At 42.1% G+C, this 51,135-nt stretch carries 45 protein-coding genes, 1 tRNA gene and 4 pseudogenes; 22 read left to right on the forward strand and 28 right to left on the reverse strand.

Annotation, left to right across the window (positions count from 1 at the left end):
- From AB5935_RS12645 to AB5935_RS12655, 3 genes are all read right to left on the reverse strand, one after another.
- A partial coding sequence (locus AB5935_RS12645) for a biotin carboxylase N-terminal domain-containing protein (protein ID WP_271688125.1) occupies positions 1-299 on the reverse strand: 299 nt, incomplete at its 3' end.
- 176 nt (positions 300-475) lie between these two features.
- On the reverse strand, positions 476-832 hold the full coding sequence (locus AB5935_RS12650; RefSeq protein ID WP_007834889.1) for a DUF488 domain-containing protein: 357 nt from the start codon (positions 830-832) through the stop codon (positions 476-478).
- 73 nt (positions 833-905) lie between these two features.
- Complete coding sequence (locus tag AB5935_RS12655; RefSeq protein ID WP_007834888.1) at positions 906-1,391, reverse strand: GNAT family N-acetyltransferase; 486 nt, start codon at positions 1,389-1,391, stop codon at positions 906-908.
- Between the two features lie 104 nt (positions 1,392-1,495).
- On the opposite strand from AB5935_RS12655, the gene AB5935_RS12660 reads away from it, so the two are divergent.
- The 3 genes from AB5935_RS12660 to AB5935_RS12670 are packed head-to-tail and all read left to right on the forward strand — an operon-like array spanning position 1,496 to position 4,119.
- Positions 1,496-1,927 (forward strand): GNAT family N-acetyltransferase, encoded by a 432-nt coding sequence (locus AB5935_RS12660; RefSeq protein WP_008655628.1) that lies wholly within the window; start codon positions 1,496-1,498, stop codon positions 1,925-1,927.
- Positions 1,928-1,944: 17 nt separating this feature from the next.
- Positions 1,945-2,466, forward strand: coding sequence for a GNAT family N-acetyltransferase (locus AB5935_RS12665; RefSeq protein ID WP_038608611.1), 522 nt, complete (start codon positions 1,945-1,947; stop codon positions 2,464-2,466).
- A gap of 15 nt (positions 2,467-2,481) precedes the next feature.
- Entirely contained in the window at positions 2,482-4,119 is a 1,638-nt protein-coding gene (locus tag AB5935_RS12670) for a B12-binding domain-containing radical SAM protein (protein WP_007842101.1), read from the forward strand.
- Between the two features lie 1,224 nt (positions 4,120-5,343).
- Here AB5935_RS12670 and AB5935_RS12675 read toward each other — a convergent pair.
- The 4 genes from AB5935_RS12675 to AB5935_RS12690 form a co-directional block, all read right to left on the reverse strand.
- Positions 5,344-5,649 carry an outer membrane beta-barrel protein gene (locus tag AB5935_RS12675; protein WP_007842099.1) on the reverse strand — a complete coding sequence of 102 codons (306 nt, stop codon included), beginning with the start codon at positions 5,647-5,649 and terminating at the stop codon, positions 5,344-5,346.
- A 1,206-nt stretch (positions 5,650-6,855) separates the two neighbouring features.
- Positions 6,856-7,995, reverse strand: coding sequence for a PepSY-associated TM helix domain-containing protein (locus tag AB5935_RS12680; protein ID WP_007834868.1), 1,140 nt, complete (start codon positions 7,993-7,995; stop codon positions 6,856-6,858).
- Between the two features lie 8 nt (positions 7,996-8,003).
- On the reverse strand, positions 8,004-9,383 hold the full coding sequence (locus AB5935_RS12685) for a DUF4374 domain-containing protein (protein ID WP_007834866.1): 1,380 nt from the start codon (positions 9,381-9,383) through the stop codon (positions 8,004-8,006).
- A gap of 34 nt (positions 9,384-9,417) precedes the next feature.
- Entirely contained in the window at positions 9,418-11,805 is a 2,388-nt protein-coding gene (locus AB5935_RS12690) for a TonB-dependent receptor (protein WP_007834865.1), read from the reverse strand.
- 284 nt (positions 11,806-12,089) lie between these two features.
- On the opposite strand from AB5935_RS12690, the gene AB5935_RS12695 reads away from it, so the two are divergent.
- Complete coding sequence (locus AB5935_RS12695; protein WP_178287206.1) at positions 12,090-12,479, forward strand: hypothetical protein; 390 nt, start codon at positions 12,090-12,092, stop codon at positions 12,477-12,479.
- Between the two features lie 206 nt (positions 12,480-12,685).
- Here the strand turns inward: AB5935_RS12695 and AB5935_RS12700 are convergent, their stop codons facing one another.
- The 8 genes and pseudogenes from AB5935_RS12700 to AB5935_RS12735 form a co-directional block, all read right to left on the reverse strand.
- Positions 12,686-13,066, reverse strand: a complete 381-nt coding sequence (locus AB5935_RS12700) for a permease (protein ID WP_227235913.1) — start codon at positions 13,064-13,066, stop codon at positions 12,686-12,688.
- Positions 13,067-13,090: 24 nt separating this feature from the next.
- Entirely contained in the window at positions 13,091-13,534 is a 444-nt protein-coding gene (locus tag AB5935_RS12705; protein ID WP_227235914.1) for a hypothetical protein, read from the reverse strand.
- Positions 13,483-14,025 carry a permease gene (locus AB5935_RS12710; RefSeq protein WP_007855093.1) on the reverse strand — a complete coding sequence of 181 codons (543 nt, stop codon included), beginning with the start codon at positions 14,023-14,025 and terminating at the stop codon, positions 13,483-13,485. Before AB5935_RS12710 ends, AB5935_RS12705 begins: the two co-directional genes overlap by 52 nt.
- Before the next feature lie 9 nt (positions 14,026-14,034).
- Positions 14,035-14,271 (reverse strand): thioredoxin family protein, encoded by a 237-nt coding sequence (locus tag AB5935_RS12715; protein WP_007834855.1) that lies wholly within the window; start codon positions 14,269-14,271, stop codon positions 14,035-14,037.
- Positions 14,272-14,282: 11 nt separating this feature from the next.
- Positions 14,283-14,989 (reverse strand): annotated as a pseudogene (locus AB5935_RS12720) (aromatic aminobenezylarsenical efflux permease ArsG family transporter).
- Positions 14,990-14,995: 6 nt separating this feature from the next.
- A pseudogene (locus AB5935_RS12725) lies at positions 14,996-15,445 on the reverse strand (nitrophenyl compound nitroreductase subunit ArsF family protein).
- Positions 15,446-15,522: 77 nt separating this feature from the next.
- Positions 15,523-15,849 (reverse strand): ArsR/SmtB family transcription factor, encoded by a 327-nt coding sequence (locus AB5935_RS12730; RefSeq protein ID WP_007834850.1) that lies wholly within the window; start codon positions 15,847-15,849, stop codon positions 15,523-15,525.
- A 287-nt stretch (positions 15,850-16,136) separates the two neighbouring features.
- Positions 16,137-16,442 (reverse strand): GNAT family N-acetyltransferase, encoded by a 306-nt coding sequence (locus tag AB5935_RS12735; RefSeq protein WP_008655608.1) that lies wholly within the window; start codon positions 16,440-16,442, stop codon positions 16,137-16,139.
- Between the two features lie 288 nt (positions 16,443-16,730).
- On the opposite strand from AB5935_RS12735, the gene istA reads away from it, so the two are divergent.
- The 3 genes and pseudogenes from istA to AB5935_RS12750 all read left to right on the forward strand — a co-directional run bounded on the left by istA (position 16,731) and on the right by AB5935_RS12750 (position 20,596).
- Entirely contained in the window at positions 16,731-18,290 is a 1,560-nt protein-coding gene (istA, locus tag AB5935_RS12740) for an IS21 family transposase (protein WP_051926245.1), read from the forward strand.
- Positions 18,277-18,895 (forward strand): annotated as a pseudogene (locus AB5935_RS12745) (ATP-binding protein). Before istA ends, AB5935_RS12745 begins: the two are co-directional and overlap by 14 nt.
- Before the next feature lie 162 nt (positions 18,896-19,057).
- Complete coding sequence (locus AB5935_RS12750; protein ID WP_304250377.1) at positions 19,058-20,596, forward strand: recombinase family protein; 1,539 nt, start codon at positions 19,058-19,060, stop codon at positions 20,594-20,596.
- Here the strand turns inward: AB5935_RS12750 and AB5935_RS12755 are convergent.
- Positions 20,562-20,645, reverse strand: a tRNA-Leu gene (locus tag AB5935_RS12755). The two genes, AB5935_RS12750 and AB5935_RS12755, sit on opposite strands and share 35 nt — an antisense overlap.
- A gap of 183 nt (positions 20,646-20,828) precedes the next feature.
- On the opposite strand from AB5935_RS12755, the gene AB5935_RS12760 reads away from it, so the two are divergent.
- Positions 20,829-21,872, forward strand: coding sequence for a mannose-1-phosphate guanylyltransferase (locus tag AB5935_RS12760; RefSeq protein WP_007842037.1), 1,044 nt, complete (start codon positions 20,829-20,831; stop codon positions 21,870-21,872).
- An 88-nt stretch (positions 21,873-21,960) separates the two neighbouring features.
- On the opposite strand, the gene AB5935_RS12765 is transcribed toward AB5935_RS12760, so the two are convergent.
- The 3 genes from AB5935_RS12765 to AB5935_RS12775 form a co-directional block, all read right to left on the reverse strand.
- Positions 21,961-22,368 carry an HIT family protein gene (locus AB5935_RS12765; protein WP_007834797.1) on the reverse strand — a complete coding sequence of 136 codons (408 nt, stop codon included), beginning with the start codon at positions 22,366-22,368 and terminating at the stop codon, positions 21,961-21,963.
- A 52-nt stretch (positions 22,369-22,420) separates the two neighbouring features.
- Positions 22,421-22,885 carry a transcription elongation factor GreA gene (gene greA / locus AB5935_RS12770; protein WP_007834796.1) on the reverse strand — a complete coding sequence of 155 codons (465 nt, stop codon included), beginning with the start codon at positions 22,883-22,885 and terminating at the stop codon, positions 22,421-22,423.
- A gap of 200 nt (positions 22,886-23,085) precedes the next feature.
- Positions 23,086-24,234 (reverse strand): thioredoxin-like domain-containing protein, encoded by a 1,149-nt coding sequence (locus AB5935_RS12775; protein WP_008655597.1) that lies wholly within the window; start codon positions 24,232-24,234, stop codon positions 23,086-23,088.
- Between the two features lie 215 nt (positions 24,235-24,449).
- On the opposite strand from AB5935_RS12775, the gene pnp reads away from it, so the two are divergent.
- Complete coding sequence (pnp, locus tag AB5935_RS12780) at positions 24,450-26,585, forward strand: polyribonucleotide nucleotidyltransferase (RefSeq protein WP_008674336.1); 2,136 nt, start codon at positions 24,450-24,452, stop codon at positions 26,583-26,585.
- Positions 26,586-26,767: 182 nt separating this feature from the next.
- On the opposite strand, the gene rd is transcribed toward pnp, so the two are convergent.
- The gene (gene rd, locus AB5935_RS12785) at positions 26,768-26,932 is read right to left on the reverse strand and encodes a rubredoxin (protein ID WP_005845392.1); all 165 of its coding nucleotides are present in this window, start codon (positions 26,930-26,932) and stop codon (positions 26,768-26,770) included.
- Positions 26,933-27,006: 74 nt separating this feature from the next.
- Positions 27,007-27,705, reverse strand: coding sequence for an SIR2 family NAD-dependent protein deacylase (locus AB5935_RS12790; RefSeq protein WP_007842034.1), 699 nt, complete (start codon positions 27,703-27,705; stop codon positions 27,007-27,009).
- Between the two features lie 127 nt (positions 27,706-27,832).
- Between AB5935_RS12790 and AB5935_RS12795 the strand changes: the two genes are divergently transcribed.
- The 4 genes and pseudogenes from AB5935_RS12795 (at position 27,833) to AB5935_RS28435 (ending at position 30,639) form a co-directional block, all read left to right on the forward strand.
- Positions 27,833-28,417: an FKBP-type peptidyl-prolyl cis-trans isomerase gene (locus AB5935_RS12795; protein WP_005845388.1), complete on the forward strand. Its 585-nt coding sequence runs from the start codon at positions 27,833-27,835 to the stop codon at positions 28,415-28,417.
- Positions 28,418-28,438: 21 nt separating this feature from the next.
- Complete coding sequence (locus AB5935_RS12800) at positions 28,439-29,305, forward strand: FKBP-type peptidyl-prolyl cis-trans isomerase (RefSeq protein ID WP_007834791.1); 867 nt, start codon at positions 28,439-28,441, stop codon at positions 29,303-29,305.
- Between the two features lie 101 nt (positions 29,306-29,406).
- Entirely contained in the window at positions 29,407-29,958 is a 552-nt protein-coding gene (locus AB5935_RS28430; protein WP_007847146.1) for a transposase, read from the forward strand.
- Positions 29,930-30,639: pseudogene (locus AB5935_RS28435) on the forward strand (IS256 family transposase). The gene AB5935_RS28430 and the pseudogene AB5935_RS28435 overlap by 29 nt, the downstream one beginning before the upstream one ends.
- A 63-nt stretch (positions 30,640-30,702) precedes the next feature.
- On the opposite strand, the gene AB5935_RS12810 reads toward AB5935_RS28435, so the two are convergent.
- Together AB5935_RS12810 and AB5935_RS12815 are read right to left on the reverse strand one after the other, a co-directional pair.
- A complete protein-coding gene (locus AB5935_RS12810; RefSeq protein WP_007834786.1) occupies positions 30,703-32,394 on the reverse strand; it encodes a Na/Pi cotransporter family protein in 1,692 nt (563 codons plus the stop codon).
- A gap of 143 nt (positions 32,395-32,537) precedes the next feature.
- Positions 32,538-34,229, reverse strand: coding sequence for a Na/Pi cotransporter family protein (locus AB5935_RS12815; protein ID WP_007834785.1), 1,692 nt, complete (start codon positions 34,227-34,229; stop codon positions 32,538-32,540).
- An 81-nt stretch (positions 34,230-34,310) separates the two neighbouring features.
- Between AB5935_RS12815 and AB5935_RS12820 the strand changes: the two genes are divergently transcribed.
- Positions 34,311-35,984: a nucleoside kinase gene (locus AB5935_RS12820; RefSeq protein WP_085961431.1), complete on the forward strand. Its 1,674-nt coding sequence runs from the start codon at positions 34,311-34,313 to the stop codon at positions 35,982-35,984.
- Between the two features lie 63 nt (positions 35,985-36,047).
- Here AB5935_RS12820 and AB5935_RS12825 read toward each other — a convergent pair whose 3' ends face one another.
- Positions 36,048-36,230, reverse strand: a complete 183-nt coding sequence (locus AB5935_RS12825) for a hypothetical protein (protein WP_007834783.1) — start codon at positions 36,228-36,230, stop codon at positions 36,048-36,050.
- 99 nt (positions 36,231-36,329) lie between these two features.
- On the opposite strand from AB5935_RS12825, the gene hypD reads away from it, so the two are divergent.
- Together hypD and AB5935_RS12835 are read left to right on the forward strand one after the other, a co-directional pair.
- Positions 36,330-38,711, forward strand: a complete 2,382-nt coding sequence (gene hypD, locus AB5935_RS12830) for a trans-4-hydroxy-L-proline dehydratase (RefSeq protein ID WP_007842027.1) — start codon at positions 36,330-36,332, stop codon at positions 38,709-38,711.
- Between the two features lie 4 nt (positions 38,712-38,715).
- Positions 38,716-39,624: a glycyl-radical enzyme activating protein gene (locus tag AB5935_RS12835; protein WP_007834781.1), complete on the forward strand. Its 909-nt coding sequence runs from the start codon at positions 38,716-38,718 to the stop codon at positions 39,622-39,624.
- Positions 39,625-39,675: 51 nt separating this feature from the next.
- On the opposite strand, the gene AB5935_RS12840 is transcribed toward AB5935_RS12835, so the two are convergent.
- A complete protein-coding gene (locus tag AB5935_RS12840) occupies positions 39,676-41,049 on the reverse strand; it encodes an aminopeptidase P family protein (protein ID WP_038608593.1) in 1,374 nt (457 codons plus the stop codon).
- Between the two features lie 128 nt (positions 41,050-41,177).
- Between AB5935_RS12840 and rpoN the strand changes: the two genes are divergently transcribed.
- The 6 genes from rpoN to AB5935_RS12870 all read left to right on the forward strand — a co-directional run bounded on the left by rpoN (position 41,178) and on the right by AB5935_RS12870 (position 47,214).
- Complete coding sequence (gene rpoN / locus AB5935_RS12845; RefSeq protein ID WP_007855044.1) at positions 41,178-42,647, forward strand: RNA polymerase factor sigma-54; 1,470 nt, start codon at positions 41,178-41,180, stop codon at positions 42,645-42,647.
- Between the two features lie 4 nt (positions 42,648-42,651).
- A complete protein-coding gene (locus AB5935_RS12850) occupies positions 42,652-43,308 on the forward strand; it encodes a phosphatase PAP2 family protein (protein WP_007842023.1) in 657 nt (218 codons plus the stop codon).
- 36 nt (positions 43,309-43,344) lie between these two features.
- Positions 43,345-43,725 (forward strand): glycine cleavage system protein GcvH, encoded by a 381-nt coding sequence (gene gcvH, locus AB5935_RS12855; RefSeq protein WP_007834777.1) that lies wholly within the window; start codon positions 43,345-43,347, stop codon positions 43,723-43,725.
- A 126-nt stretch (positions 43,726-43,851) separates the two neighbouring features.
- Positions 43,852-44,361, forward strand: a complete 510-nt coding sequence (gene purE, locus AB5935_RS12860) for a 5-(carboxyamino)imidazole ribonucleotide mutase (RefSeq protein ID WP_007834776.1) — start codon at positions 43,852-43,854, stop codon at positions 44,359-44,361.
- An 80-nt stretch (positions 44,362-44,441) separates the two neighbouring features.
- Positions 44,442-46,286, forward strand: coding sequence for a 4-hydroxy-3-methylbut-2-en-1-yl diphosphate synthase (locus AB5935_RS12865; RefSeq protein ID WP_007842021.1), 1,845 nt, complete (start codon positions 44,442-44,444; stop codon positions 46,284-46,286).
- A 13-nt stretch (positions 46,287-46,299) separates the two neighbouring features.
- Positions 46,300-47,214, forward strand: coding sequence for a glutaminase (locus AB5935_RS12870; RefSeq protein ID WP_007842013.1), 915 nt, complete (start codon positions 46,300-46,302; stop codon positions 47,212-47,214).
- Between the two features lie 437 nt (positions 47,215-47,651).
- Here the strand turns inward: AB5935_RS12870 and AB5935_RS12875 are convergent, their stop codons facing one another.
- The 3 genes from AB5935_RS12875 to AB5935_RS12885 all read right to left on the reverse strand — a co-directional run bounded on the left by AB5935_RS12875 (position 47,652) and on the right by AB5935_RS12885 (position 51,054).
- Positions 47,652-48,020, reverse strand: a complete 369-nt coding sequence (locus AB5935_RS12875) for an RNA recognition motif domain-containing protein (RefSeq protein ID WP_007834772.1) — start codon at positions 48,018-48,020, stop codon at positions 47,652-47,654.
- Between the two features lie 344 nt (positions 48,021-48,364).
- Complete coding sequence (locus AB5935_RS12880) at positions 48,365-49,723, reverse strand: M64 family metallopeptidase (protein WP_227191508.1); 1,359 nt, start codon at positions 49,721-49,723, stop codon at positions 48,365-48,367.
- The gene (locus AB5935_RS12885; RefSeq protein WP_007834770.1) at positions 49,720-51,054 is read right to left on the reverse strand and encodes a murein hydrolase activator EnvC family protein; all 1,335 of its coding nucleotides are present in this window, start codon (positions 51,052-51,054) and stop codon (positions 49,720-49,722) included. Before AB5935_RS12885 ends, AB5935_RS12880 begins: the two co-directional genes overlap by 4 nt.
- Positions 51,055-51,135 lie beyond the last annotated feature (81 nt).

Consider the following 51,135-nt stretch of genomic DNA (forward strand, 5'->3'; position numbering starts at 1 on the left):
ATCCCCTCCTCTTTGCATCGGCGGGCAAAATCAGCATTCTCGGACAAAAAACCATAACCGGGATGAATGGCATCGGCATGATGTTGCCTTGCAGCTTTAATGATATTATCTATATTCAGATAACTTTCTTTGGAAGCGGCAGGCCCTATCAGGCAGGCTTCGTCTGCATACATCACATGACGCGCCGTACGGTCGGCTTCCGAAAAAACAGCCACAGTGCGGATACCCATCTCTTTACAAGAGCGCATAACGCGCACGGCTATCTCGCCACGGTTGGCAATTAGAACCTTTTGTATCATAATCTTTCTCTTTTTACCCGAAATGTCACACAAAATTACAGATGCATTCATTATACATGAACACACCTTACATGGGTGGCATCTCTCATTAGTATTGATTATTTAACGAAAACTCCCTATTTTTTAGAAGCGGGAGCCATAATTGCCTGCAAAGATACTTGTTTTTTGCACAAAAACTACAAATGTGTGTCTAAATAATGTTTTAATACGTTGGCATGATTTCGTTCTTGTTCTTTTGAAGCGTAAAGTAATGTTACCTTCGAATAAGCTTTTATCTTATCAATGAACGCTTTAGCGGCATCCGATTCTTTCAATTCTTTTTGATACATATCCGCAAAAGCCCCCCATCTTTTTTCTACATCCGCATGAAACCATTTCCTTAAATCATTGGATGGAGTGACCTCTTTTGCCCAATAATCGTATTTCAAATATTCCCTCTTCATGCCACGGGGCCACAGACGATCTACCAAAACACGATAGCCGTCTTGTTCAGAAGGTTCATCATAAACCCTCTTAATGTTTACTTGAGTCATAGTTGGTTATTTTAATTTAGGTACAAGCTTATAACTCCATACAGTCCTAAAAAGTTCATTCCGGACAGCGGATTCAGGACAACAGCAACTCATAATCCACTACATCCAACCATCGTCCAAATTTCAATCCTACCTTCTTAAAATGGGAAACTTTTTTAAATCCCAGCCTCAAATGCAAAGCATCACTGGCAGCATTGCCCTCTGTGACACAGGCTATCAGTGCACGGTACCCATCCCTACGACATTCTTCAATCAATCTTTCCATTAATTCCCTGCCTATGCCCTTCCCCTCGTATCCAGGAGCTAAATAGACCGTTGTTTCCAACGTATACCTGTAAGCAGTCCTCTCCTTCCACAGATGGGCATAACAATAACCCACTACTTTCCCTTCTTCCTCATACACAAAATAGGGAAAGCGGACGGCAATTCCGGCAATACGGCTACGCATATCTTCCTCTCTCAAAGGTTCCGTTTCAAATGTAGCCACACTGTGCTCGACATATTCATTGTATATTGTCGTGATGGCTTTGGCATCCTGAAGTTCCACTCGTCTAATCATAATATCATATCTATTATTAAAACGTAAGCAAGATATAAAAAAATAATCAGTTATCTAGAGAATAATCACTATATTTACAGCCGATTCTAATTTCAGCTATAAAAATGACAGAAATAGTAGAACTAAAAGACTTTATCCCAGCCTACACCAATGCAGTACAAAAACTGCTGGAGCAGCTCACAAACCGCCCGGTAAAACTGACCGAGACAACCCTCAAAGAGATCATATCCCAAGAGAACACCCATCTGTTTTTCTTACTGGCAGATCAGAAAATTGCGGGAATGCTGACTGTAGGTATCTATCACAGCCCCACAGGCGGCAAAGCGTGGATTGAAGATGTCGTAATGGATGAAAAATACCGGGGACAAGGATTCAGCAAACAGCTGGTCACCCACGCTGTCCGGTTTGTGAAGGAACAAGGCATACCTCTTATTATGCTTACTTCAAACCCCACACGGATAACAGCCAACAAGCTATATCAAAAATTAGGCTTCGAACAAAAGCAGACCAATGTGTACAGAATGAATTTAGAATAACCCATTCCTATTTCAATATGATAACAATCAGACATTCATTACCCAAAGATTTAGATGCAATTATAGAAATATTCCATTATGCCCGTCAGTTCATGAAAGAACATGGCAACCCCAATCAATGGATAAACGGTTATCCTTCCGCTGAATTGATTCTGCGAGAAATAACCAACTGCACCAACTATGTTTGCGAAAATGAAAACGGAGAAATAATAGGCACATTCTGTTTTATTCCCGGAGAGGACCCTACGTATGCCCGCATTGATGACGGCAACTGGCTGAACAACGAACCATATTACGTCATTCACCGCATGGCTACCAACGGCAAACAGAAGGGAATAGCTGACGCCTGCTTCAAATGGTGTTTCGAGCATTGCAACAATATCCGGGTAGATACCCACCACGACAACCTTGTGATGCAGAATATCCTGAAAAAGTACGGTTTCCGGCGTTGTGGCATCATTTATACCCACAACGGCACATCCCGCATCGCCTACCAGCGGACATTGACCGAAAAAGAGTTATCTTTGCCGACCGAATAAACAAGAAAAAGAAATATGAAGATTCTCTGGATAGACCTGAACAGTTCATATGCCCATTCCTCATTGGCACTGCCAGCCCTACATGCACAAATCATGACAGACCCTTCTATAGAATGGGAAATCGTATCTGCCACCATCAACGAAAATGCAGGAATGATTGTCGACGAGATCTACCACCATCAACCCGACATCCTTGCCGCAACCACCTGGCTTTTCAACCATGAGCAACTGATACATGTCGCTTCCAGAGTAAAAGCATTGCTCCCCAAAACCTGCCTGGTGCTGGGCGGTCCGGAATTTCTGGGAGACAATGAAGAATTCCTCCGCAAAAATCCATTTGTGGATTGCGTTTTCAGAGGAGAAGGAGAAGAAGTCTTTCCACAATGGTTAACCTGCTGGAACCATCCGGAACAATGGCACACCGTGCCCGGACTCTGTTACCTCACTCCTTACAAAGAATATAAAGACAACGGCATAGCCCGCGTACTGAATTTCGCCGGACTCGTCCCTCCTGAACAAAGCCGTTTTTTTAACTGGAGTAAACCCTTTGTCCAACTGGAAACAACACGCGGATGTTTCAACACCTGCGCCTTCTGTGTCAGCGGCGGTGAAAAACCGGTACGCACCCTTTCCATCGAAAGCATCCGCAGAAGGCTACAACTCATCCATGCACATGGCATCAAAAATGTACGTGTATTAGACCGTACTTTTAATTACAACCCTCGAAGAGCCAAAGAACTACTCCGACTCTTTCTGGAATTCCATCCCGATATCCGCTTCCATCTGGAAATACATCCCGCCCTGTTGTCAGAAGAGTTAAAAGAAGAACTCAGCCTGCTGCCCAAAGGACTGCTTCATCTGGAAGCCGGCATCCAAAGCCTGCGCGAACCTGTACTTGAGAAAAGCCGCCGGATGGGCAAACTATCCGATGCACTGGATGGTCTGAGATTCCTGTGCGCTTTACCCAACATGGAAACCCATGCCGACCTTATTGCCGGACTGCCTCTTTATCATCTTCATGAAATATTTGAAGATGTCCGTACCCTGGCCGAATATGCTGCAGGAGAAATCCAACTGGAGTCACTCAAACTGCTTCCCGGAACCGAAATGCGCCGGAGGGCGGAAGAATCAGGTATCAAATATTCCCCTCTGCCGCCATACGAAGTACTACAAACCCACGAGATCAATGTCAGTGAATTGCAGACAGCCCGCCAGCTTTCACGCTTGTTGGACGGATTCTACAACACACCGGCATGGCAGGCACTGACACGTGAACTCATTTTGAATGACGAACAATTCCTCCATCGTTTTCTTACATATTTAACAAAAGCCAATCTGATAGACCAGCCCATGAGTCTGGAAAAACGAGGCTTGATACTCTATGAGTTCTGCAAACAAAACTACCCCGAATATCAGATACAGGCTAGTATTGCCTGGATAGAGGCAGGCATGTCACTGAAAAAGCTTCCCGCCGAGAAAGTATGGACCAAACGACAAATTCCTCCTGCTACTTGGAATATCATTTATGGAGAATACAAAGAAAGCCTTCGTCTGTGTTTCCTTCCTGCCGATGAAAAGGGAGAACATGGCTACTGGTTTGGCTTTGAGTCGGAGATACAAAAAGCAAGTCCTGTATTCAAGGCAAGAACGTAAAACGTTACTACATCAGGAGAAGCTGTTGGTTTCAAAAAGTGATGCTCGATTTTGATTTAGTATCACTTTATAGAAGTGAAACCAAGCGGCTGAAAGAGTCCAACAAGAGTAATCCGGGTAAGAACCAAAGGAAAAGGTGATTTCGTCTTACGTAAAACATAAAATCCTTCCGTCACATCATTCCACTCATTATCAGCAATTTGCTGTGTAAAAAACATCCATAATATCCCTGAACTGGTATGCAGGTGATGGGGATGGGAACATTCGCCCATTATTTGTAAAAGAGCCGCAGATATCAGATTAGATCTGACAGGACATGCCGTGCTTTCATTTAATTAAATAGGATGTCATTGTGTTAACTTCCGATATATACTGTTGCTCCATCTATGTGAAGCAGTAGTTCCACTTTAGTGACAACGGCTCTTCACACAGATGAAAAGCCCTCTTCACCCAAGTAAAATATCGAATTCCACCATCCTCGCATACGGATTCTAACGGGACTATGCAGTAAGTGCAACGCAAAATCGCACATCAAATGCAAAAATCCCTGTCGCTTCATCTGCGGTGTAGATAGAAGAGATGCGTCTGCAAGGGTAAAAATTAAACGGGTCAGTTTGAAAACTTGGGGAATTAGTTAAAGTGGTTATCTTTGAGGCATGAAATAGAAATGCCCCCCCTTACTCCTATGGAGATGTTGAGCTTGTTCCTTCCTGCAGACATGCTTGATTATTTTGACCTAGTTAACCATGTTTCTCAAGAGACTTGCTTCATTCTTTTTCTTGAAGAAAAGCCTCCCATTCCTCAAGAGTATTCTCATTTGCACCTACATTCCAAAGGTTTCTTCCCGGATTTCCTATTCGCAGTAAAGCTGTATACCTACGCGTCAAGCGCCATCGTTAGGGAAACCCGGAAACAGGACAAACTTTTAGTCTCGATTGGAACTGTGAGTCTGTTTTGGATACTATTTTTTCTTCAGGTAACAGTCCTATTCCGTCTAGTATGGCTTAAATGTCCATGCTTGTTATTTTCTAAGTTAAAGGCCATTACCCACACATTTTTTTCTCTCTACACACGGATTTTCGCAGGACCTTCTTCTGTTCTTTCCACAAGTTCTTTTAAACATCCTGCTCCCGGTGGTGACCATAATATAAGGTTGACCACAATATATCTTTTGGCTTTCCTCACAGGACTTTACTTTGACAACCTTTGATACATCTTGCACATTCAATACCTATTCCATCCTATACCACAATCAAATCTTTTGAGATAATCTTTAAAGATATTTTCAGCAATAGTGGTATCCTTATCACCCGATGTCATCGTATATTTACCAAACAATCCTACTCCCCAATATGGTCCGGCATTCATGAATAGCGAAATCTTTTTTGATACAGGCATCATATACCCTATGTGAATAGGTATATTAAGATAATGAAGATTTGCACTCCACATGTTTCCCAATTTGTCTTTATCTCCGATATGGGCATAATACGGTGTTTCCCAATTTTTATTGGTCAGCATAACTCCCATATCAAGATAAAACCCTTTATCTTCTTTGAAGAAATATTCGCCTTTAAATTATAATCTACCTTGTTCCTCTCATTTGTGATAGAATTCAAGTTCATTCCGCCCGTTATTCCAAATCTGAAATCTTGCGCATTTAACGAGATAATGCCAGTTAACGCAATTAATAAAGATATATGCTTCTTCATACCACCATCCTATCAATGATATTAATTATTCAGACCACTATTCTTACTGTCATAGGATACCAATCCTAATAATAAAACTCCTATTGCAGCATAAGAAAATTTTGCTTTTCTATTCGTTCCATTTTTGTATTTTGATTTGATGCAATTAATACGAAGTAAATAGCTTCGGTTTGTATATAGCTTGTTTTTGGAGAATTCAAACTAATAATACTCTAATAATCAATATATCATGATATAAGTATTTGTAATAAGGTTCGAGTGGGTTGGAACACAAAATTTTGCATCGAAAAATAATAAGAATCACTGTTTGCGGAGACTTCTGAAAATATATTGCCAGTAGATTGGACGTTACGAACGGTAAACAAAGTGTAGTTGAAATACGGAAATTATATACTGTCCGTAACCTGGTGTATCCAAGTTGGACAAGTTATTTTCAGCCATCCTTTTAATAAATGGCATCACTTCTATCTTATTTTCAGATTCCACCCTATTGTGTGGATAGAGAGTTCTTTTCGGACATCTAGCTACAAAAGACTTGTAAAATGCCTCGAGTACTATGGTCTCTACTAATTTCTTGCAGCAAACTTTACATGACTCGTAAAAAACTGACCTTCATGTTTGTGTGACCTCCTTGGATAAAGATCTTGTCTTTTCATCTTATACTTATTTTATTTGCACCAACCGTTCTGAATAGCTATGAGGCTTTGGTCTGTTTGGTAACCTTGTCCACGATTAAATACCTTGTATGAAGTTTTTGTCCGTCAAGCCAAATGTTTGCTGCCAACTTCTTTCAGAAGCCATCTCACGATAGACACCCTTGCCATTGGTTATGCGATTCCTGCTATTAGGATTCACTCGGGACTTGCATCCGTCAGGCAATACCAACAAACGGAGAGTGCCGATAAACCGCCACTCCCCGTTTTCTTTTCACGACAGGAATTACACGCTATTTCTACTTTCCTTCCTCCTAGATTTTGGAAAGAAATTATTCATAAAAAAATCTGACTGACATTTGTTAGGATTTTTATATACATTTTGTTTCAAAGATAGTTCTAAAGACTTTTTTCTTTGATAAACGTTTCTTTTTCAACCACAGATAATAACCGCTCAAAGGCAAGATTCCTCCGATGAAAGCGGCCAGAAAATAAAGGACCTTTGTCGTCATTCCGCCCCATGACCCGGTGTGGAAAGCATAGAACCACCCTTTCATCTTCTGTGCTCTGGGAACATCGCTATAAGCCGTAACGGTCGTGATTTCTCCTGTTTGGGTATCAAACGCCGCCGTGTCACTGCTTCGCATGTTACCGGGCTTGCTTATCTGTGCTTTTCCGGCCGTCAGCGAAATGGAGGCATACGAAGGATAAAGGGCCTGCAGTTCGGAAACCACATTATCCCATATCCCATAATCGAACTCTGCCTTTTCTTTCTTTTCATCCTTATTTTGCTGTTGCGGAGCGGACATGGCGGGACGGGCTGTCGAGACACCGAACAGTCCATAGGCTGCCGTGCGGTACCATTGGAACGACCATGTAAGCCCTGTCAGAGCCATGACCAGCAAAAACAGGGTAACATATATGCCCAGCGAGACATGACTGTCGTACCAAAAACGCCACCAACCTTTCGTACACGATACAACAAGACGGTTTCTCAGCGCCTTACGGGTACGCGGTATCCATATCACAATACCGGAAACGAGGATAACAACCATTACAAAGGTAGTAATACCCACGATAACCTTGCCGGCAGATTTTGCCCCCTTATAGGCAGGCGGGTCCATCAGCCACCGATGCAGTTTACGCATGGTCTGGAAGAAAGGGTAACTCTTGGTCCAACCGTTCACCTCTCCAGTGTATGGATTCACGCTTAACGAACGCTTTCCCGCACCTTTGAATGTTGCCATGCAGGCGACGTCCCGTTCACCCGACAGTTGCAGGGAGAGCAATTCCAACGAATCCGGAACCTGCTGGCGGATAGAGGCGACCAGTTCGGACGGCGGCAGAGGAGTGTCCCCTTCCGTATATGCGACCTTATAAATTTTAGGATTGAGGCTTTCCGTTATGTCCCGCTCGAAAACAAGGGCCGCCCCCGTAAGGCAGATAACCGTGATTATCAACCCGACGGGGACAGACAGCCATAAATGTATTTTTCGGAATACTTTATTCATACAAAGGCCTATTTTTGTTTCAACAGACTTGCTCCCTTGATGACTTCAGCTTCCACTTTCGTGCCAGGCGTGGCCACGCCATTGCGGTTGATGGTGTACAGGACTGCACCCGACGTAGTCATCAATTCGAAAGTCACTGTACCCTTGTCCGTGTCAGAAGCATAAGCAAGCGCAATGTCATTGATGTCGCCGGCTTCAGGCATACCGGTCACAGGCGTGTAATTTTGCGTTTCTACGTCGAAGATGCCGAATGTCTTGTGTGTGCCTTCCGTGTACCCATCCATTCCGGGGTTGGTGAAGAGTTGCAGGCAGAACTTGTTGTCACCCAGATAGTAACATCTCCACAAATAGCGGTCGCCTGTCTTATCGTTTAGGTCTACGTAGTAATCACTGTCGATATCTACGGGCTTGCCACTCTGAATATTGCTACCGCTGATGCGCAGCACAGCAGAAGGCACTCTTAGGCTGTTCGTTTGGAAGTTCTTGCCGCCTTGGCAGAACAGGTAGATTTTATCACCAACGACTTCGATACCCGTTTCCGTGCGCGACCTAGAATTGCCTTTGATCTGTCCGGCTTCTTTTCCCGGATGGTCTTCGCTCTTGCGGACAATCATGCTTTGGTATTTCAAATATTCTTTATCCGCATCTGTCGGGTCGAACTTGTAAACACCCAAATAGAAGTTGTTGTCCAAGTCTGTACCATAGGAAGCCTTCGCACGGGTGCTTGCTGCTTTTGAGGTGTAGTTACCATCCTGCACCAGATGTTTGGTGGTATAGGCCAGCAGCACGTAGTCGCCGTACTGGGCTATGTCACCAACCCCCCATGCCTCATTGCCCATCTGGCTGGCCGGTTCTTTGCTGTGGTCCTGACAGTTTATTTTTCCATCTACGACCACACTGCTGAACTCAGTCACCTTGACGTATTTCACGCGTGTATAGTGATTGTTGTCCTCGGCTTGGTCAGACAGACCGAGCAAGTAGTCATTGAAAAAGCCGCGTGCTTTCACGTCGCCATCCAGCATTATACCATTGCCATGTTGAACTAGTTGCCCGTCAATGAGCTTCCAAGCATAGGAGTAGCCACCTGTACCTCCCTGTGAGGGATAGTTCATGCCAATCAGCAGTTCGTTGTTGTAGTTGACAAAATCTGGGTTGCTTGCATCGAAAGATATACGCCCGTTCGCTTCAGTCGGGTCAATCGTACCTTTGGTGGGGTCGCTGGCCAACTGCAAATAGTTGGCCGTTCCGTCCGATGTGGCACTCATCACTACATATTGCACGGGGGATTTGTCACCGTCACCGGGTCCATCAACTCCTTCATTGTCATTACAAGCTGCAAATGCACATGCGCATAGAGCCATGCTGAATAATTTAAATCTGTCTTTCATTTTTACTTTATCGTTTTTAATTGTTATATAATGGTCACTTCATAAAGCTATAGCCGAACTTGATAGCGAAGGCGCGTCCCGGCTTCTGCATCTTGAAATTGTCGTACAGGCGGGCATTGAAGATGTTGGTACACTCGGCCGATACGGTAAACTCCGATTTTTTTCCGAAGTTGTAGCTGACGAAGAGGTCGTGAGAGAATTGGGTAGGTATATCAAGTTCCGCATTCTGGTACACATTCCACTCGTAACTGAACTTCTGGACATAGTTCATCATATAATGTATGTCCAGCACTGTTCCCTTCACAAACACATCGCGCAGGGTAAGCCCGGCTTCTCCGTTACCATACATATAGGGGATAGCAGGTACGCGTTCTTTGTAGTTCTTGCTCTCCTGCTGTGTGCCCGTCACGTACCTGGTCAAGCTCCGCATGTCGATGTAGCTGAAGTTGCCGCCCACGAAGAAGGCATCCTTAAAAGTGTAGCGGATGCTCAAGTCCGTACCCAAATTGCGTACACGACCATCGTTCTGTGAACTGGCACGCCCACTGTCGTTGTTGGTCGTGCGGCGAATATAGTCCTTGATTTCTCTGTATTGAAAAGCTGCATCGATGGTCAGCCGGTGGTCGGTCAAATCCACAGCATTGGCTGTGACACTGATATTGACGTTATTGCTTGATTCCGGTTTCAGATTGGAGTTGCCTCGCTCAATGTCGTCGCCAGAACCGAACAACTCACGGCTGGTAGGCAGACGCAGGGCGTATTCATACGACAACCGCAGTTGTGTGTGCCGCCCCCAAAAGTAGGTACTGGCCCAACCTCCTCCCCAATAGGAAGTGGTGTTGCTGAAATCCTGATAATTGATTCCGCCTTCCGGATCGAGGTAGGCCTCCAGATGGTTCATATAGTGCTTCACAAAGGCAGATGTGTTCCACTTGCCCTTGTAGTCATACTTATAACTCAATCCGGTAACGATTTTCATACTCTGCGATGGATGCTCATAGGTGGGTTTGTAGGCCGTTTCGTCCTTGCCGGAGCGGGAGAAGGTGGTGAGCGTACTGCTCAGCGACACGGACTGCCCGTCTGCGGGAAAGAGTGCCATGCGGAAGTTGGCCGCCCCATTATGGTCCCGGTAACGGTACTTCATGTACGACAACTCGCCCGGTACGCCTTTCGGTTGACTCTGACCCAGCCAGTTGTAGTTACAACTGGCCGTATCGGCAGAATAGGACTTGCCGAAGTTGTAGTTACCGTTCAGCGACACGTGCAGCCCCTTCAACACTTTGAATCTCTTTTCGTAAGTCAGTTGCGGCATCAGCGTATTGGCCGTGGTGTAGCGTGCACCATACACCCAGTCCATAGTGGAGGCATTCTGGGTCTGTTTATACTCGTAACCTCCCATGAAGCCTAACAACAGACGATCGGCAAACGTTTTGTCCACTATCCCAATCTTCAGAATGGCTACCTCGTTGTGATACTTGGCATGAAAGCGGCGCACCGTGAGATTTTCTTTAACCTCCTGGTTACTGCCATCCTCGTTGAACTTCGTGTAACTGTCGATATTGACTTTATAATCGTTATCCGAGTAGTTCTGATAGGCATTCAGAGAAACATAAAAACCTTTCTTTGTGGTATGTTCCGCATAGACATTGGTTTTGTGGGTGTTAAACGAACCGAACGAATAGGAGGCGTTCACACGGGTACACCGGCTGTTGTCCGTAACGATATTGATAGCCCCGCCGAGTGCGTCACCGCCCAGTTCGATAGGTACGACACCTTTGTACACCTCCACACGTTTGGCGAGACCTACCGGAATATTGTTCAGCCCGAAAGCGGAACTCATACCGTCCATCGGTACACCGTCGATGAAGATTTTCACATGCCGACCGGAAAAGCCGTTCAAAGTGACGTTGGCTTCGGAACCCACGCCTCCCGTGGAACGGATTTTCACCCCGCTGATTTTGTCAATGACATTGGACAGGTCCATCGTCGTGCTTTTCAACTTGGCCGTTTCCACCAATGATACATTATAGGCCAACCGCTGCACTTTTTCCGCAGGACTCAATCCTTTCACCACGACCTCGTTCAAGGTCTGCGAGTCCTCCTGCATCTCGAATTTGAGGTAACTGTACTCCGTAGCGGGGGCATATACTTTTTGTATTGTCTTATATCCCAAGAAAGAAACTGTGATACGAATTTTGGGATACCTCCCTTTCAGATGAAACTCAAACTCTCCTTTTTCATTGGTGGAGCTTCCTCCTATATAAACATCATCCTCGAAAGAACGTATTTCCACGGCGGCATAACTTAACGCTTCGTTTGTGGTACTATCGGTTACTCTTCCCTTTATTACTTGGGCACTTACATTCACACAAGATAAAAATAATAATATGGCAAAAATTAATACCATTTTGACCTGATTCATTCTTTCATTTATTTATTAAAAACGACTGTAAAATTAATTTTCATCAAAAATATCTGCAATACCTTTTTTTAGGTATAAATTTTACATAATCGCTGCGATTCAGGCGGGAAATATACCTATTTTTAATGAGTCTTCTTTTAGCCGATAGACACAGACCGTGTATAGGCAGCATAATTTGTAACCTGAAAAATGCCTATATACGGACAATGAAGATAGCATAAAAAAGCAAACGGAGAGTACCGATAAACCGACACTCTCCGTCCGCTTTTTGAATGGGAAATTACATGCTATTCTTGTTTTCTCTCAATTCAGAAGAACAAATCAAGATAGGCAATGAAACGAAGGACTACAACCTTTCCAAACTCCCACAGACCACATCCGAAGGACAGGATATCAAGCGTTTGGAAGGTGACAAGCAATTAGTCATAGAACTGAATATCAATAAAAACGGTATCAGCGTCAGCGGTGTAACCATTCAGGGCTGGGAAACACAAGGCAACGGTGTCGGGCGACATCACCATCGGATAACAAAGTCCAAAGGACAAACCTGTCTCATCACGAGACGTAATACCTATCTGATAGAAAAAGGATTGCATGTAAACCCATTTTGCTGGTACCATAAAACCAACAATTATGAAAATAAAACATTTTATTTTAGATTTTTCTCGATTTAACTTAACCAATTGGGGAATAAACTTTTAGCGAATTATTTGAGAAATAGAGGTAACGATTTAGCAACTGTACGAATTTCAACATTTTGCATTGCTATGCTGTCAAATAACTCTTTCTGAATACAAATATAAAGCAATTATTTGAATACACAAAACAGACACGAGCAATAATTTTTGTTCGTGTCTGTTTAACAATATAAACGGGAAACTTAAAAGAAATTTCCGAATACAAAACCCGATATTGTTGCCATGATGATAACCAAAGCTACATAAACAATGGTTTTCTTTGTCCCCATAACACCTTGAATAACCAACATATTCGGTAGCGACAGCGACGGGCCGGCCAGCAGTAACGCAAGCGCAGGGCCTTTTCCCATGCCTGAAGCCAACAACCCTTGAATAATCGGCACTTCGGTCAGGGCGGCAAAATACATGAACACTCCCGTGAAACTTGCGAAGAAGTTGGATAGCAGCGAATTTCCACCGACAGCCCATTCAATCCACTCGTTAAAAATAACTCTGGCAATCGACGTGTTATCATGTGTCGAACCCAAAAGAAATCCGGCTGTCACTACGCCGACGGCCAACAAGGGTAATATCTGCTTGGCGAATCCCTATGATGATAATGCCCATTCTCTATTTTCCTCGTTTCGTTTATCAAACAGCAAGATGATGGAAAGTGAAGCCATACCCACAACCATCGGAACGAGCGGTACTAATTTGGCTTTAGCAATAAGGGCGTCTGCAAGGAAAACAGAAACAATCGTTATCACGACTCCGGCACATACCCATAATGGACGCAATTTCAATATTCGGACAAGCGACCAACAGAGCATCAGAGCAAGAACTCCCGTAATATACCATTTATAGGTGAAGATGAAAGTCCACAAACCTTTGTCTAAAGCAAAGGGCGCACCCCAATTTACAAAGACGAGAATCAGTACCAATGTAAAAAAGTGAAACGAGGTTTGCCACATCGGGCGTCTTTCCAGCAGTGGAACAATAATCATCTGTTCCTCTTGTTTGGCTTTCTCTTCCTTACGGAAAATAAATGCCATAGCAAGGCTATCACTACGGAGAATCCGATAGCTCCAACCGTTCGTGCAACACCCATCTCTACACCCAAAATACGGGCTGTCAAAATGATGGATAAAATACTGATGGCTGGGCCGGAATAGAGAAAGGCTATGGCAGGGCCTAACCCTGCGCCCCGTTTGTAAATACTCGTAAACAACGGCAGAATCGTGCAGGAACAGACTGCCAATATACTACCCGAAACAGCAGCTGCCGTATAGGATAACCACTTCTTGGCATTTGCTCCGAAATATTTGAGAACCGAACCCTGACTGACGAAAACGGCAATCACACCTGCGATGAAAAAGGTGGGAAGCAGACATAACATAACGTGTTCCTGCGCATACCATTTAGCAAGGTCGAGGGTTGCATCGACAGCCGTCATGAACCTCTCATTGCCGAGTGGCATGAAAAATACGGCTGCATAAACCACAATCATCCAAAAGAGGATTTTCAACTCTTTTTTAGTATCCATAACTGTACCTTAAATACCGAGTATTTGTTTTACCTCTTTTTCGGACGGGACGTGTCCCTTGACTTTAACGGCTCCATCCACCACAACGGCAGGTGTGGCCATAATGCCGGAATTGAGTATTTCCACAATATCCTCTACTTTCGTAAGTTTCACGTCTTCGAGATTGTTCTCGCTAATTACTTTCTCGATTGTCTGATAGGTTGTCTTGCATTTGGCGCAACCCGTTCCCAATACTTTGATTTCCATGTTTTTGTTTTTTATAAATACATAATCACACAATAATACAAACCGATAATCGCAAATATGCTCCCGACAATCCGGTTCAGCCATTTCTGTACAGTCTGCATTTTACCGTAAAAACTGCCGATATGTTGTACACTGAATGCCAATATCCAAGCGACAATCAAAACCGGCAACGCAGTAGCTATGGCAAAAGGACGGGCAGCAGATAGCCTGCAACAGTCGTTGCCGACATCGGAATCAATATGCCGAAATAGAAAACTCCGCTGGTGGGACAAAATGCCATAGCGAACAACACGCTGAGCAAAAACGCTCCCCATCCTCCTTTACGGGCTAAGCCCTCGCCATTTCCCTTAAAACCGAAAGAGGGTAATTTCAGTTTGCCTCCGAACAGTATGAATAAAACCTATCAATAACAAGGCAGGGCCGAGTACGAGTTCTCCGTATTTGCCGATAAACTTCTGAATACCGAAAAGACTTGAACCCTCTTTGAGTATTAGTATCAATACGATACCCAGCAATGTATAGATAATTACACGACCGAGCGTTATAGTAAGCCATTGAGGAATATCCGACGGCGGGTTTCAATGTCCTTACCTATAAATCCGATAGCAGCGATACTCGTAGCCAATGGGCAGGGCGAAATCGCCGTAAGCAATCCCAAAAGAAAAGCCATAAGTGCAGGAGCCGTGCTGCTGTCCAATAATGTCTGTAACCACTCCATAGAACTTTATTTCAATAAGGTACGGACTTTTTCAGCTACTCCGTTCTTGAAAGTGGCGGGAGCAGTTCTGGCGTTGGCAAAAGCATATTCGGTCAGATTTTCATACGTTTCTTTGCCGGCTTTCCATTTGCTGATGAAAAGCGAAGACCATGTAACCTCATATTTCTCGGCGATAGCTTCGTTCTTCGGTTCGGAAATGTCGATAGTTCTGAAAACGAGTGTTCCGTTTTTCAGTTCGTCAGCAAATTCTGCCTCTACCGCTTCTTTGGCGTTCTTTTCTATTGCCATGCAGGTAGCGCATCGCTATTTGCTATGAAAATACAACACCTCCACACGGTCTTTCTGTTTTTGTGGCTGGGTTTGCTCCACATCAGTAGAAGCACTCTTCTTTGTCCCATTGTTACTGCAAGCAGTCAATCCGCAGCTGATAATCAAGACTAAAATCAATCTGTTCATACGCTTTTGTTTTTATTGGTTGTTATTTGTGTTTGTTATTCGCAAAACAACGAACAATAATCCTAAAAAAATTGTCCCTATTCGCAACAACTCTCCTTTTTGCATACACATTGTCCGAAGAATTTAGAAAAAAGCATCGAAGCTATTTTCCAATTCTCTCGATTGATACAATATTTCACTTTCGGCGTTTCTATCTCTCCTTGTATCAAACCTGCTTCTTTCAACTCTTTCAGATGTTGTGAAACCGTCGCTTTCGCGATGGGGAGTTCTTCGTGAATATCTCCGAAAAAACAGCAATCCTGCTTGGCTAAGAATTCAAGAATAGCCATTCTTGCCGGATGCCCCATCGCTTTGGCAAAGCGGGCTATCTGCTCTTGTTCCAATGTATATTTCTTGGATTCCATAGTCTTCTTATTTTTATGTTCGCAAATATACGAACAACTTTATTCTTTCTAAATAAAACCGATGAAAAATATTATTCTTTCTTTCAGCGGTTTTATGAAAAAAGTTCCCAATACGATTGAGAACACTGGATTGAGGACTAAGAATAATATCATACAATGTCATACCGTTATATTCTAATGCGAGGAGAGTGCCGCAAAAGGTAAAACTAACATTCCTATCACGATAACACATAAACAAATAAACGTATTCCTTATCATGATGTCCCATACAGATATGGTTTACGTCCTCACATTGGCTTTATTGCTTTGAATTGTACATGAGGTACACCGTCAATCGTCATAGGCTTATCTTCGTGGAATCCTACTTTCTCTAAAACACGCCTTGATTTCAAATTGTCGGCTTCAATGAGGGCATAGACACACGGAATCTTCAGTTTATTGAAAGCATAATCCATCAAAGCGGCAGAAGCTTCTGTGGCATATCCTTTGCCCCAATATTTCTGTGTAAACCTATAGCCCAAATCATAATAGTAAGGAAGAGCCTCCATCGGAAGAATCATAGTTATCCATCGTGTAGAGGTACTTGAACCCATAGGGCGGATTGACTTTTTGGGCTTCTCCGTTGCGCACGATGTCGAAACTCATTGGTATAAGGCCACAAAGTGGTCTTTCGGTGGCTGGGCACGCTGTGGTTGGAGGTTATCTTCACCTTCACCGGGAGGAGTTTTTCGGGATAGCCTTCCGGGATGCTGTACTGCACCTCGTATATTTTTCCTTTCTGTATGTAATTTATAACTTTATCAGCAGGAAAATGGAAAATGCGAATACCGCACTTTTCCGGGGATGTCTATCTTTGCCGGCTCAAAAAGACAGACATCATTATGATAACAACGAGCCGATTTTTTAAAGAGAAACAGTATATGTGGTACAAGGTTAGAGAGCTTCAGTCGAAAGGATTAAACAAGACACAGATCGGGAAGCACCTGGGAGTGGACAGAAGCACCGTGCGGAAATATCTGCAGATGTCCCGGGAAGATTTTGTAAGGAGGCGGAATTCGCATCGCAAATACACGCTGAAACTGGCAGGATACGAGGAGTATGTGCGGGGGACTCTGGAGGAATATCCGTACATATCGGCCGCACGGATGCATGACTGGCTTAGAGAATGCTATCCGGATTTCCCGAAAGTGTGCGACAAGACCGTATTCAATTTTGTAGAAAAGGTGCGCTGCAAATATGGCATCGGAAAGAAGTCGGAGGCCAGGATACGCAGGGACTATGAGAAACTGCCGGATACCCCCTATGGGAAGTATGCGCAGGCAGATCTCGGGGAGAAATGGATGTCCGCGGAAAACGGCAGAAGCACGAAAGTCTATTTTTTTGCGATCGTCCTGGCACGTTCACGCTACAAGTTCACCTGTTTCAGCCGTCGCCCTTTCGACACGGAGCGCGCCATCTATGCACACGAGCGCGCTTTTGAGTATTTCGGAGGGAAACCGGAAAAGATCCTTTATGACCAGGACAGGGTGCTGATTTCCCGGGAGAACCTGGGAGACCTGATGCTGACAAGGAAGTTCCAGACGTTTGTCAGGGAGCAGCATTTCCAGCCGGTGTTCTGCCATAAGGCCGACCCCGAGTCAAAAGGCAAGGTCGAGAACGTAGTGAAATATGTGAAGGAGAACTTTCTGGTGGCACGTGTGTTCCGTGATATCGACAGTCTGAACAGGGAGGCCCTCGAATGGCTCGAAAGGACGGGGAACGGGAAGGTGCACGGGACCGCCCGTCTTGTCCCACGGGAAGAGTTTGCCGTGGAGAAAAGTTTTCTCATACCCTATCATGGGACGCCACAGCCACCGCAGGAGGAGATGAGGGAATACCATGTCCGCAAGGACAATACAGTGCAGTACAGGGGGAATCATTACAGCCTGCCATGCGGAACTTACCGGAGCGGGCAGACAACTGTCTGGCTGCAGGAGACGGAAGGGAATGTGGAGCTGTACAACAAGGATACGGGGAAGCTCATCTGCCGGCATGTGCTCTGTACCCGGAAGGGAAGGACCGTTTATGACGACTCCCACAGGAAACCGAGAAACGCCGGAGTGAAAATAGCCGAACGCATCCTTTTTCATGTGTCCGACAACAGGGAGGTAGCCATGTGGATGGATAATCTGAAAAGGAGGAAAAAACGTTACTACAGGGATAATCCGGAGGTGATCCTGCGCATAATTCCCGGATATGACAAGAACACGCTGATAGAGGCCATACGCATATGCCTTGACAAAGGCATCTATAACGGGGACTCGGTTAAAAGCCTGTGTGAATATGTGTGCAGGGGGAAGGACAATGGAACGGAAACATACGGACTGGAGGATTGCCTGCCCCGACAAGGCGGCTTGATACAGTCTTATAACGAAATACTTAGGGAATATGACAAGACATAAGAAGGAACTCATGGAATGTGCACGTATGCTCAAGCTGGGCAATCTGGCCGAACATCTGGAGGAACTGCTGCATCAGGCCCAGGAAAAGCAGCTGACCTATCCGGAGTTTCTGCTCGCCTGTCTCAGGGAGGAGATCCGGAACAGGAAAGACCTATATCGCCGCCAGGCTTGTCCATGAGGCGGTGAAAAACGGATACAGGGCGTATATGGTTACGCTGGAAGATCTTCTGACCTGCCTGAAGACAAGGGATGTTTCCCGGCATGCGATGAAAACTTACAAACGGATCACGAAGGCACAGCTGCTGGCCATTGACAATGCCACACTCTTTCCCTTGAAAAGAGAAAATGTCATGTTGCTGTTCAAACTGGTGAATGAGTTTCAGGAAAAGACATCGCTTATCGTTACAGCCAACTACTCCCTTACAGAATGACTGGTAACACCGGGAGAGGAAGCTGTCGCAGCGGCATTGCTTGACAGACTGCTCTACTGTTGTGAGATTATACAGCTGTCGGGAAACAGTTATCGGATGGAAAATAGGAAAACAATTTTTAGCAATCGGAATGAAGATACGGACACTTTAAAAGAGTTAACAACTGTAAAGTAATATCTTGCTAAAAGTAGAATATGTCAAATTACATAAAAATGAGGTATGTAAATCTGCAAGGTACAATTAGCAAAATTGCAGATAGAGAATGAAAAAATAGCATTAACTAAAAAACAAGAATTATGAATGCAAATGTAATAATATATTAATGCAAATGTAATAATATATTATAGAGTAAGTTCAAATGAACAAACATTAGGAGCCAGCTTAGACGTACAAGAAGAACGTCTACGGAAGTATTGTAACCAAATGGGATATAATATCATTGACAATATCCCATACAGAGAGGATGAGAGTGCTAAAACATTTGAAAAGCGTCCTGTCATACAAGGAATAATGAATTATATACGTAAAAACAAAAGTAGAGTAAACAAATTACTATTCTTGCAGTGGGATAGATATTCACGAGACATTATCAGTGCCAGTGAGAACCTAAAAGAATTACTTAAATCGGGAGTTGAACCAAATGCAATTGAAGCACCTTTAGACTTCAATTCAGACACCTGGCCCCTATTATTGGAATACAGGCACAATGCGACAACATCAAAAGGTCAAAAGACACAATGGACGGTATTCATGGAACATTGGCAAAAGGAAAATGTGCTAATAAAACACCAAGAAGGATATAAGAATGTACGTATTAGCAAACATGAAACCCATGTAGAAATAGATACCAATACAGCACCATTTATACAAGCCATGTTTAAAGAAGTGGCTAAAGATATTGAAACACCTTGCTATATCCGTAGGAAATTTGCAAGAAAAGGATATAATATACCTGAAAGTTCATTTCTTGAAATGTTGCGTAATAAATTCTACATTGGCAAAATACGTGTGCCAGCATACAAAGGAGAACCCGAATATTATGTAAACGGTGAACATGAAGCAATTATAGACGAAGAAACATTCTATAAAGTTCAAGAGACTTTGGACGGTAAAAGAAAGAAAACACCCAAACTATCCAAAGCTATAAACCCCGATTTGTATTTGCGGAAGTTTTTAATCTGTCCCGTATGTGGTTGTGCCCTAACTGGTGCGACAAGTTCGGGCAATGGCGGCAAATACACCTACTACTTTTGTTGTAACAATCAAAAACATATAAGAATGAGAGCAGAGAACGTAAACGAAGAGTTCGCTCGATACACAGCCCAATTAAAGCCCAATAAAACGGTATTGGACTTGTATAACGAAATTCTAAAGGATTTGCAAAGTGAACGCAAAGGAGAAAGTAAAAAAGAAGTAGCAGCACTGCAAAATGAACTTTCTACCGTCCAAAAACGCATCAACAGCATTGAAGATAAATATCTGGACGGAGATTTAACCAAAGAAGAATATAACAGAATGTTGGAGAGATATACAAAAGAAGCCTCAGCCATGCAACAACAGATTGAAATGCGTGAGAACCCTAACCGTAGTAATATCGAACCAAAACTAAACTACTCTATCAATCTGATAAACAATATAGATAGCTATATAAGAGATGCGTCTGTAGGGGTGAAAATTAAGCTGATAAGTTCGATGTTTCCTGAAAAAATCGAATTTGACGGAAAAACATATCGAACCAATTCTTATAACAAAGTGCTTGATTTAATCTATCAGCAAACCAACGAGTTACGAGGAGTAGAAAAGAAAAACGGAGAGAGTTTTTCAACTTTCTCCGCTTCAGTACCCAGACCCGGGGTCGAACCGGGATGGAAGTGAATCCACTGGTGTTTGAGACCAGCGCGTCTACCGATTCCGCCATCTGGGCATCTTTTAAAACCTTATTTGTTTCTCGATTGCGGTTGCAAAGGTACTGCTTTTTTTCATATCTGCAAACTTTTCGGCACTTTTTTTCAAAAAAGATAAATATACTACGATTTATGGGATAACGGACAATGGTTTTCTAAAAATAAGCCCTATATTAGCGGAAACTTTAAAACGATTTTATATCATGACAAACAGCAATAATTATTGTGTCATCATGGGGGGAGGTATAGGTAGTCGGTTTTGGCCATATAGCCGCAAAAACCTTCCTAAACAATTCCTTGATTTCTTCGGGACTGGACGTTCTCTAATACAACAAACGTTTGATCGTTATAAAAAAATAGTCCCTATAGAAAACATCTTTATTACAACCAACGTGCTGTATAAAGAACTGGTCCAAGAACAACTCCCAGAATTGGACAAATCACAAATTTTATTGGAACCCACTCGCAGAAGCACTGCTCCATGTATAGCTTGGGCTTCCTATCACATAAAAAAATTCAATCCAAATGCCAATGTCATTGTCGCACCGTCCGACCATCTGATTTTAAAAGAAGATGAATTTAAAGCTGCAATTTTGAAAGGACTGGAATTTGTTTCAAACTCTCCTCAATTACTAACATTAGGCATCAAACCTAACAGACCGGAAACCGGTTATGGCTATATTCAGATTGAGGAAGAAAAACAAGGAGACTTCTTTAAAGTAAAAACATTCATTGAAAAGCCCCAACTGGAATTTGCCAAAGTATTCGTAGAAAGTGGAGAATTCTATTGGAACTCAGGGATCTTCTTATGGAATATCAATACAATTTTAGAAGCCTTCAATGAGATTATGCCCGAAGTTTGTACCAAACTGACTAACGGAGAAGAAGATTTCGCTTCCTGTCCCAATATCTCCATTGACTATGGAATCATGGAGAAGGCCAACAATGTTTTCGTCCAATTGTGCGACTTCGGATGGGCAGATTTAGGTACATGGGGCTCCCTGTATGATATATCATCCAAGGACCAAGAAGGTAACGTTGTAGTAAACGGAAACTCCTTATTATATAACAGCTATAATAATGTAATAGTAGTGCCAGAAGGGAAATTAGCCGTAATACAGGATCTAGAAGGTTATTTAGTAGCCGCAAGAGACAATGTATTACTCATTTGCAAAAAAGATGACGAAAGCGCTATCCGAAAATTCGTGAATGACGTACAAATCAAGCTAGGAGATCAGTTTGTATAAAGACAGGTGACCGGAGTTTAATCATAAAGGAAAGCGGGAAACAGAATATCCGTTTCCCGCTCTTTATATTTACTAAGAAAGAAAAAGATTACTTGTCACCACCTTCCCAGGCTTGATTGATTGCTGTCGCCACCTCCACAAATTCTTCATTTGTCAGTTTCAACTTCGGATTAGAAAAAATCATATCCGACTCTTTCTGAATAGGAATCAGATGAATATGTGCATGAGGGACCTCTAATCCGATTACCGCCTCACCTACTTTCTTACACGGAAAAACTTTTTGAATGGCAAGTGCCACGCTCTTTGCAAAAACATGCATAGCAGCCAGTTCATTGTCCTCCAAATCAAAGATATAGTCCACCTCACATTTCGGAACAACCAACGTATGCCCTTTGGTTAACGGATTGATATCCAAAAAAGCATAGAACTGATCATTTTCAGCCACTTTGTAGCTAGGAATCTCACCTGTAATAATTCTACTAAATATTGTTGCCATATCTATAAGTATTAAATAAGGCAGCCCCGCATAGCGGACCTGCCTTATAATATTAAAATGAAATATTCACAACTTCTAAGCTGATTTTACCCTGCGGAATAGTGATTTCAGCCACATCACCCACTTTTTTTCCTAACAAACCCTGTGCTATCGGAGTATTTACCGAAATCTTGCCCAATTTTAAATTCGCCTCGCTTTCGGCTACGATAGTATAAACCATCTTCATTCCAGTCTTGACATTCTTCAATTCTACTTTCGTCAAAATTTGCACTGTATCTGCGTTCATTTTTGAAGTATCAATAATTTTAGCATCACCAATAGTTGATTTCAGCTGGCTGATCTTCATCTCCAACAGACCTTGCGCCTCTTTGGCAGCATCATATTCGGCATTTTCTGACAAGTCCCCCTTATCACGCGCTTCGGCAATAGCCGACACAATTTTGGGACGTTCTACTGATTCCAGATATTTCAGTTCCTCAATCAGTTGCTTGTAACCTTCTTCTGACATATAAGCCATAATGTTTTCCTCCTTTTAAATTATATAATTATTTATTGTTCCAGTTATACCTATAAAAACAAAAAGAATTCCGACATGGAAATGTCGGAACCCTCTTTGGTATTTCAAGTACTGCAAAGATAGACTTTTATCTAATACGAGTCAAGTTTATAAGGATGCTATGTAACATGTTTAAACAAATTCAACTCATAATTAGCTTTTTACAAGAGTTTTTTAATGGCTTCATCCAAATCTTTAATATTCTCACCACGAGCACTCAATTCATTATTACGATTTACCAAAAATATCGAAGGCAGATTAGTTACGTTATATAATGAAATGTATGAAGAATAAACACCATTAGCATCACGTACACAGACCCAAGGCAGATTATCTGCAGATGTTTTCCAAAAGTGTTCATCACCATCCAGTGAAATCTGGTAAATCTCGAACCCTTGAGAAGCATACTTATTATAAAGTTCACGTAACGCCAAATTATGCGCAGCAGACATTGCATTGTTATATACAGTAAAATCGATCAGCACCACTTTACCCTTCAAATCGGTCAGACTGCGTGTATTGCCTTTCAAATCCTTCAGCTGAATATCAATAATGCTAGCTTCTTTGATTTTATCTTCAGGGATTTCCATGGTTTGCTGACGGGGAGTACGGGTATTCTTCATTCCTTTTATAACCATATTATACAGGTTACGTGAACGGTCTGCATGTGGATAAGCATTATTCAGACTCGTAGCCACCGCAGCGAAACACTTCACATCCTCCTTATTTGTCAAAGGATCAAAAATCATATACCCATTCAACGACTGGAATAAAGCGAAATAAGCGTATGGCATATTTGGAGCCGCAAAGATATATTCTCGTTTCACTTTATTCTTGTAATTGTTTACCATAGCCAAAAGACTGTCTTGTGCGATACCCGCAGGGATATTACGATTCTGGCCGAGTTTGTCCACATTCTTCTGCAAATCAGCTTGTAGCAACACCAATTCCTTAATTTTCAAATTGTTTTCCGAACCTTCAATACGATAGGCAGTCGCAAAATCATTTATCTCAGCCTTAACTGATACAGTTTCCGTAGAGTCTACAGCAAAGTTTATCACTTTATTATCCAAACGCAAACGATAGAATTCAGGAGATTCCGGACGCTTCTGCGCAAAACTAAAACTTCCGCTACTGCCCAATTTTGTCGAATCAAGCGCTACTATGCCATCCAATCCCGACGCTTCCAAATAAAGCATCTTATCTTCAGCACCATTAATTTCACCTTGAACTTTGAACTTCGGTTCATTGTCGCAGGCGCTCAACCCTATCAACAGAAGTGCGAGCAAAAAATATACATTCTTTTTCATCGCTAAAATTAATATAAATGTGTGTTCTCTTAATAATTTTGAATGCAAAGATACGTCTTTTCGTGGTTTGTCAAAGCATTTATCCACCTTCTTACACATTAAAATGAAAAAAAACAGTAATCATAGTAACTTTTTATCTCATTCTCACCAAATTAGAAGAATAAATGCCTATCTTTGCACGAATTTTAGACGAAAAATATATTAAAACATTTTTTATGATCAATCCTATTGTTAAGACGATCGAGCTTCCTGATGGTAGAACCATCACACTCGAAACGGGAAAGCTGGCAAAACAGGCAGACGGTTCTGTAATGCTCCGCATGGGTAACACCATGTTGCTAGCTACTGTTTGTGCAGCAAAAGATGCAGTTCCCGGTACAGATTTTATGCCCCTCCAGGTAGAGTACAAAGAAAAATATTCAGCATTCGGACGTTTTCCCGGTGGCTTTACCAAAAGAGAAGGCAAAGCTTCGGATTATGAAATCCTGACTTGCCGACTGGTAGACCGCGCATTGCGTCCTTTATTTCCCGATAATTTCCATGCAGAGGTTTACGTAAACATTGTTCTTTTCTCAGCTGATGGAATAGATATGCCTGATGCATTGGCAGGATTGGCCGCTTCAGCAGCATTAGCCGTTTCCGACATTCCTTTCGGCGGACCGATTTCTGAAGTACGTGTAGCACGTATCGATGGTCAGTTCGTTATCAACCCCACTTTCGAACAACTTGGGAAAGCTGATATGGATCTGATGGTTGCTGCCACATATGACAACATCATGATGGTAGAAGGCGAAATGCAGGAAGTCAGCGAACAAGACTTACTGGCTGCTATGAAGGCTGCTCACGAAGCAATCAAAGTTCATTGCAAAGCGCAGATGGAGCTGATGGAAGAGGTCGGTTCTACAGTAAAACGTGAATATTGCCACGAAGAAAACGATGAAGATTTGCGCAAAGCTGTACGCGAAACTTGTTACGATAAAGCATACGCCATCGCTGCTTCAGGAAACAGAAACAAGCATGAACGTCAGGATGCTTTTGACGCCATCCGCGATGAATTCAAAACTCAATATACAGAAGAAGAACTGGAAGAAAAAGGTACATTAATCGACCGTTACTACCACGATGTGGAAAAGGAAGCTATGCGTCGTTGTATTCTTGATGAAGGCAAGCGTCTGGACGGACGTAAGACGACTGAAATTCGCCCTATCTGGTGCGAAGTAGGTTATCTGCCCGGTCCTCATGGTTCTGCCATCTTCACCCGTGGTGAAACTCAGTCTTTAACTTCTGTCACATTAGGTACCAAACTAGATGAGAAAATTGTAGACGATGTTCTGGATCAACACAGAGAACGATTCTTGTTACACTACAACTTCCCTCCTTATTCTACTGGTGAAGCAAAAGCACAACGTGGTGTAGGTCGTCGTGAAATCGGGCACGGGCACTTGGCATGGCGTGCTTTAAAAGGACAAATTCCTGCAGGATACCCGTACACAGTACGTGTAGTATCTGATATCATGGAATCAAATGGTTCTTCTTCAATGGCTACTGTCTGTGCAGGAACCCTTGCATTAATGGATGCCGGTGTTGCCATGAAAAAACCAGTTTCAGGTATTGCCATGGGCTTGATTAAGAATGCAGGTGAAGAAAAATATGCCGTATTATCTGATATTCTTGGCGATGAGGATCACTTGGGTGATATGGACTTTAAGGTTACAGGTACTCGTGATGGTATCACTGCTACACAGATGGACATCAAGGTAGATGGCCTGTCATTCGAAATCTTGGAAAAAGCGTTACTGCAAGCAAAAGAAGGACGCGAACATATTCTTAACAAGTTAACCGAATGTATCGCCGAGCCTCGTAAAGATTTGAAACCGCATGCTCCTCGTATTGAAACGATGACTATTCCTAAAGAGTTCATTGGGGCTATCATCGGTCCGGGCGGAAAGATTATCCAAGGTATGCAGGAAGAGACTGGAGCAACCATCACGATTGAAGAAACTGATGGGGTAGGCCGTATTGAAATTGCGGGAACAAACAAGAAATGTATTGACGATGCTATGCGCATTATCAAGGGTATCGTTGCTGTTCCCGAAGTCGGTGAAGTCTATGTAGGTAAAGTCCGTTCAGTAATGCCATATGGTGTGTTCGTAGAATTCTTGCCTGGAAAAGACGGATTGTTGCATATCTCTGAAATTGACTGGAAACGTCTTGAAACAATAGAAGAGGCCGGTTTAAAAGAAGGGGACGAAATAGAAGTGAAATTACTTGATATTGACCCCAAAACAGGTAAATTTAAACTCTCTCACAAAGTATTACTGCCTCGTCCTGAAAAACAAGAAAAGAAATAAGAACATTCTTTATTTATACCATAAAGAGCGCAACCTGTTATAGGTTACGCTCTTTTTTTAAAAGATTAACCATTTATAATAATGTAAAATAAATAGCGCAACTAAATAATTAATCGCGCTATCTGATATATCATACAGAAGAAACTCCTCCGCTTTATATGATATCCGGTTATAAGATGGGATCAATCTTCTTGAACTTCGAAATCATCTTTACCTACTCCGCAAAGAGGGCAAACCCAATCATCTGGAATATCTTCAAATGCTGTTCCCGGAGCTATTCCACCTTCAGGATCTCCTTCTGCCGGGTCATAAACCCAACCACATACTGTGCAAACGTACTTTTTCATAATTGTCTCTGTTTTATGTTTTAAATGTTCTTTAAATACATAACAAATATACAATGAAATTGTTTACTTGCAAACTATCTCACTAATATTTTTTTTAACTCTTCCATTCCTTCGGACGCACCTTTCTGAATTACATGCACTTTACGCCCCGATGCAATGGGCACCTGCTTAGGATCTATTAAATAAACAGGAGTGTTGGCAGGCACATAATTCAACAAACCGGCAGCGGGATATACATTAAGCGAAGTTCCTATAATTAAAAAGATATCAGCTGTTTCAGCATATTCAATTGCAGTTTCAATCATAGGAACAGATTCACCAAACCATACAATGAATGGACGAAACTGAGAACCGTCTCCGGCCAAGTCTCCCAAATGTATCTCATATTCTTCCGGCTTTAATTCTTTAATATAAGCTGGATTATTAGGTTCCCAACTAGATGTCACTTTGGTCAGTTCGCCATGTAAATGAATAATATGCGAACTTCCAGCACGCTCATGCAAATTATCAATATTTTGAGTGATTACAGTCACATTAAAGAATTTTTCCATCTCAGAGACCAGTTCATGCCCCTGGTTAGGCTTTACAGCAAACAACTGTTTACGACGCTCATTATAAAAATCAATCACCAATTTAGGGTTTGCCGCATACCCTTCTGGAGTAGCCACTTGCTCCACCGGATACTGATCCCATAAACCACCTGCATCACGAAATGTACTGATACCGCTTTCAGCACTCATTCCAGCACCTGTTAAAACTACTAAATTCTTCATTTCTAGTCCTCCTCTTTTAACTAAACACACAAAAATAAGAAAAATTAAATTGTTAAAAACAGATTCATTCAAATAAAACACCTACCTTTGTGCGTTTTGTATAAAACATCTTATAAAATAAATAGTTATGGATAAATTCAGTTACGCCATCGGCCTTGGTATTGGCCAGAATTTATTGAGCATGGGTGCTCAAAGTATTAATGTTGAAGACTTTGCTCAAGCAATCAAAGACGTATTAGATAGAAAAGAAACGGCTATCAGCCACAACGAAGCACGTGAAATCGTAAACAAGTACTTTGAAGAGCTGGAAACCAAATTGAATGCAGAGAATATTGAAAAGGGAAAATCATTTTTGGAGGAAAACGCAAAAAGACCGGGAGTCGTGACACTTCCCAGTGGCTTACAGTACGAAGTGATTACAGAAGGTAACGGAAAAAAACCGAGTGCAACCGACCGTGTAAAATGCCATTATGAAGGTACCTTGATTGATGGGACTTTGTTTGACAGCTCTATCAAACGCGGCGAGCCGGCTATCTTTGGTGTGAACCAAGTAATCAAAGGATGGGTGGAAGCACTCCAACTGATGACTGAAGGTGCTAAATGGAAACTTTTCATTCCTTCAGAACTAGCCTATGGAGCACAACAAGCAGGAGAAATGATTCCTCCTCACAGCACATTGATTTTTGAAGTAGAATTAATCGAAGTATTATAATTATTAAAGCATTTAAGGCAAATGAAAAAAATTAGTTTTTTTGTAGCAATCGCTGCTGCAGCCAGCTTGGCTTCTTGTACAGCTCAAGCACCGAAAGCAAACATGAAGAATGACGTAGACTCACTTTCTTACATGATGGGTATCACCAACACGCAAGGTCTGGATATGTATATGAGCCAACAATTAGGCGTTGATACAGCCTATATGTCCGACTTCATCAGAGGTGTTAAAGAAGGTACCAGCAAGACTAGCCCTAAAGACGTTGCTTATATGGCAGGTCTTCAGATTGGTCAACAAGTTGGTGGACGTATGTTCGATATGATGAGCCAACGTATTTTCGGAAATGACTCTACTCAAAGTTTAAGTAAAGAAAACTTTCTGGCAGGTTTCATGGCTGCTTTGCAGAAAAAAGGCATGAATGTTACTATGGAAGAAGCCAACGCTTACGTTCAGTCTAAGGCAGAAGCAATCAAAGCAAAAGCTACTGAAGCCCAGTTCGCTGAAAATAAAGCTGCCGGTGAAAAATTCCTAGCTGAAAATGCAAAGAAAGAGGGTGTTAAAACTACATCAAGCGGCTTACAATATAAGATAATTAAAGAAGGTAACGGCGCTATTCCTACCGATTCTTCTAAAGTAAAAGTAAACTATAAAGGTACTTTGATTGATGGAACTCAGTTCGACAGTTCATATGATCGTAAAGAACCGACTACTTTCCGTGCTAATCAGGTAATCAAAGGATGGACTGAAGCGCTAACAATGATGCCAGTAGGATCTAAATGGGAACTTTACATCCCTCAAGAGCTAGCTTATGGTGCACGTGAAGCCGGTCAGATTAAACCTTTCTCTACTTTGATTTTCGAAGTAGAACTAGTTGGCATCGAAAAATAACCTCATTTAATACGATTTAGGCACTATAAAATATTTTGTGTAAATGTAAAATACGGGATTCAGTATTGGGTTCCGTATTTTTTATTTAATAGCTTTGCAAAATGAAGAAGATTATGAAAGAGAAGAATCATGCAGTGCCTGATGAGGTATTAAGTAAGAAGTTCCTTAACCAGTTCAAGACAGAAGCTGATGTCAGCAAGTTTCTGAAACAACTACACGCGCAGGTATTGGAGAAAATGCTTGAAGGTGAGATGGATGCGCATCTGGGTTATGAGAAGAATTCGGTTTCCGGTCATAACAGCGGTAATTCCCGTAACGGCAGCTACCCCAAGAAAATCCAAACTGAACACGGTGAAGCGATCATACCTATTCTCCATGACCGTAACGGTGAATTCGAGTCCATAGTTGTTCCCAAACACGAGGGTCGTGGGTTTTCCATAGAAAAACTTGTTATCTCCCTATATGCCAAAGGAATGAGCGTGTCCGACATTGAAGAGGAAATGCGTGAAATCTATGAAATAGAACTGTCCACATCAGCCATTTCCATCATCACGAACAAAGTCAACCAGGGCTGCTCAGGAATAACAGAACCGCCCTTTGGATCCGGTCTATCTCATCGTTTGGATGGATGGTATTGTATTCAAGGTTCGTGACAACGGAAAAATCATCAACAAGACTGTCTATCTCTGTGTCGGTTTGAAACAGAACGGCTTGAAAGAAGTCCTTGGCATGTGGGTGGGAAAATCAGAAAGTTCTTCATTCTGGATGGGTGTCCTGACAGATTTGAAGGCCCGCGGAGTGCAGGACATATTGATTACCTGCACTGACAACCTGAACGGGTTTACCGACATCATACGTGCCGTATTTCCTCTGTCTTCCACGCAAATACGTGTTGTATATCAGATCAGGAACTCCTGTAAATATGTCGTTTACAAGGACAAGAAAGAGTTTACAGCCGATATGAAGAGCATCTATAACGCGCCCAACAGGAGGCTGCTGCCGTGGAACTGGATAATTTGGAAAAGAAATGGGGAGGGAAGTACCCTTATGCCATCCTCTCATGGAGGAATAACTGGGATGACCTGACTGTTTTCTTCCAGTTCCCATTGGAAATCAGGAAAATAATCTACACTACAAACCTCATTGAAAATCTGAATGGAAAAATCAGAAAGTACACTAAATCAAAACTTTCATTCCCGTCGGATGATGCGGTGAAGAAAATGGTATACCTCGCTCTGATGGAGATTGAGAAGAAATGGACAATGCCGATTACTAACTGGGGATTGATTATGAACCAATTTATGCTTATTTTTGAAAACGGGATTCAGATATAAGAGACTTATAACTGAATCCCGTTTCTATTTACACAAAATATGGATACTACCACGATTTACAAATCAAATTTTCTTTTCCTTTATATCTGTACGCGCCTCAACAACATTAACTACATAATCGCCTAATTTTTCGCATTCACTGATAATATCCATATAATGAACCCCCATCTGATAATTATATTCCTTATTATTCACATCCAATACATTCTGATCCTTCAACTGGTTACGGTAATTGTTTATCTCATTCTCTATATTAAATGATTTGTTAGGATCAACCAAATAATATTCGTCTTCTTCCAAAGATACCATTTGTTGTAGTGCATTATCCGTCAATTGAAGCATCTGATGAATATGGTCATATTGTTTTTCCGTAAAATCTTCATTCCCTCTGAATTTATGATTGATAGTACGCGCCAAATGATAACAGCTGTCACCAATACTTTCCAACTCAGTCACTTCACGCAACATGGTACGTATTTTCAATTTACTTTCTGAACTCAGCCGCCCTTCAGAAACTTCATTCAGATAATTGGCTATCTCCAGCTCCATATTATCACTGATATTTTCATATTTCTCTATCCGGCTAAATAATTTGTTGAAATCATTCTCATTCGTAGTATGCAATAGATCACGCACCATACCAAACATACGGCGAGTACGCTCAGCAAACAAATTAATTTCTTTCCTTGCCTGGACAATAGACAATTCAGCAGTAGATAGCATACCACCAGAGATAAAACGCAAACGGAATTCCTCCTCATCCTCTTTTGGTCTGATTACCCAACAGACCACCTTTTCAATCGGTCCAATAAACCAAATCAATATCAACACATTACAGATATTAAAAGCTGTGTGGAAAGCCGAAAGTTTATAAGTAATTGCCACTTCAGGCGATACTCCTGGAAATAAGCGGTTAATCATTCCACTCACCATATCTACAAACGGATGGAAAATACATAAAATCCATACCACCCCAAATATATTAAAAATAAAATGAGCCAACGCTGCCCGCCTTGCTTGCGTATTCGCCGTCAAAGCTGCAATATTAGAAGTTACAGTAGTACCAATATTCTCGCCCATCACCAGTGCAATGCCCAAATACAAATCAAGCACACCACTGGAACAAAGAATCAATGTAATGGCCATAACCGCAGCAGAAGACTGTGCGCACATTGTTATTATTCCACCTATCAACAAGAATGATAAAATGGAAAAAAATCCCCATTCCTTGCAAGAGGTAATAAAACTGATGATAGCTGCATTATGCTCCAAATCCATATGCATGGCATTCTCACGTAACGTAGTCAATCCCAAAAACATGAACGAAAATCCAAAAATAAATTCCCCAAAAGATTTTTTCTGACTTTTATTAGAAAAGATTAAAGGAACAGCCAATGCAAAGAGAGGAAAAATAAGATTATTCATATCGATCTGGAAACCGAAAATAGACATAATCCAAGCGGTCACCGTAGTACCAATGTTAGCTCCCATAATTACAGAAATAGCCTGCCCCAAAGTCAGCAATCCCGCATTTACGAAACTAACTGTCATTACCGTTGTCGCAGTAGAAGACTGTACAGAAGCTGTCACAAATGTACCAGTTAACAGCCCGGTAAAACGGTTCGTGGTCATTGCCCCCAGAATATGACGCAAATGTCCGCCTGTCAGTTTTTGCAAGGCCTCACTCATGGTTTTCATCCCATACATCAGAAGTGCCAGTGAGCCTATCAGTTTCAAAAAAACAAATATTGACATGTAGATTCTCTTTTATTTATACCCTCTTCTTTATTACACTTTATTAAAAAAGACACAGAGGTACAAAGTATTTAATCCGTCATGAGTTAAACCTTGCACCTCTGCATCTATATCATTGTTCTGTTCACCATAGCCATTTCAGGTTAGGATTTCTTTTCCTTCACATTGCTACTGGCTTCCACCACATTAACTACATAATCGCCCAGTTTTTCACATTCTCCAATGATATCCATATAGTGTACACCCATCTGATAATCATACTCCTTATTATTCACATCCAGTACATTTTGATTCTTTAGCTGATTACGATAGTTATTTATTTCATTCTCTATATTAAACGATTTATTCACATCCACCACATGATGTTCATCTTCCACCAACGAAACCATTTGGGACAAAGCATCATCTGTCAACTGGAACATCTGATGAATATGATCATACTGTTTCGGAGTGAAATCCATATCACTCCGATGCTTACGATTAATTGTACGTGCCAAATTATAACAGCTGTCACCAATACTCTCTATTTCAGTCACCTCACGAAGCATAGCACGAATCTGCAACTTACTCTCAGAACTCAAACGCCCGTCGGATACCTGATTCAGATAATTAGCAATCTCCACCTCCATATTATCACTTATATTCTCATATTTCTCAATACGGCTGAACAATTTGTTAAAGTCATTGTCATTTGTGGTATGAAGCAGATCCCGCACCATGCCAAACATACGATGAGTACGCTCTGCAAAGAGATTGATTTCCTTGCGTGCCTGCAATATAGAAAGCTCCGCAGTAGAAAGCATACCACCTGTAATAAAGCGCAAACGATATTCTTCATCCTGCTCTCTCTGAGGAATGATTTTACAGACTGTTTTCTCTATCAACTTAACAAACCAAATAAGAATCAACACATTGCATATATTAAAAGTAGTATGAAAAGCAGACAGTTTAAAAGATACGGCAACAGCCGGATCTGCTGTTTTCATTATATCTTCTACAAACCATGAAACCCCCATAGTTACAGGCTTGAAAAGACATAATACCCAAATAACCCCAAAAACATTAAACACCAAATGAGCCAGCGCAGCCCTCCTAGCCTGCGTATTAGCAGTCAGTGCAGCAAGGTTGGCTGTTATGGTAGTACCAATATTCTCGCCAAGCACCAATGCAGCCCCCAACTCAAAACTAATCCAACCATTGGCACACATAATTAAAGTAATAGCCATCGTTGCCGCCGATGCCTGTACAATCATAGTCAGAACTGTACCGATGACAACAAATAAGATAACAGAACCAAATCCCATATCGGTATAGTTCTGAACAAAAGACAACATTTCGGGGTTTCTACTTAAGTCAGGAGCATTCGTCTTCAAGAGAGAGAGGCCCATAAACAAAAAAGAGAAACCGAATATAAATTCTCCAATGGATTTACGGTTACTCTTTCCTGAAAATAATAAAGGTACGCCAACAGCCAATAACGGAAGCGCCATAGCAGCAATATCTACTTTGAACCCCAATGCAGATATAATCCATGCAGTAACAGTGGTACCGATATTCGCCCCCATAATGACCCCAATTGATTGTGAAAGCGTAAGGAGTCCGGCATTAACAAAACTTACTACCATAACAGTAGTAGCAGAAGAGGATTGAATTAACGCAGTGATAAGAACACCGGTTAACACTCCGGTTACCCGGTTGGTGGTCATCGCTGTGAGGATTTTACGCAGTCTGTCACCAGCAAACTTTTGCAGCCCCTCACTCATGATTTTCATTCCATAAAGGAATAGCGCCAGTGAACCTAGCAGCTTTAAGAAATCATAAAAAGAATACTCCATCTTTAATTAATTTGGTAGGAATTGGCTAATCTCCCTTTTATTCAGTAAATTTCAAGCCGTTTCACTACGTTAGTAATAATTATTACGATTATGTTACAAATCTGTTGCAAAAATAACAATATTTCAAAGAACTTCCCAATCGGAAGCTCACTTTTGGATATTTATAATGGTTTTAATCTAGATATCCCATATGGACCAGTCAGTGCCAAAGTCAATAACAAAGTAGAAGGGCTCAATTACCGGGCCTATAATAATAAGGATGTGGAATTCCTGAATATGCTAAATCCTTCGGGAATGCGCACTTATGTCCGTTCACTTTGCTTCATCTTGTGCAAAGCGGTGGAGGACCTATACCCTGATGGAAAAATCATGCTTGAACATCCCGTATCCAAAGGATATTATTGCGACTTGCAGATAGGGCACGAGACCGGACTGGATGATGTTTCCCGTATTAAGCAGCGAATGAAAGAGATTGTGGAAGCCAACATCCCTTTCCATCGTTTTGAATGTCATACAACTAAAGTAGTAGAACTATTCTGCCGGAAAGGAATGATGGACAAAGTAAAACTACTTGAAACTTCAGGAGAACTTTACTCCTATTATTATACTTTGGAAAATACCATTGACTACTACTATGGCAGCCTGCTGCCCAGCACCGGATATATCCGCAAATTCGACATAGTGAAATACTATGACGGCTTGTTGCTGCGTGTCCCCAACCGTCAGAATCCGGAAGTACTAGAGGAAGTGGTAAAACAAGAAAAAATGCTGGAAGTATTCAAAGAACATCGTCGTTGGAATCAGATTTTAGGCGTAGGGACTGTAGGAGATTTCAATGTGGCCTGTAATGAAGGCTATGCCACCGATCTGATTAATGTGTCCGAAGCCTTGCAGGAAAAAAAGATTTCCAATATTGCCGATGAGATATACCACAGAGGAAAAAACGGTCAAAGAGTAAAACTGGTTCTTATCTCCGGTCCATCCTCTTCTGGTAAAACGACTTTCAGCAAACGGCTCAGTATTCAGTTGATGGCAAACGGTCTGAAGCCTTACCCCATCTCCCTGGACAATTATTTTGTTGACCGAGAAAAGACACCAAAAGATGAAAAAGGTGATTATGATTACGAATCATTGTATGCATTAGATTTAGAGTTCTTCAACAAGCAATTACAAGATCTGCTTCATGGAAAGGAAGTGGAATTACCACGTTTCAACTTCACCACAGGAAGAAGGGAATTTAAAGGTGACAAACTTAAGATTGACGATAACATGATATTGATTCTCGAAGGGATCCATGCACTTAACCCCGAGTTAACTCCTCATATTCCCACCGAAAATAAATATAAAATATATGTATCGGCATTAACCACTATTCTGCTGGACAATCATAATTATATTCCGACTACCGACAACCGTTTGTTGCGCCGTATTATCCGCGACCACAAATACCGTGGCTATTCCGCAGAAGAAACGATCAGAAGATGGCCCAGCGTACGTGCCGGAGAAGAAAAATGGATCTTTCCATATCAAGAAAATGCAGATGCCATGTTCAATTCTGCCCTATTGTTTGAACTGGCCATTATGAAAGATTATGCTATTCCCATTCTAAGGAATGTCCCCAATAACAAACCGGAATATTCAGAAGCATATCGTTTACGCAAATTCTTGGAATATTTCGCTTCGGTACAAGATAAAGAATTGCCTCCTACCTCTTTACTGAGAGAATTTTTAGGAGGAAGCAGTTTCCGGTATTAACCTGTTATTAAACAGTATATAAGGTTTGTTTATGTGCGAAACAAACAGTAATTTCGACCACTATTAAACAAGTATAAGCGAATGCACTCCAAAGGCTATAGAAAACTGTTCAACTGCCTGATGTTCTACTGCTAAGAACATTTCTTCTTCAGGAGGGTATGCCAAAAGCCAGCAGACTGTACATTCATTAGCCACCATAAAGATGGATTGAATGACAGCGTATCTTACTTTTGGCATACGTTTCATTCTATTGATATCTTCTTCTGCATATCAATCGGTCGGCTCCTTCAATCCGTCCTTATGGGAATTCCTATTTATGAACAAATAAACCTTATTATAACTCTTATGATAACAACAACCAACGGAATGACAGACCGTATCCAACGCCTGCGTCAAGAATCTTTTAACGCACAACCTTCTCTGTCCATAGAACGTGCTCTGATAGAGACCGAATTTTACAAAGAAAACGAAGGGAAATATCCAATTCCCATTCTAAGAGCACTGAACTTTCTTGAAATCTGTAAACGGAAAACTATATACATAGGTAAAGACGAACTGATTGTAGGTGAACGTGGACCACATCCCAAAGCCGTATCTACTTTCCCTGAACTGACCTGTCACAGCGTGGAAGACCTTCATGTGTTGAACACCCGCGAATTACAGCGCTATACCATCAGCCAAGAAGATATAGACACCTATGAACGCGAGGTTATTCCTTATTGGAAAGGGCGCACCCAACGCGAACGCATCTTCAATCACGTTCCCAAAGAATGGAAAGAAGCTTACGAAGCAGGAATGTTCACTGAATTTATGGAACAACGAGCCCCCGGTCATACTTCCTTGGACGGAAAAGTTTATCAATATGGCATGCTGGATCTGAAAGAACGTATTGCCCATGAGCTGAGAAATCTGGATTTCATGAATGATCCAGAAGCAACCGACAAACAAGAAGAACTGACCGCCATGTCCATCTCCTGTGATGCCGCTATCATTTTTGCCGAACGCCATGCTGAACTGGCCGAAAAGATGGCTGGACGAGAAACCGATCCGAAACGCAAAAAGGAACTGAAAAAAATAGCGGAAATCTGCCGATGGGTTCCTGCACATGCCCCACGTACTTATTGGGAGGCCATACAGATGTACTGGTTTGTCCATCTCGGCACCATTACAGAGCTGAACGGATGGGACGCCATGAATCCAGGACATTTTGACCAGCATCTCACTCCTTTCTATGAAAATGACCTAAAAGAAGGAATACTGACTCGTGCAGAAGCCAAAGAACTAATGTCATGTTTTTTTATCAAAATAAATAATCAGACAGCCCCACCCAAAGTTGGCATCACCGCCAAAGAAAGCGGTACCTACAATGACTTTACCAATCTGAATATCGGTGGCATCAAACGCGATGGTAGCAACGGGGTCAGTGAAGTATCCTATATCATGCTCGAAACAGTAGATGATCTTCACCTGTTACAACCCGGAAGCGCCCTGCACATCAGTGTATGCACCCCAGAGCGTTTCCTGCGCGAAGGCTGCAAAGTAATCCGTAAGGGCTACGGCTACCCATCCGTATTCAATCCCGACACATACGTCATGGAACTAATGCGACAGGGAAAGACACCGGAAGACGCTCGCGAAGGCGGATGTAGCGGATGCATAGAAGTAGGCGCTTTCGGAAAAGAAGCTTACGTACTGACCGGTTACCTTAACGTCCCCAAGATATTGGAAGTCACCTTGCACAACGGAACTGATCCTGTGTCAGGCAAGAAAGTAAGCTTAGAAACAGGAGATCCCCGTACCTTCCGGACTTATGAAGAACTTTATGACGCATTCCTTAAACAAATCCATTATTTTGTAGATATGAAAGTACGTGTCAGCAACTACATTGACCGTATGTTCGCCAAATACGCTCCCGCCACTTTCCTGTCTTTGTTCATTGATGACTGTATTGCCAAAGGAAAAGATTATTATAACTGCGGACCGCGTTATAACACAACCTATATTCAATGCACCGGTTTAGGTACTATTACCGACAGTCTCTCCGTTCTGAAAAAACATGTATTCGAAGAACGTAAATTCAATATGGAGCAAATCATCCATGCTACCGACACCAACTTCGAAGGACAGGAAGCCATGCGACAATTCATTCTGAACCGCACACCTTTCTTCGGTAACGATGACGAATATGCAGACCGTATCGCCATCCAGGTCTTTAACGACCTTTACGACGCCATCGAAGGAAAGCCGAACACCAAAGGCGAATGCTTCCATTTGAACATGCTGTCTACTACCTGTCACGTTTACTTCGGCAAAATGATGAATGCCACCCCCAACGGCCGTCTGGCCGGACGTGCCATCAGTGACGGTACCTCACCCTCACACGGAGCAGATACCCACGGGCCATCCGCCGTCGTAAAATCATTAGGCAAACTAGACCAGGTGAAAAGCGGAGGTACTCTGTTGAATCAACGTTTCCTGCCCTCACTGCTGAAACGTGATGAAGACCTGGCCAAACTAGCAAGCCTCATCCGCAGCTATTTCGCCTTAGGAGGACATCACATTCAGTTCAATATAGTAGATACCGCCACCTTACATGCCGCCCAAAAGCATCCTGAAGAATATCGGGACCTGTTGGTACGCGTAGCTGGGTATAGCGATTATTTCAATGATATGAACGCAGATTTACAATATGACGTAATAGCCCGCACGGCACAAGAAACCTTCTGACAAAATGAATCTGATTTTCGACATCAAACGCTATGCTATCAATGACGGACCGGGCATCCGTATCACACTTTTCATGAAAGGATGCCCGCTCTCGTGCGTATGGTGCCATAATCCCGAAGGCATTCGTAACGGAAAAGACAAACTATACACAGCCAAGAAATGCCTTGGCTGTGGAACTTGTCTGAAAGTATGCCCCAACGGTGCACTGACACTGACTCCCGAGGGTATTGTCACCGACAAACAAAAATGCGTGTTATGCGGACGCTGTGCCGAAGAATGTCCGGCAATGGCTATCGAGATATCAGGAACGGAATATACCGCCGAATACCTGATACATGAAATAGAAAAGGAAATCCCATTTATGGATCAATCGGGCGGTGGGGTCACTTTTTGTGGTGGAGAACCGTTGCTTCATCCCAAATTCTTGATTGATATGCTGAAACGTTGCGGACAACAGGGAATTCATCGGGCGGTAGATACCACCCTACTTGCCCGCAAAGAAACGGTGGATGAAGTGATGCGGAATTGTGAATTATTACTTATCGACTTAAAATCAATGGACAGTACCGTACACCAAACATTTTGTGATGTTCCCAATGAATTAATTTTGGAAAACATCCGCAGAGTAGCAGAAGCCGGTTTCCCTTATTATATCCGCATTCCATTGATTGAAGGAGTGAATGCAGATGAAAAGAACATAAAGCAGTCTGCCGAATTTTTGGCCAGTCTTCCACGGCATCCTGAGATAATTAACCTATTACCTTACCATGATATAGGAAAGGGAAAGCATACAAAGCTAGGCAGTATCTATAATCCTAAAGGATATAAAATGCAAACGCCATCCGAAGAAGTACAACAGCAGTGCATACAAATCTTGACTGATTACGGTTTAAAGGTAACCATAGGTGGATAATTATATATCATCGGGGGTAGATAAAAGTATTTCTATCTACCCCCAATAATTTTATCGCAAAGCCTCCACCTCTTCTGTAGTAAAAGGAACCTTCTTACCTAAAAGACGTGCCCCGTCCTCCGTTATCAAATAATCTTCCTCATTACGCAAACCTGTAAAGTCACGATAACTCTCCAGCTTATCATAATTGATAAAGTCCTTAAAGCGTTTTTCCGCTTTCCAATAATCAATCAGTTCGGGAATAAAATAGATACCCGGTTCTATAGTAAGCACAAATCCCGGTTCTAAAGGTCTGGCCAGCCTTAATGACTTACGGCCGAACTGAGTGCTTTTCGGTTGTCCGTCATAGCCGACCCATACCTCTCCCAAATTCTCCATATCGTGCACATCCAATCCCATCATGTGTCCTAGTCCGCACGGAAAAAACATAGCATGCGCCCCAACGGCCACCGCTTCAGCAGGATCACCTTTCATAATGCCCAGTCCTTTCAGCCCTTCACAAATCACTCTACAGGAAAGTTCATACACCTCCTTAAAAGGCACTCCGAGCTTCAATGCACGAACCGCTGCCGTGTGTGCGGCAACCTGAATGTCATACACTTCTTTCTGACGGATAGTAAACGTTTTATCCGCACAAATTGTAGACGACATATCACCAGCATATCCCATTTCAGTTTCCGCACCAGCATCCACCAACAGCATATCCCCCGATTTCACCGTATGCCCATGATAATGGTTATGCAAAGTCTGTCCGCATACCGTGGCAATAGTAGGAAACGAAAATCCACAACCATTGGCCTGTGCCACCGCTTCCAATGCAGCCACCACTTCCCATTCCTTCATTCCTATACGTAACACTTTCATAGCTGTAATGTGCATATCAGCCGTCACATTACAAGCACGTTCAATTTCAACCAACTCCTCAGCAGTCTTATAATTCCTCATATTCACGACTCCACGAATAAACGGAACAGACGGCTGTTCCATGCCAAGCTTTATATCCAACCAGTCCAACAGCTTCAATCTGTGCTCCGCACGATAAACAGGCAGATAATGAATCACCTGTCTTTTAGCAACAGCTTTTTCCAAATACTTCTTCAAATCCGCGGCAGGACGAGTTTCCGTCACTCCCACCCTCTGCGCTTTCTCACACAAGGCAGGCTGGATTCCCATCCATACAATATGATCCATAGTCAGCTCATCCCCGAAGATAATTTCCTTATCCTCATCCACATCGATAATGGCAGCCAACCCAGCATAGGGCAAGCCGAAAAAATAAAGAAAAGTAGAATCCTGGCGGAAATGATAAGTATTATCCTCATAGTTCATGCCACTCTCCTCGTTGCCTAGAAATAGCAAGAGACCTGTTCCCAGGCTTTTTTTCAAGCTGTTACGGCGGGTTGTATAAGTTTCTTTTGCAAACATAATCTTGTGTTTTTTGTATGGATGACAGGCAAAGATAACCATCCCCTTAAAATAATCCCAAAAAAAAGGAAGATTATTACAATACAATTTCCTATTTTTGTCGCAATAAACAAGGAAATAAAAATATTATGGCACAAGGCTCACGTCAAGTACAAACACAAGCCCAGCAACAAATACAGACTTTATCTCCACAACAAATACTGGTAGTGAAATTGCTGGAACTGCCCACTGTGGAGTTGGAAGAACGTATCCATTCCGAAATACTGGATAATCCGGCCCTGGAGGAAGGGAAAGAAATGCCCGATAATGAAGATGACAACACAGAATACGAAGAAAACGAAGACGAAAATACGGAGTCGAACGAGGATTTTTCATTAGGCGATTACAGTAACGAAGATGATATTCCCGATTATAAACTACAGGAACATAATCGTTCCAAAGAAGGAGTAGCCGAAGAAATCCCTTTCTCGGATGCCGTATCTTTTTATGAAATATTGAAAGACCAGTTGCAGATGCAGGAACTTACCCCAGAACAACGAGATATAGCCGAGTACTTGATCGGTTCATTGGACGATGACGGCCTGTTACGCAAAAATATGGAGTCTATCATGGATGAACTTGCCATCTATCGGGGCATCTATACCACTGAAGAAGAATTGAATAAAATATTAGAAATAATCCAAGACTTTGATCCGGCAGGTATCGGTGCCCGCAGTTTACAGGAATGTCTTCTGTTACAAATACAAAGAAAAGCCGATTCGCCGTTGAAACAAATAGAACTGGACATCATCGGTAAATGTTGTGATGAATTTACCCGCAAAAATAAAGAAAGGATTATCCAAAAACTAGGTATTACCGAAGAACAATATAATGAGGCGGTGAGCGATCTCACCAAGCTGAATCCTCGTCCGGGCAGTTCACTGGGTGAAGCAATGGGTAAAAATATGCAGCAGATTATTCCCGATTTCATCGTAGAAACGTATGAAGACGGCACCATTACTCTAAGTTTAAACAATCGTAATGTTCCTGAGTTGCGTCTGAGCCGTCAGTTCACCGAATTGCTGGATGAACACACTCGCAACAAAGACAATCAGAGCAAGGCCTCAAAGGACGCACTGATGTTCCTAAAACAAAAAGTAGATGCCGCACAAGGTTTTATCAATGCCGTAAAACAGCGACAACACACGTTACTCACCACCATGCAAGCCATTATAGATATTCAACGCCTCTTCTTTTTAGAAGGAGACGAATCCTTGCTGAAGCCCATGATCTTGAAAGATGTAGCCGAACGCGCGGGATTGGATATTTCCACCATATCACGGGTAAGCAACAGCAAATATGTACAAACAAACTATGGTATCTATTCGTTGAAATTCTTTTTCAGCGACGGTTACACCACCGAAGACGGTGAAGAACTCTCTGTCCGCGAAATCAAGCGCATTCTGAAAGAATGTGTAGATACCGAAGACAAAGAAAAACCTTACACTGATGATGAACTGGCCGAAACACTAAAGACGAAAGGCTATCCCATAGCCCGCCGTACTGTAGCCAAATACCGCCAACAGCTTAACATACCCGTCGCACGATTAAGAAGGTAATATTATGAAAGCTAACGAAACAACCGAAGCAATAAGAGTAGCCAAGAAAAATAGTCCGCTTGAAGTCAGCTCACGTATCATATCAGGCATATTCACGCCTTTTATGATTCCTTTTGTGGCATTTTTCCTACTTTTTTTCTTCACTTATCTTCGTATCATGCCCATCCAGTACAAACTGATAGTATTGGGCATAGTCTACTGTTTCACCATTCTGATGCCAATGCTCGCCATCTACCTATTTCAAAAAATAAACGGTTGGGGGATTCATGAATTGGGACACCGCGAAAAACGTTTCGTACCATACGCGCTGACTATCATCAGCTATGTCACCTGTCTCATCACTATGTACAAGATACATCTGCCCCGCTATATGTCGGGTATTATCGTAGCCGCCCTCATCTGCATGATCCTTTGCACACTGATCAATTTCAAGTGGAAAATCAGCACACACGTGGCAAGCAGCGGCATGATGGTAGGCGGATTATTATCCTACAGCTTTATATTCAATTTCAATCCTGTATGGTGGCTCTGTTTTTTCATTTTGCTATCCGGAATGCTTGGCACAGCCCGTATCATTGTAAAACAGCATACCTTATTAGAAGTTTTAGCCGGATTTATTGTCGGATTGTTTTGTGGTGTCATTGGAATTTTGTTTATTTGAAAAAAATTAGTATTAACCTTATAAATTGAAAACATTATGGAATTTCCAAGCAATGTAAAGTATACCAAAGAACACGAATGGATACGAGTAGAAGGTGATATAGCTTATGTAGGCATCACTGATTATGCACAAGAGCAACTAGGTGACATCGTATTCGTAGATATCACTACTGAAGGAGAAACTTTAGAAAAAGACGAAGTTTTCGGTACTATTGAAGTAGTAAAGACTATTTCGGACTTGTTCCTTCCCGTTTCAGGAGAAGTTCTGGAACAGAACGAAGCATTGGCCGACAATCCCGAATTAGTAAACCAAGACCCGTATGGTAAAGGGTGGCTGATTAAGATTAAGCCCAATGACACTAATGACGTTAACGATTTGCTGGATGCTGAAGGATATAAAGCATTAGTCAACGAATAATATAAATTCCCGTTAGGGAATTGTTCAGGCGCGGATTACGCGGATCTCACGGATTTTTCTATCCGCGTTCATCCGTATAACCCGTGCTTGAAGTAAATATATAAACCAAACAATAACAAAAAAACAATGAAACCTATCGTAAGTATTATCATGGGTAGCACTTCCGACCTTCCCGTAATGGAAAAAGCTGCCAAATTACTGGACGAGATGCACGTACCTTTCGAAATGAACGCCCTTTCGGCACACCGCACTCCCGAAGCTGTGGAGGAATTTGCGAAAAATGCTGCAGGCCGTGGAATTAAAGTCATCATTGCCGCTGCCGGCATGGCTGCCGCACTTCCCGGTGTCATTGCTGCAAATACCACACTACCTGTTATCGGTGTACCCGTAAAAGGTTCAGTTCTTGATGGCGTAGACGCACTTTATTCTATTATCCAAATGCCTCCCGGAATTCCTGTAGCTACCGTAGCAATCAATGGAGCCATGAATGCTGCCATTCTGGCCGTACAAATGCTAGCATTGAGTGATACAGAACTGGCTGCTAAATTTGCAGACTACAAAACCGGTTTAAAAAAGAAAATTGTAAAAGCCAATGAAGAATTGAAAGAAATCAAGTTTGAATATAAAACGAATTAACTAGTGGTGAGTGATTAATACCCATGCAGCATTCCAGCGCAGCTCACTAATCACTCACCACTCACCACTAATCACTAAACATGGATTTATTTAATTACTCCCGCCGCAAATCTTCCGAAGTCCATATCGGAGGCACTCCTTTGGGTGGAAACAACCCCATCCGCATCCAAAGTATGACCAACACCATTACTATGGATACTGAAGCATGTGTGGAACAAGCCAAACGCATTATAGATGTGGGCGGTGAATATGTACGTCTTACCACACAAGGTGTACGTGAAGCCGAAAACCTGAAAAATATCAATATCGGATTACGCTCTCAAGGATATGACACCCCGCTGGTAGCCGATGTGCATTTCAATCCCAAAGTGGCTGATGTAGCGGCACAATATGCGGAGAAGGTGCGCATCAATCCGGGAAACTATGTAGACCCGGGACGTACTTTCCGGAAACTGGAATACACTGACGAAGAGTATGCGCAAGAAATAGAAAAGATACGTGCACGCTTCGTTCCTTTTCTAAATATCTGCAAGGAAAACCACACCGCCATCCGCATCGGGGTAAACCACGGTTCTCTGTCAGACCGCATCATGTCTCATTATGGCGACACCCCCGAAGGTATGGTAGAATCGTGCATGGAATTCCTGCGTATCTGTGTTGCGGAACATTTCAACGATGTGGTTATTTCCATCAAGGCATCCAATACCGTAGTAATGGTCAGGACGGTCCGTCTACTGGTAGAGGAAATGGAAAAGGAAAATATGGCTTTCCCGCTTCATCTGGGTGTTACCGAAGCAGGGGATGGCGAGGACGGAAGAATAAAATCCTCATTAGGAATAGGTGCACTCCTTGCCGATGGCTTGGGAGATACCATTCGTGTCTCATTGAGCGAGGCTCCTGAAAATGAAATTCCGGTAGCCCGCAAACTGGTTGATTATATACTAACTCGGGAAGGACATCCTTTTATTCCTGGAAAAAAAGCTCCGCAATTCAACTACCTATCTCCGGGCCGCCGGAAGACTAAGGCCGTCCGGAATATTGGAGGGGATAATCCTCCTGTAGTAATAGCCGAACGTCTGGAAGGGTCTTTCGAAACCAATCCTCAATTCAAACCTGACTATATTTATTGCGGTGGAAGTGTACCCAATTCACGAGATAACAATATAGCCTATCTAGTGGATGCCAATGCATGGAATCCAGAAGACAAAAATGTCTATCCGGCATTCAACTACCAGCAGATGATAGAATTACATCACACGGTTTCCGATCTAAAATTCCTGTTCCTGCCCTATATGGCTATGAATGACGAAGTAATCGCAGCCCTCAAACTGCATCCCGAGGTGGTAATCATCGCCCAAAGCAATCATCCCAACCGCCTCGGCGAATATCGTGCCATGACACACGAACTGATGAATGAAGGTTTAGAAAATCCGGTCGTATTCTTCCAATACTATCAGGAAACGAAAACTGAAGATCTGCAAATCAAAGCGGCAGCTGATATGGGTGCACTAATTTTTGACGGACTCTGTGACGGCATCTTCTTGTACAACCAAGGTTCTTTGAGTCATATAGCGGTAGACACCACTGCATTTAGTATCCTGCAAGCCGGCAGAATCCGAACCAGCAAAACGGAATACATTTCATGTCCGGGCTGTGGTCGTACCTTATATGATTTAGAGTCTACGATTGCCCGCATCAAAGCAGCCACCTCGCATTTGAAAGGTCTGAAAATCGGCATTATGGGCTGTATTGTCAATGGTCCCGGCGAAATGGCGGATGCCGACTATGGCTATGTAGGTGCCGGTCGTGGAAAAATCAGCCTCTATAAAAAGAAAGAATGTATAGAAAAAAACATTCCCGAAGACCAGGCTGTTGAGAAGTTGATCGAACTCATCAAAGCCAATGGTGACTATACAGAAAAATAAAAACGTCCAAATCATGGATTATCAACAGATTCTAAAAGACATCTATCAAGAAATCCAGCCCTACGCCTCTATTGGCAAACAGGCTGATTACATTCCGGCACTTGCCAAAATCAACCCAGATCAATTCGGAATGTGCATCCATACGATACAAAACAAAACTTTCATGCATGGAGAAGCCACCACCGGCTTTTCCATCCAAAGTATTTCGAAAGTCTTTTCACTTGCCATGTGTTTGAGTCTTGAAGGAGATAATCTATGGAAAAGAGTAGGTAAAGAACCTTCGGGAACAGCTTTCAACTCATTAGTACAACTGGAGGTAGAAAAAGGAATTCCTCGGAATCCCTTTATTAACGCCGGAGCCATTGTAATGACTGATATCCTGCTGAACCATTTGAAATACCCCGAAGAAGAATATCTTCGTTTCGTCCACTCAATCAGCGGGAATAACCAGATCCATTATAATGAAGAAGTAGCCCTGTCCGAACGTGAAAACGGTTATCTGAATGCGGCAATCACCAACCTGTTGAAATATCATCATAACATCGACAATGACATAGAACGTGTACTTCATTTCTATTTCCTTCAATGCTCCATAGAAATGAGTTGTTATGATTTATCCAAAGCCTTTTTGCCGTTTGCCAACCATAAACAAGCTTTTACATTCGAAGGAATCACACTGACCGCCTCTCAAGTGAAACGTATCAATGCCATCATGCAAACATGTGGGTTCTATGACGAAGCAGGAGAATTTTCTTATCTGGTAGGCCTTCCGGGGAAAAGTGGTGTGGGAGGCGGTATAGCCGCAGTTTACCCACTACGATATTCAGTTGCAGTGTGGAGCCCGAGATTGAATCAAAAAGGAAATTCCGTTATGGGAATCAAGGCACTAGAACTATTGACAACACAAACACAGGAGTCTATTTTCTAGAAAAGCTAACAATCTCTCTATACTAAATAATTTTCTTTCCTGTTGAAATAATCCAGAATAAAGTTGAATATAACACGCATAATACTTATAGCCTTTTTATAAAGATAAAAAGAAGTCCCTGGAATGTATGTGGAAATAAATGAACAAGATAATCCGGATAGGGAAATCCGAATACCACCGAAATGAAATACCAGAACAAAAACAAACAGTCGGATATAGTCTCTACCTTGGAAACTAAAGGATTTATATCCGAACGAAGATATTAAAATGGAAAGATTTCATAACAAACAATTGGAAACAAGATTTTTAGACAACCATAAAAATCTGAAGAAAAAATTGAGAAAATTAATTTTATATCCTGAAAAGGCACTATAAAAACCTGCCTCAGCATTTCAAATGTCCAAGGCAGGTTTCTTTATATTTTATAGAGATACAGATTAATATCTGTTTCTGCCACCTCCATAGCCATTGTCTCCGCGACCACCACCGTAGCCACCACCACGACTGTTGTTACCACCACGATAACCACCACCATTGTTGCCATAACTACGACGCGGACGTTCTTCTCTAGGACGCGCTATTGACACAGAAAGAGTTTTTCCATCCATGTCAACTTCATTAAGAGCTGCAATCGCTTTATCTCCAGCTTCATCATCAGCCATTTCAACAAAACCATATCCCTTAGAACGACCGGTCTCTCTGTCCATTATAATCTTAACAGAAACAACTTCACCATACTCTGCAAATAATTCTCCAAGTTCGGCTTCACTCATATTATAGTTAAGCCCTGCAATAAAAATGTTCATTTTAAAATAAATGTTTTAATAAAAAAATAAGTACGTTTTGCTATTAGGAATCTTACAGAGAGACAAACGATTCTACCATCATCACTAAAGAATAAGTTGGAAAAGTATTAATGTACTTCTATGAGGATACTTAATGCAGGGGACAAATGTACGCAATTAGACTTGAACTCAAAACTAATTGGAGATTTATTTTTAATAATAAATGTTTTTTTCATTCTCTTCGAAAGGGCAGACAAGTTTTAAAACGGAAAATAACCGTTCCTCAAATACATATTTATACTTTAATAGCTATTATACAGAAAGTTACCCAGTACTACATATCAAAAAGATACAGAGAAAGAGAATCAATCTATAATAACAGGAGATGCTAAAGGAATAAAGTGATTCCGATCTACACTTCCAGCATTCATACGCTTTAATGCAGACTTCCGGTTTACTGCATCATATTCAAGGAACTTATCACGACTATAGCTTTCACCAGCCAGTTTCATGACACGACGATAAATAGCCTCCCGGCAAGGAGCATTAAAACCGCCGACATTATAGAGCATGATACTGATATTCGTCGGACGCCAGACACCTGACCGGTATCCGTATGCTCCTTCCCATGCTCCCAGTCTTTCATTAACATAACGTTTGTCAGAGATAAAATAATTCCATTTCACTTTCGTTATATCCGGAGTGAAATCAATGTTAGAATACCATCCATACCGGTCTGCAATTTCTTTTAGTTCCGCCATAACATTTGGCGGGATTTCACCGTCATACACATCATCATATTCATCTCCCAAATATCCGAAGCCATGCCCCACTGCTTCATGATGAATAATCTGTGCAAAACGTTCATCATCATTATCCACATAAGGACAGAATGCTATGGAATAGCCCAAAGAATGCATATAGGTGGTACCGGCATAGCGAGGACTATTCATGACTACAATCATCGGTGTATTTCTAACAGAATTACCCAACAGAGGCACTTTAGTAGCATATTGCTTACATTTTTCATTATCGCCTTTTATGGAAGTGCCTCCTGTAAAAGTAGTTCCTAGAGCTGTTCCACCGTCAATGCTGTCGGATACTGAAACAACAGTGACACTATAAACATCAAAATACTCCCGTAAAGAATGCATCGGCTCCACAGAAAAATAGGAATCCATCGCCTTTTGCATCATTACCTCGTATTTTCCACCTCTCCCCATATCCATTTCCACAAACCCGTCTCCCATCATTACAAGATTAATTCCCCACCCTTTCGTATGTTCTTGCCAAGTTCTTACATCACCATCTTTAGAAAGAGTTGCCAGATAATTGAAATTTTGACGAACGATAACAGTATCCGCAACTTCTCCACACTGAATTATCACTTCACCTTCTCTATCCTCGGCAGAGGGATTGGAAGCCAATGTAATAATAAGTTCATTATCCCCCTTATTACCGGTTAACGGTGACACAGCTAACCAATCTCCAGCCAAATCAGCAGTCTTTATAGCAACAGACCATCCTGTTGTTGCAATAAAAGCAAGGGTATCCTCCCCTCCGTCCGAAGTGAAAACAAGCCGGGTATTTTCCGTGGAAGGGATAGTAATGGAAGGAATTTCAGGAACAGGAGCTACAGGAAGCTCTCCAGTTTCTGAACAAGCTACGACAAACAACAAAGTAATAAAGTACAGAAATACAAAAAGAAAACTTATCTTTTTCATCTTCCCAACCATAATTCCGGATTAAGTTTAGCCGTTTCCTTACGAAGTTGAAAATGCAAGACCGTATTACCCGAACTATCTGTATGGATAGTTCCAAGAACAGTACGTGTATTGACTTTGCTGCCTTTAGAAACCGATACGGAAGAAAGGTTGCAATAGACGGAGATATAATTACCATGACGCACCAATATATTGTTCAAGCCATTATATTGGAAAATAGCCGAAACTTCTCCATCAAAAACGGCGCGTGCCTGTGCTCCCGGTTTACCTTTGATATCAATCCCTTTATTATCCAGCTTCACATTACGCAAACCATCTACGGCATACTGTCCGTAATGGCTGACAATCACGTATGGGCCGGTAATGGGAACCGGCAAAATACCTCGATTACGTTCAAAACTACCCGACAGTTGACGGTCCTCATTGTTCAGACTGAACTTCTCCACCGGAGCGGCCTTCCTTGTGTCCTCATTTTTTTCCGTAGATTTAGAGCGGGTTACCCCTCCCGTAGTTTTATTTTCCGCTTTCTTAGCTGCAGCAGCCTTTGCGGCAGCCTCAGCAGCGGCTTTCCTACGGGCTTCTTCCTCCGCACGTTTTCTAGCTTTCTCTATTTCAATCTCAATCAAACGATCAATTTGGGCATTCAATTGCTCTGCTGAACGTTTTTTCTTCCTTATTTCGTTTTGTATACCTTTCTGCTTCTTTTGCAGATTCGCTAAAAGAGTCTGCCGTTCCTTTTCCTGAATTTCCAGTTTGATCTTTTCGGCCTCACCTTGTTTTAAAAGATTCTGTTTGGCATTCTTAGTTTGTTCCACTTCTCTTTTTTTAGCGGCAATTTGCTTCTGCTTACGTTCTATCTCCATTCCCTGAAGACGCTGGAAGTTTGCATATTCCTGCACATAACGCATACGACGGTAAGTCTGGCTCAAGTTCTCGGCAGAAAAAATAAACATTAATTTCTCTTGAACAGACTTGTTACGATACATATATTGCACCGAAATCTCATACTTCTGCTTCTTGTCTTTCAAATCACGCTGAAGTTTATTCAGTTGCTTCTGCAAAGAGGCGATCTCACTTGTTAATATATGAACATCACTCTCTATGGTATTGATATATTTTCTTCTCTCCTCAATCTGACCTGTCAGTAAAGCAAGGTTATCCAACTGGCTTTTCACATCCTTTTTGGTAGATTGCAACAGAGTTTCAGACTCGGCAATCTGCTGATGAAGTTCCTTCCGTTTGGCTTCAAGCTCCCTTATTTTCCGAGTACTTTGCGCTAAAAGAGTACTTAAAAAGCAGCAGGCTATGAGTAATAAGAAGATACGTTTCATTATTTAACCTTAATTCCGCAACACTATTATAAATTAAACTTTTTAAGTACCTGAGCAACAAAAAGTTGCTCAGGATTTTGC

It is taken from the genome of Phocaeicola sp. RTP21198st1_B8_RTP21198_201120, from assembly GCF_040929485.1.
GTDB classification, from domain to species: Bacteria; Bacteroidota; Bacteroidia; order Bacteroidales; family Bacteroidaceae; genus Phocaeicola; species Phocaeicola dorei.

Excerpts from the sequence above, each read along its gene's own strand:
- rd (WP_005845392.1), bottom strand. The coding sequence starts at position 26,932 with ATGAAAAAGTACGTTTGCACAGTATGTGGTTGGGTTTATGACCCGGCA.
- AB5935_RS12655 (WP_007834888.1), bottom strand. The coding sequence starts at position 1,391 with ATGATTAGACGAGTGGAACTTCAGGATGCCAAAGCCATCACGACAATA.
- greA (WP_007834796.1), bottom strand. The coding sequence starts at position 22,885 with ATGGCTTATATGTCAGAAGAAGGTTACAAGCAACTGATTGAGGAACTG.
- AB5935_RS12735 (WP_008655608.1), bottom strand. The coding sequence starts at position 16,442 with ATGGGTTCAAGTACCTCTACACGATGGATAACTATGATTCTTCCGATG.
- pnp (WP_008674336.1), top strand. The coding sequence starts at position 24,450 with ATGATCAATCCTATTGTTAAGACGATCGAGCTTCCTGATGGTAGAACC.
- AB5935_RS12705 (WP_227235914.1), bottom strand. The coding sequence starts at position 13,534 with ATGGCATTTATTTTCCGTAAGGAAGAGAAAGCCAAACAAGAGGAACAG.
- AB5935_RS12800 (WP_007834791.1), top strand. The coding sequence starts at position 28,439 with ATGAAAAAAATTAGTTTTTTTGTAGCAATCGCTGCTGCAGCCAGCTTG.
- istA (WP_051926245.1), top strand. The coding sequence starts at position 16,731 with ATGATAACAACGAGCCGATTTTTTAAAGAGAAACAGTATATGTGGTAC.
- AB5935_RS12790 (WP_007842034.1), bottom strand. The coding sequence starts at position 27,705 with ATGAAGAATTTAGTAGTTTTAACAGGTGCTGGAATGAGTGCTGAAAGC.
- AB5935_RS12730 (WP_007834850.1), bottom strand. The coding sequence starts at position 15,849 with ATGGAATCCAAGAAATATACATTGGAACAAGAGCAGATAGCCCGCTTT.
- AB5935_RS12665 (WP_038608611.1), top strand. The coding sequence starts at position 1,945 with ATGATAACAATCAGACATTCATTACCCAAAGATTTAGATGCAATTATA.
- AB5935_RS12690 (WP_007834865.1), bottom strand. The coding sequence starts at position 11,805 with ATGAATCAGGTCAAAATGGTATTAATTTTTGCCATATTATTATTTTTA.
- AB5935_RS12880 (WP_227191508.1), bottom strand. The coding sequence starts at position 49,723 with ATGAAAAAGATAAGTTTTCTTTTTGTATTTCTGTACTTTATTACTTTG.
- AB5935_RS12765 (WP_007834797.1), bottom strand. The coding sequence starts at position 22,368 with ATGGCAACAATATTTAGTAGAATTATTACAGGTGAGATTCCTAGCTAC.
- AB5935_RS12810 (WP_007834786.1), bottom strand. The coding sequence starts at position 32,394 with ATGTCAATATTTGTTTTTTTGAAACTGATAGGCTCACTGGCACTTCTG.
- AB5935_RS12775 (WP_008655597.1), bottom strand. The coding sequence starts at position 24,234 with ATGAAAAAGAATGTATATTTTTTGCTCGCACTTCTGTTGATAGGGTTG.
- AB5935_RS12760 (WP_007842037.1), top strand. The coding sequence starts at position 20,829 with ATGACAAACAGCAATAATTATTGTGTCATCATGGGGGGAGGTATAGGT.
- hypD (WP_007842027.1), top strand. The coding sequence starts at position 36,330 with ATGATAACAACAACCAACGGAATGACAGACCGTATCCAACGCCTGCGT.
- AB5935_RS12650 (WP_007834889.1), bottom strand. The coding sequence starts at position 832 with ATGACTCAAGTAAACATTAAGAGGGTTTATGATGAACCTTCTGAACAA.
- AB5935_RS12870 (WP_007842013.1), top strand. The coding sequence starts at position 46,300 with ATGGATTATCAACAGATTCTAAAAGACATCTATCAAGAAATCCAGCCC.
- AB5935_RS12850 (WP_007842023.1), top strand. The coding sequence starts at position 42,652 with ATGAAAGCTAACGAAACAACCGAAGCAATAAGAGTAGCCAAGAAAAAT.
- AB5935_RS12875 (WP_007834772.1), bottom strand. The coding sequence starts at position 48,020 with ATGAACATTTTTATTGCAGGGCTTAACTATAATATGAGTGAAGCCGAA.
- AB5935_RS12840 (WP_038608593.1), bottom strand. The coding sequence starts at position 41,049 with ATGTTTGCAAAAGAAACTTATACAACCCGCCGTAACAGCTTGAAAAAA.
- AB5935_RS12815 (WP_007834785.1), bottom strand. The coding sequence starts at position 34,229 with ATGGAGTATTCTTTTTATGATTTCTTAAAGCTGCTAGGTTCACTGGCG.
- AB5935_RS12695 (WP_178287206.1), top strand. The coding sequence starts at position 12,090 with ATGCTATTCTTGTTTTCTCTCAATTCAGAAGAACAAATCAAGATAGGC.
- AB5935_RS12825 (WP_007834783.1), bottom strand. The coding sequence starts at position 36,230 with ATGAAACGTATGCCAAAAGTAAGATACGCTGTCATTCAATCCATCTTT.
- AB5935_RS28430 (WP_007847146.1), top strand. The coding sequence starts at position 29,407 with ATGAAGAAGATTATGAAAGAGAAGAATCATGCAGTGCCTGATGAGGTA.
- rpoN (WP_007855044.1), top strand. The coding sequence starts at position 41,178 with ATGGCACAAGGCTCACGTCAAGTACAAACACAAGCCCAGCAACAAATA.
- AB5935_RS12715 (WP_007834855.1), bottom strand. The coding sequence starts at position 14,271 with ATGGAAATCAAAGTATTGGGAACGGGTTGCGCCAAATGCAAGACAACC.
- AB5935_RS12795 (WP_005845388.1), top strand. The coding sequence starts at position 27,833 with ATGGATAAATTCAGTTACGCCATCGGCCTTGGTATTGGCCAGAATTTA.
- AB5935_RS12685 (WP_007834866.1), bottom strand. The coding sequence starts at position 9,383 with ATGAAAGACAGATTTAAATTATTCAGCATGGCTCTATGCGCATGTGCA.
- purE (WP_007834776.1), top strand. The coding sequence starts at position 43,852 with ATGAAACCTATCGTAAGTATTATCATGGGTAGCACTTCCGACCTTCCC.
- AB5935_RS12710 (WP_007855093.1), bottom strand. The coding sequence starts at position 14,025 with ATGGATACTAAAAAAGAGTTGAAAATCCTCTTTTGGATGATTGTGGTT.
- AB5935_RS12675 (WP_007842099.1), bottom strand. The coding sequence starts at position 5,649 with ATGGGAGTTATGCTGACCAATAAAAATTGGGAAACACCGTATTATGCC.
- AB5935_RS12660 (WP_008655628.1), top strand. The coding sequence starts at position 1,496 with ATGACAGAAATAGTAGAACTAAAAGACTTTATCCCAGCCTACACCAAT.
- gcvH (WP_007834777.1), top strand. The coding sequence starts at position 43,345 with ATGGAATTTCCAAGCAATGTAAAGTATACCAAAGAACACGAATGGATA.
- AB5935_RS12885 (WP_007834770.1), bottom strand. The coding sequence starts at position 51,054 with ATGAAACGTATCTTCTTATTACTCATAGCCTGCTGCTTTTTAAGTACT.
- AB5935_RS12835 (WP_007834781.1), top strand. The coding sequence starts at position 38,716 with ATGAATCTGATTTTCGACATCAAACGCTATGCTATCAATGACGGACCG.
- AB5935_RS12865 (WP_007842021.1), top strand. The coding sequence starts at position 44,442 with ATGGATTTATTTAATTACTCCCGCCGCAAATCTTCCGAAGTCCATATC.
- AB5935_RS12670 (WP_007842101.1), top strand. The coding sequence starts at position 2,482 with ATGAAGATTCTCTGGATAGACCTGAACAGTTCATATGCCCATTCCTCA.
- AB5935_RS12680 (WP_007834868.1), bottom strand. The coding sequence starts at position 7,995 with ATGAATAAAGTATTCCGAAAAATACATTTATGGCTGTCTGTCCCCGTC.